The sequence below is a fragment of the Klebsiella sp. F11 genome, from assembly GCF_056712265.1.
Genome location: NZ_CM160060.1, coordinates 4,025,028 through 4,081,555, shown reverse-complemented (window position 1 = coordinate 4,081,555; position 56,528 = coordinate 4,025,028). Strand labels below are relative to the sequence as shown.

50 protein-coding genes (1 of these 50 only partly in view) are annotated in these 56,528 nt (G+C 61.5%); 25 read left to right on the top strand and 25 right to left on the bottom strand.

What is annotated here, in order from left to right:
* Window positions 1-3,628 carry the 3' portion of an enterobactin non-ribosomal peptide synthetase EntF gene (entF, locus tag AC1M2H_RS20175; RefSeq protein WP_480148768.1) on the top strand. It extends 254 nt beyond the left edge of the window, so 3,628 of the gene's 3,882 nt are visible here — the last part of the coding sequence; its start codon lies off the left edge, out of view; the stop codon is at window positions 3,626-3,628.
* Between the two features lie 114 nt (window positions 3,629-3,742).
* Here entF and fepC read toward each other — a convergent pair whose 3' ends face one another.
* Genes fepC through fepD form a run of 3 tightly spaced genes read right to left on the bottom strand, consistent with a single transcriptional unit; the run spans window position 3,743 to window position 6,530 of the window.
* The gene (gene fepC, locus AC1M2H_RS20170) at window positions 3,743-4,537 is read right to left on the bottom strand and encodes an iron-enterobactin ABC transporter ATP-binding protein (protein WP_480148767.1); all 795 of its coding nucleotides are present in this window, start codon (window positions 4,535-4,537) and stop codon (window positions 3,743-3,745) included.
* Window positions 4,534-5,526: an iron-enterobactin ABC transporter permease gene (gene fepG / locus AC1M2H_RS20165; protein ID WP_480148766.1), complete on the bottom strand. Its 993-nt coding sequence runs from the start codon at window positions 5,524-5,526 to the stop codon at window positions 4,534-4,536. Before fepG ends, fepC begins: the two co-directional genes overlap by 4 nt.
* Window positions 5,523-6,530 carry a Fe(3+)-siderophore ABC transporter permease gene (gene fepD, locus AC1M2H_RS20160; RefSeq protein ID WP_480148765.1) on the bottom strand — a complete coding sequence of 336 codons (1,008 nt, stop codon included), beginning with the start codon at window positions 6,528-6,530 and terminating at the stop codon, window positions 5,523-5,525. The genes fepG and fepD overlap by 4 nt, the downstream gene beginning before the upstream one ends.
* A 284-nt stretch (window positions 6,531-6,814) precedes the next feature.
* Here fepD and entS point away from each other — a divergent pair, with 284 nt between their 5' ends.
* Window positions 6,815-8,056, top strand: coding sequence for an enterobactin transporter EntS (gene entS, locus AC1M2H_RS20155; protein WP_480148764.1), 1,242 nt, complete (start codon window positions 6,815-6,817; stop codon window positions 8,054-8,056).
* A 41-nt stretch (window positions 8,057-8,097) separates the two neighbouring features.
* Here entS and fepB read toward each other — a convergent pair whose 3' ends face one another.
* Window positions 8,098-9,057, bottom strand: coding sequence for a Fe2+-enterobactin ABC transporter substrate-binding protein (fepB, locus tag AC1M2H_RS20150; RefSeq protein WP_480148763.1), 960 nt, complete (start codon window positions 9,055-9,057; stop codon window positions 8,098-8,100).
* Window positions 9,058-9,246: 189 nt separating this feature from the next.
* On the opposite strand from fepB, the gene entC reads away from it, so the two are divergent.
* The 7 genes from entC to AC1M2H_RS20115 all read left to right on the top strand — a co-directional run bounded on the left by entC (window position 9,247) and on the right by AC1M2H_RS20115 (window position 16,697).
* Complete coding sequence (entC, locus tag AC1M2H_RS20145; RefSeq protein WP_480148762.1) at window positions 9,247-10,422, top strand: isochorismate synthase EntC; 1,176 nt, start codon at window positions 9,247-9,249, stop codon at window positions 10,420-10,422.
* A 9-nt stretch (window positions 10,423-10,431) separates the two neighbouring features.
* Window positions 10,432-12,039, top strand: coding sequence for a (2,3-dihydroxybenzoyl)adenylate synthase EntE (gene entE / locus AC1M2H_RS20140; RefSeq protein ID WP_480151996.1), 1,608 nt, complete (start codon window positions 10,432-10,434; stop codon window positions 12,037-12,039).
* A gap of 13 nt (window positions 12,040-12,052) precedes the next feature.
* Window positions 12,053-12,904, top strand: a complete 852-nt coding sequence (locus AC1M2H_RS20135) for an isochorismatase (protein WP_480148761.1) — start codon at window positions 12,053-12,055, stop codon at window positions 12,902-12,904.
* Entirely contained in the window at window positions 12,904-13,659 is a 756-nt protein-coding gene (gene entA, locus AC1M2H_RS20130) for a 2,3-dihydro-2,3-dihydroxybenzoate dehydrogenase EntA (RefSeq protein ID WP_480148760.1), read from the top strand. Before AC1M2H_RS20135 ends, entA begins: the two co-directional genes overlap by 1 nt.
* Window positions 13,660-14,073: a proofreading thioesterase EntH gene (gene entH, locus AC1M2H_RS20125; RefSeq protein WP_045854421.1), complete on the top strand. Its 414-nt coding sequence runs from the start codon at window positions 13,660-13,662 to the stop codon at window positions 14,071-14,073.
* A gap of 258 nt (window positions 14,074-14,331) precedes the next feature.
* Entirely contained in the window at window positions 14,332-16,437 is a 2,106-nt protein-coding gene (gene cstA / locus AC1M2H_RS20120) for a pyruvate/proton symporter CstA (RefSeq protein ID WP_480148759.1), read from the top strand.
* A gap of 62 nt (window positions 16,438-16,499) precedes the next feature.
* Entirely contained in the window at window positions 16,500-16,697 is a 198-nt protein-coding gene (locus AC1M2H_RS20115; protein WP_095097970.1) for a YbdD/YjiX family protein, read from the top strand.
* 91 nt (window positions 16,698-16,788) lie between these two features.
* Here AC1M2H_RS20115 and AC1M2H_RS20110 read toward each other — a convergent pair whose 3' ends face one another.
* On the bottom strand, window positions 16,789-17,886 hold the full coding sequence (locus AC1M2H_RS20110; RefSeq protein ID WP_480148758.1) for an oxidoreductase: 1,098 nt from the start codon (window positions 17,884-17,886) through the stop codon (window positions 16,789-16,791).
* A gap of 163 nt (window positions 17,887-18,049) precedes the next feature.
* Here AC1M2H_RS20110 and AC1M2H_RS20105 point away from each other — a divergent pair, with 163 nt between their 5' ends.
* The 4 genes from AC1M2H_RS20105 to AC1M2H_RS20090 are packed head-to-tail and all read left to right on the top strand — an operon-like array spanning window position 18,050 to window position 22,886.
* A complete protein-coding gene (locus AC1M2H_RS20105; protein ID WP_480148757.1) occupies window positions 18,050-19,552 on the top strand; it encodes a sugar ABC transporter ATP-binding protein in 1,503 nt (500 codons plus the stop codon).
* A complete protein-coding gene (locus tag AC1M2H_RS20100) occupies window positions 19,549-20,547 on the top strand; it encodes an ABC transporter permease (protein WP_480148756.1) in 999 nt (332 codons plus the stop codon). Before AC1M2H_RS20105 ends, AC1M2H_RS20100 begins: the two co-directional genes overlap by 4 nt.
* A 20-nt stretch (window positions 20,548-20,567) precedes the next feature.
* Window positions 20,568-21,632, top strand: coding sequence for a sugar ABC transporter substrate-binding protein (locus tag AC1M2H_RS20095; RefSeq protein ID WP_367975507.1), 1,065 nt, complete (start codon window positions 20,568-20,570; stop codon window positions 21,630-21,632).
* Between the two features lie 9 nt (window positions 21,633-21,641).
* Window positions 21,642-22,886, top strand: coding sequence for an LVIVD repeat-containing protein (locus AC1M2H_RS20090; protein ID WP_480148755.1), 1,245 nt, complete (start codon window positions 21,642-21,644; stop codon window positions 22,884-22,886).
* A gap of 59 nt (window positions 22,887-22,945) precedes the next feature.
* Here AC1M2H_RS20090 and mtnK read toward each other — a convergent pair whose 3' ends face one another.
* On the bottom strand, window positions 22,946-24,145 hold the full coding sequence (mtnK, locus tag AC1M2H_RS20085; RefSeq protein ID WP_480148754.1) for an S-methyl-5-thioribose kinase: 1,200 nt from the start codon (window positions 24,143-24,145) through the stop codon (window positions 22,946-22,948).
* A gap of 102 nt (window positions 24,146-24,247) precedes the next feature.
* Here mtnK and mtnA point away from each other — a divergent pair, with 102 nt between their 5' ends.
* Window positions 24,248-25,276, top strand: a complete 1,029-nt coding sequence (gene mtnA, locus AC1M2H_RS20080; RefSeq protein WP_480148753.1) for an S-methyl-5-thioribose-1-phosphate isomerase — start codon at window positions 24,248-24,250, stop codon at window positions 25,274-25,276.
* On the opposite strand, the gene codA is transcribed toward mtnA, so the two are convergent.
* From codA to AC1M2H_RS20060, 4 genes are all read right to left on the bottom strand, one after another.
* The gene (gene codA, locus AC1M2H_RS20075) at window positions 25,273-26,526 is read right to left on the bottom strand and encodes a cytosine deaminase (protein ID WP_480148752.1); all 1,254 of its coding nucleotides are present in this window, start codon (window positions 26,524-26,526) and stop codon (window positions 25,273-25,275) included. The genes mtnA and codA overlap by 4 nt on opposite strands.
* A complete protein-coding gene (locus AC1M2H_RS20070; RefSeq protein WP_480148751.1) occupies window positions 26,523-27,758 on the bottom strand; it encodes a PucR family transcriptional regulator in 1,236 nt (411 codons plus the stop codon). Before AC1M2H_RS20070 ends, codA begins: the two co-directional genes overlap by 4 nt.
* 2 nt (window positions 27,759-27,760) lie before the next feature.
* Window positions 27,761-29,023 carry a cytosine permease gene (gene codB, locus AC1M2H_RS20065; protein WP_480148750.1) on the bottom strand — a complete coding sequence of 421 codons (1,263 nt, stop codon included), beginning with the start codon at window positions 29,021-29,023 and terminating at the stop codon, window positions 27,761-27,763.
* A gap of 184 nt (window positions 29,024-29,207) precedes the next feature.
* A complete protein-coding gene (locus tag AC1M2H_RS20060; RefSeq protein WP_480148749.1) occupies window positions 29,208-29,456 on the bottom strand; it encodes a hypothetical protein in 249 nt (82 codons plus the stop codon).
* 107 nt (window positions 29,457-29,563) lie between these two features.
* Here AC1M2H_RS20060 and AC1M2H_RS20055 point away from each other — a divergent pair, with 107 nt between their 5' ends.
* From AC1M2H_RS20055 to AC1M2H_RS20045, 3 genes are read left to right on the top strand one after another with little or no spacing between them, the layout of a single operon-like run.
* Complete coding sequence (locus AC1M2H_RS20055; protein ID WP_426812717.1) at window positions 29,564-30,175, top strand: methylthioribulose 1-phosphate dehydratase; 612 nt, start codon at window positions 29,564-29,566, stop codon at window positions 30,173-30,175.
* 25 nt (window positions 30,176-30,200) lie between these two features.
* The gene (locus AC1M2H_RS20050; RefSeq protein WP_480148748.1) at window positions 30,201-31,697 is read left to right on the top strand and encodes an FGGY-family carbohydrate kinase; all 1,497 of its coding nucleotides are present in this window, start codon (window positions 30,201-30,203) and stop codon (window positions 31,695-31,697) included.
* On the top strand, window positions 31,694-32,722 hold the full coding sequence (locus AC1M2H_RS20045; protein ID WP_480148747.1) for a 2-hydroxyacid dehydrogenase: 1,029 nt from the start codon (window positions 31,694-31,696) through the stop codon (window positions 32,720-32,722). The genes AC1M2H_RS20050 and AC1M2H_RS20045 overlap by 4 nt, the downstream gene beginning before the upstream one ends.
* A 15-nt stretch (window positions 32,723-32,737) precedes the next feature.
* Here AC1M2H_RS20045 and AC1M2H_RS20040 read toward each other — a convergent pair whose 3' ends face one another.
* The 5 genes from AC1M2H_RS20040 to AC1M2H_RS20020 are packed head-to-tail and all read right to left on the bottom strand — an operon-like array spanning window position 32,738 to window position 38,207.
* Complete coding sequence (locus tag AC1M2H_RS20040; RefSeq protein ID WP_480148746.1) at window positions 32,738-33,682, bottom strand: carbohydrate kinase family protein; 945 nt, start codon at window positions 33,680-33,682, stop codon at window positions 32,738-32,740.
* Window positions 33,683-33,692: 10 nt separating this feature from the next.
* The gene (locus AC1M2H_RS20035) at window positions 33,693-34,694 is read right to left on the bottom strand and encodes an ABC transporter permease (protein ID WP_480148745.1); all 1,002 of its coding nucleotides are present in this window, start codon (window positions 34,692-34,694) and stop codon (window positions 33,693-33,695) included.
* Complete coding sequence (locus tag AC1M2H_RS20030) at window positions 34,691-35,680, bottom strand: ABC transporter permease (protein ID WP_480148744.1); 990 nt, start codon at window positions 35,678-35,680, stop codon at window positions 34,691-34,693. Before AC1M2H_RS20030 ends, AC1M2H_RS20035 begins: the two co-directional genes overlap by 4 nt.
* A complete protein-coding gene (locus AC1M2H_RS20025) occupies window positions 35,677-37,182 on the bottom strand; it encodes a sugar ABC transporter ATP-binding protein (RefSeq protein WP_480151995.1) in 1,506 nt (501 codons plus the stop codon). Before AC1M2H_RS20025 ends, AC1M2H_RS20030 begins: the two co-directional genes overlap by 4 nt.
* Before the next feature lie 44 nt (window positions 37,183-37,226).
* Window positions 37,227-38,207 carry a sugar ABC transporter substrate-binding protein gene (locus tag AC1M2H_RS20020; protein ID WP_480148743.1) on the bottom strand — a complete coding sequence of 327 codons (981 nt, stop codon included), beginning with the start codon at window positions 38,205-38,207 and terminating at the stop codon, window positions 37,227-37,229.
* A gap of 415 nt (window positions 38,208-38,622) precedes the next feature.
* Here AC1M2H_RS20020 and AC1M2H_RS20015 point away from each other — a divergent pair, with 415 nt between their 5' ends.
* Window positions 38,623-40,944: a molybdopterin-dependent oxidoreductase gene (locus AC1M2H_RS20015; protein ID WP_480148742.1), complete on the top strand. Its 2,322-nt coding sequence runs from the start codon at window positions 38,623-38,625 to the stop codon at window positions 40,942-40,944.
* A 44-nt stretch (window positions 40,945-40,988) separates the two neighbouring features.
* Here the strand turns inward: AC1M2H_RS20015 and AC1M2H_RS20010 are convergent, their stop codons facing one another.
* Both AC1M2H_RS20010 and mtnC read right to left on the bottom strand, forming a co-directional pair.
* Window positions 40,989-41,531, bottom strand: a complete 543-nt coding sequence (locus tag AC1M2H_RS20010; RefSeq protein WP_480148741.1) for a 1,2-dihydroxy-3-keto-5-methylthiopentene dioxygenase — start codon at window positions 41,529-41,531, stop codon at window positions 40,989-40,991.
* Window positions 41,528-42,217: an acireductone synthase gene (gene mtnC, locus AC1M2H_RS20005; RefSeq protein WP_480148740.1), complete on the bottom strand. Its 690-nt coding sequence runs from the start codon at window positions 42,215-42,217 to the stop codon at window positions 41,528-41,530. The genes AC1M2H_RS20010 and mtnC overlap by 4 nt, the downstream gene beginning before the upstream one ends.
* A gap of 170 nt (window positions 42,218-42,387) precedes the next feature.
* Here mtnC and AC1M2H_RS20000 point away from each other — a divergent pair, with 170 nt between their 5' ends.
* On the top strand, window positions 42,388-43,533 hold the full coding sequence (locus AC1M2H_RS20000) for a pyridoxal phosphate-dependent aminotransferase (RefSeq protein WP_480151994.1): 1,146 nt from the start codon (window positions 42,388-42,390) through the stop codon (window positions 43,531-43,533).
* Between the two features lie 150 nt (window positions 43,534-43,683).
* On the opposite strand, the gene citR is transcribed toward AC1M2H_RS20000, so the two are convergent.
* Complete coding sequence (gene citR / locus AC1M2H_RS19995) at window positions 43,684-44,580, bottom strand: DNA-binding transcriptional repressor CitR (protein WP_480148739.1); 897 nt, start codon at window positions 44,578-44,580, stop codon at window positions 43,684-43,686.
* Window positions 44,581-44,786: 206 nt separating this feature from the next.
* Window positions 44,787-45,533 carry a thiol:disulfide interchange protein DsbG gene (dsbG, locus tag AC1M2H_RS19990; protein ID WP_480148738.1) on the bottom strand — a complete coding sequence of 249 codons (747 nt, stop codon included), beginning with the start codon at window positions 45,531-45,533 and terminating at the stop codon, window positions 44,787-44,789.
* Window positions 45,534-45,915: 382 nt separating this feature from the next.
* Between dsbG and ahpC the strand changes: the two genes are divergently transcribed.
* Window positions 45,916-46,479, top strand: a complete 564-nt coding sequence (gene ahpC / locus AC1M2H_RS19985; RefSeq protein WP_045854446.1) for an alkyl hydroperoxide reductase subunit C — start codon at window positions 45,916-45,918, stop codon at window positions 46,477-46,479.
* Between the two features lie 245 nt (window positions 46,480-46,724).
* On the top strand, window positions 46,725-48,290 hold the full coding sequence (gene ahpF, locus AC1M2H_RS19980; protein WP_480148736.1) for an alkyl hydroperoxide reductase subunit F: 1,566 nt from the start codon (window positions 46,725-46,727) through the stop codon (window positions 48,288-48,290).
* An 84-nt stretch (window positions 48,291-48,374) separates the two neighbouring features.
* On the opposite strand, the gene uspG is transcribed toward ahpF, so the two are convergent.
* The 4 genes from uspG to dcuC all read right to left on the bottom strand — a co-directional run bounded on the left by uspG (window position 48,375) and on the right by dcuC (window position 51,923).
* Window positions 48,375-48,803 carry a universal stress protein UspG gene (gene uspG / locus AC1M2H_RS19975; RefSeq protein ID WP_480148735.1) on the bottom strand — a complete coding sequence of 143 codons (429 nt, stop codon included), beginning with the start codon at window positions 48,801-48,803 and terminating at the stop codon, window positions 48,375-48,377.
* Between the two features lie 187 nt (window positions 48,804-48,990).
* Entirely contained in the window at window positions 48,991-49,401 is a 411-nt protein-coding gene (rnk, locus tag AC1M2H_RS19970; protein WP_480148734.1) for a nucleoside diphosphate kinase regulator, read from the bottom strand.
* Window positions 49,402-49,670: 269 nt separating this feature from the next.
* Window positions 49,671-50,468, bottom strand: coding sequence for a ribonuclease I (gene rna, locus AC1M2H_RS19965; RefSeq protein WP_480148733.1), 798 nt, complete (start codon window positions 50,466-50,468; stop codon window positions 49,671-49,673).
* A gap of 81 nt (window positions 50,469-50,549) precedes the next feature.
* The gene (gene dcuC / locus AC1M2H_RS19960) at window positions 50,550-51,923 is read right to left on the bottom strand and encodes an anaerobic C4-dicarboxylate transporter DcuC (RefSeq protein ID WP_480148732.1); all 1,374 of its coding nucleotides are present in this window, start codon (window positions 51,921-51,923) and stop codon (window positions 50,550-50,552) included.
* 357 nt (window positions 51,924-52,280) lie between these two features.
* Here dcuC and pagP point away from each other — a divergent pair, with 357 nt between their 5' ends.
* Window positions 52,281-52,790, top strand: coding sequence for a lipid IV(A) palmitoyltransferase PagP (gene pagP / locus AC1M2H_RS19955; protein ID WP_480148731.1), 510 nt, complete (start codon window positions 52,281-52,283; stop codon window positions 52,788-52,790).
* Between the two features lie 194 nt (window positions 52,791-52,984).
* A complete protein-coding gene (gene cspE / locus AC1M2H_RS19950) occupies window positions 52,985-53,194 on the top strand; it encodes a transcription antiterminator/RNA stability regulator CspE (protein ID WP_004859511.1) in 210 nt (69 codons plus the stop codon).
* A gap of 57 nt (window positions 53,195-53,251) precedes the next feature.
* Here the strand turns inward: cspE and crcB are convergent, their stop codons facing one another.
* Window positions 53,252-53,635: a fluoride efflux transporter CrcB gene (gene crcB, locus AC1M2H_RS19945; RefSeq protein ID WP_480148730.1), complete on the bottom strand. Its 384-nt coding sequence runs from the start codon at window positions 53,633-53,635 to the stop codon at window positions 53,252-53,254.
* A gap of 90 nt (window positions 53,636-53,725) precedes the next feature.
* Between crcB and AC1M2H_RS19940 the strand changes: the two genes are divergently transcribed.
* Window positions 53,726-54,514 (top strand): deaminated glutathione amidase, encoded by a 789-nt coding sequence (locus AC1M2H_RS19940; RefSeq protein WP_480148729.1) that lies wholly within the window; start codon window positions 53,726-53,728, stop codon window positions 54,512-54,514.
* A 127-nt stretch (window positions 54,515-54,641) separates the two neighbouring features.
* Window positions 54,642-54,845, top strand: coding sequence for a twin-arginine translocase subunit TatE (gene tatE, locus AC1M2H_RS19935; RefSeq protein ID WP_076944924.1), 204 nt, complete (start codon window positions 54,642-54,644; stop codon window positions 54,843-54,845).
* A 233-nt stretch (window positions 54,846-55,078) separates the two neighbouring features.
* Here the strand turns inward: tatE and lipA are convergent, their stop codons facing one another.
* Window positions 55,079-56,044: a lipoyl synthase gene (gene lipA / locus AC1M2H_RS19930; protein WP_045854456.1), complete on the bottom strand. Its 966-nt coding sequence runs from the start codon at window positions 56,042-56,044 to the stop codon at window positions 55,079-55,081.
* Between the last annotated feature and the right edge of the window lie 484 nt (window positions 56,045-56,528).

Here is a 56,528-nt window from a genome sequence, read left to right as displayed (position 1 = left end):
CGACCTGCGCGCGGCGGACGATCCGCACGCCGCGGCGCTGGCCATTATGCAGGCCGACCTCGGGCAGAACCTGCGCGTCGATAGCGGAAATTCGCTGGTCTGCCACCAGCTGCTGCGCACGGCGGATAATCGCTGGTACTGGTATCAACGCTATCATCATTTACTCGTCGATGGCTTTAGTTTCCCCGCCATTACCCGCCAGATCGCCGCCATTTACCGCGCCTGGCAGCGCGGCGAGGCGACGCCGGAGTCGCCGTTTACGCCCTTTGCCGAGGTGGTGGAAGAGTATCAGCGCTACTACGGCAGCGACGGCTGGCAGCGGGACAAGCGCTTCTGGCAGGAGCAGCGTCAGGCGCTGCCGGCGCCGGTTTCGCTCTCCGCCGCGCCGCTGGCGGGACGGGCAACCGGTACGGAGATCTGGCGCCTGAAGCTTGACGCCGACGCCGCGACCTTCAGCCGCCTCGCCGCCGGCGCCCCGCAGTGTCAGCGCGCCGATCTGGCGCTGGCGCTGACCGCGCTGTGGCTGGGGCGCCTGTGCGGGCGGATGGACTATGCCGCCGGCTTTATCTTTATGCGCCGCATGGGATCGGCGGCGCTGACCGCGACCGGGCCGGTGCTTAACGTCCTGCCGCTGGCGATAAATATCGATGCCGGGGAAACCCTGGCCGAGCTGGCGCTGCGCCTCGCCGGGCAGCTGAAAAAAATGCGCCGCCACCAGCGCTATGACGCGGAGCAAATCGTCCGCGACAGCGGCAAGGCCGCCGGCGATGAGCCGCTGTTTGGCCCGGTATTAAATATCAAAGTCTTTGATTACGTCCTCGATATCGACGGCGTGCAGGCGGTAACGCACACCCTGGCGACCGGCCCGGTTAACGATCTTGAGCTGGCGCTGTTCCCGGACGAAGCCGGCGGCCTGTCGCTGGAAGTGCTGGCCAATAAGCAGCGCTACGATGAGGCCACGCTGCGCGCGCACGTTGAGCGCCTCTCCGCGCTGCTGGCCCAGTTTGCCGCCGACCCGGCGCTGCGCTGCGGCGAAGCGAATATGCTATCCGCGCGGGAAACGCAGCGGCTGGCGGAAATCAATAATACCGGCATCGCGCTGCCCGCTACGACGCTGAGCGCGCTGGTCGCGGAGCAGGCGATGAAGACCCCGGACGCCCCCGCGCTGGCGGACGCCAGCTGGCAGTTCAGCTACCGCGAAATGCGCCAGCAGGTGGTGGCGCTGGCCGAGGTGCTGCGCGCGCGCGGGGTTAAGCCCGGCGATAGCGTGGCGGTGGCGCTGCCGCGTTCGGTATTCCTCACCCTCGCGCTGCACGCCATCGTTGAAGCGGGCGCCGCCTGGCTGCCGCTCGATACCGGCTACCCTGACGATCGCCTGCGCATGATGCTCGAAGACGCGCGCCCGACGCTGCTGCTGACCTCCGACGATCAGCTGGCGCGCTTTAGCGATATTCCCGGGCTCGCCAGCCTGTGCTATCAGCAGCCGCTGGCGGCGGGGGATGGCGCGCCGCTGGCGCTCTCCGCGCCGGAGCACACCGCCTATATCATCTTTACCTCCGGCTCCACCGGACGCCCGAAAGGGGTGATGGTGGGGCAGACCGCGATCGTCAACCGCCTGCTGTGGATGCAAAATCACTATCCGCTCGGCGCCGATGACGTGGTGGCGCAGAAAACGCCGTGCAGCTTTGACGTCTCGGTGTGGGAGTTCTGGTGGCCGTTTATCGCCGGCGCCCGGCTGGTGATGGCGGAGCCCGAAGCGCATCGCGACCCGCTGGCGATGCAGCACTTCTTCGCCCGCTACGGCGTAACCACGACCCACTTTGTGCCGTCGATGCTGACGGCGTTCGTCGCTTCGCTCGACGCGGAAAACGTCGCCGCCTGCCACACGCTGCGGCGGGTCTTCTGCAGCGGCGAAGCGCTGCCGACCGGGCTGTGCCGCGAATGGGAGACCCTGACCGGCGTGGCGCTGCATAACCTCTACGGCCCGACCGAAGCGGCGGTGGACGTCAGCTGGTATCCGGCCTGCAGCGCGGAGCTGGCGGCGGTAACCGGCAGCAGCGTGCCGATCGGCTGGCCGGTATGGAACACCGGATTACGCATTCTTGACGCGACTATGCGTCCGGTGCCGCCCGGCGTCGCCGGCGATCTGTATCTCACCGGCATCCAGCTGGCGCAGGGCTATCTCGGCCGACCGGACCTGACCGCCAGCCGCTTTATTGCCGATCCGTTTAGCGCCGGCGAGCGCATGTACCGTACCGGGGACGTGGCGCGCTGGCTCGATAACGGGGCGGTGGAGTATCTGGGGCGCAGCGACGATCAGCTGAAAATTCGCGGCCAGCGCATTGAGCTCGGCGAAATAGACCGCGTTATGGCGGCGCTGCCGGACGTAGCCCAGGCGGTCACCCACGCCTGCGTCTTTAATCAGGCGGCGGCCACCGGCGGCGATGCCCGCCAGCTGGTCGGTTACCTGGTCTCTGAGTCCGGGCTACCGCTGGATACCGCGGCGCTGAAGGCGCGCCTCGGCGAACAGCTGCCGCCACATATGGTGCCGGTGGTGCTGATCCAGCTGCCGGCGCTGCCGCTGAGCGCTAACGGCAAGCTGGATCGTAAAGCGCTGCCGCTGCCCACGCTAAGCCAGGAACGCCGAGGCCGGCCGCCGGAGTCAGAGAGCGAGCGCGCGGTTGCCGAGGCGTTCAGCCAGCTGCTGGGCTGCGAAGTGAACGACATCGAAGCCGATTTCTTTGCCCTTGGCGGCCACTCGCTGCTGGCGATGCGCCTGGCGGCGCAGCTGAGCCGCCGCTTTGCGCGCCAGGTGACGCCGGGACAGGTAATGGTCGCCTCGACGGTCGGCCAGCTGAGCGCGCTGCTGGCCTCCGATCTGAGCGACGAGCAGGCGCAGCGCCTGGGCTTTGATGCGCTTTTACCCCTGCGTAAAAGCGACGGCCCGACGCTGTTCTGCTTCCATCCGGCCTCCGGCTTTGCCTGGCAGTTCAGCGTGCTGGCGCGCTATCTCAACCCGCGCTGGTCAATCACCGGCATTCAGTCGCCGCGCCCGGAAGGGCCGATGGCGAGCGCCGCCAGCCTGGATGAAGTCTGCGAGTCTCATCTGCAAACTTTACTGGCGCAGCAGCCGCATGGGCCGTACTACCTGTTTGGTTATTCCCTCGGCGGCACCCTGGCGCAGGGGATTGCCGCGCGCCTGCGCCAGCGCGGCGAAGCGGTAGCGTTCCTAGGGCTGCTGGATACCTGGCCGCCGGAGTCGCAAAACTGGGCGGAAAAAGAGGCCAACGGTCTCGACCCGGAGGTGCTGGCGGAAATTGACCGCGAGCGGGAGGCGTTCCTCGCCGCCCAGCAGGGACAGCCGTCCGGCGAGCTGTTTAGCACCATCGAGGGCAACTACGCCGACGCGGTGCGCCTGCTGACCACCGCGCACAGCGCGAAGTTCGACGGCAAGGCGACCCTGTTCGTGGCGGAAAAAACGCGCCAGCCGGGGATGGACCCGCAGGCGCTGTGGGGGCCGTGGGTCGGCGAGCTGGAGGTCTTCAGCCAGGCGTGCGCGCACGTGGAGATCATCTCGCCCCAGGCCTTTGAGTCAATAGGTCCGGTGGTGCGGGAGATTCTGGGATAGGTCGAGCGTCGTCCGGAGTTTATCCGGGCGACCCCGGCGTATAGCCCAGCAGCCCCGGTAGGCGTCGCGCGTACCGGGGCTTTTTTGTGCTTTAGCCTGGGAGAGAAGGGGAGGCTAGCGGCGGCCCAGCGGCACCACCAGCGGCGTGTGGGCGACCGGATCGTCGATGATGGTGCAGCGCAGGCCGTAAATCCGCTCGATAAGCCCGGCGGTGACGATCTCTTTCGGCGCCCCTTCGGCGATAATTTTGCCATCGCGCAGGGCGATCAGATGGGTGGCGTAGCGGCAGGCCTGGTTGAGGTCGTGCAGCACCGCCGCCAGGGTATAGCCCTTCTCGCGATTCAGCTCGCTCAGCAGCTCCAGGAGATCTATCTGATGGCTGATATCCAGCCAGGTCGTCGGCTCGTCGAGCAGCATGATGGCGGTTTCCTGCGCCAGCACCATCGCAATCCACGCGCGCTGGCGCTGGCCGCCGGAGAGCGTGTCAACGCTCTGCTGCGCAAGGTCGGTGATACCGGTGGCCTTCATCGCCCGATTGACCGCGTCTTCATCTTCTTTACGCCAGCGGGTGAACAGCGGCTGATGCGGATAGCGGCCGCGGGCGACCAGCTCCTGGACGGTAATATCGCCCGGAGTGGTGGCGTTTTGCGCCAGCAGGCCGATGCGCCTGGCGACGTCCTTGCTGGCGTAGCGCTGGATCTGCTCGCCGTCGAGGTAAACATGGCCGCTGGTCGGGGTCATCAGGCGGCTGAGGGTGCGCAGCAGCGTCGATTTTCCGCAGCCGTTGGGGCCAATAATGGCGGTGAAGTGGCCGTCGGGAATGGTCACGTTCAGCGATTCGGCGATGATCTTTTTGCCGTATGCGAGGGTCAACTGGTCGCCGCGCAAACGGGAGGTGACTGCAGTCATTTTTTGCGGGACTCCTGAATTAACAGTGCGATGAGATAGATACCGCCGATGCTGACGGTGACGACTCCCACCGGTAGCTGATAGGGCATAAACAGGCGCTGGGAGCCGTAGTCGGCCAGCGCCAGCAGCAGCGCGCTGCACAGCGCCGACTGGGTCAGACCCCAGCGCGCGGTGCCGCTGAGGCGGCGGGCAATATGCGGAGCCACCAGCGCAATAAAGGAGATCGGGCCCGCCAGCGCGGTGGCGGCGGCGGTCAGCACCACCCCTACCAGCATCAGCAGCAGGCGCGAGCGCTCGACCCGCACGCCCAGCGCGCAGGCGGTGTCGTCACCCATTTCCAGCAGGCGCATACGCCGCGCCAGCAGCGCGCTGCAGGCCAGCATCAGCACAATAAGCGGCGCCGACGGCCAGGTTTTACTCCACGTCAGCCCGTTGAGCGAGCCGGCGTTCCAGAGCCCGGCGGAGAGCGCGGTCTCCAGCGACGCGCGCAGCAGCAGCCAGGTATTGAACGCCACCAGCATCGCGCGGATGCCGATGCCGATAATAATCAGGCGGAAGGTTTCAATCCCGTTGCGCCAGGCCAGCAGCCAGACCAGCAGGGCGGTCAGCACGCCGCCGGCCGTCGCCGCCAGCGCGATAGCCGTCAGGTTCTGGCCAAAGATCACCATCGCCACCAGCACTCCGCTCCACGCGCCGGTGTTGAAGCCCATGACGTCCGGGCTGCCCAGCGGGTTGCGCATCAGCGACTGAAAAATCGCGCCGCTGACGCCCAGCCCGGCGCCGATCAGCAGCGCCATCAGCACCCGCGGCAGCCGCCATTCGGTAACGACCATGGTAATATTACGCGGCGCATCGCCCAGCAGCGCGGAGATAACCTGCTCCACCCGCAGCGGCACCAGGCCGCTGCCGAGCCCCCAGAGGGAAACCAGCACGCTGGCGACGATCAGGATAAAGCAGCTGAGCAGCAAACGACGGGCAGGGGCGATCACATGGCACCTCCGCGCGGCTGACGACGCACCAGCCAGATCAGCACCGGGGCGCCGATAAAGGCGCTGACCACCGAGACCCGCAGCTCACCGGGCACCAGCAGGCGGCCAAGGACGTCGGCAAATAGCAGCAGCGCCGGGGTAGCCAGCAGGGTGACCGGCAGCGACCAGCGGTGGTCGGCGCCCACCAGCCAGCGCGCCATGTGCGGCATCATCAGGCCGATAAAGGCGATGGGGCCGACCACCGCCGTGGCGCTGCCGCACAGGACGGTTATCGCCAGCAGGCCGATAAACTGCGTGCGCGCCACCCGGCTGCCGAGGGCGGTGGCGGTATCGCTGCCGAGGCTCAGGCTGTTCAGCGCCCGGCTGAGCAGCAGCGTGACGGCGCCGGCGATCAGCACCGGGATCAGGACGATTTTAAGCGTTTGCAGAGTACGGATATCCAGCGAGCCGGCCTGCCAGAAGCGCAGCTGGTCGTAAACGTCGGGGTTAAGCAGCGCGATGCCGTTAGAGAGACCTTCGAGCACCGCCGCCAGCGCGACGCCGGCCAGGGTCAGGCGCACCGGGCTCAGCTGGCCTCCGCCCTGGCTGCCGGTGAAGGCTACCAGCAGCGAGGCGGCAAAGGCGCCGCAAAAGGCCATCAGCAGCTGCTCCTGCGGTGAATGAATGCCGAACAGCGCGGCGCCCAGCACGATCGCGAAGCTGGCGCCGGAGTTGACGCCCAGAATGCCGGGGTCGGCCAGCGGATTGCGGGTGAGGGTCTGCATCAGCGCCCCCGCCAGGCCCAGCGCGACGCCGGCGAGCAGCCCGGCAAGGGTGCGCGGCAGGCGGGCATCGAGCACGATGGTGCAGTCAGCGCTCTGACAGGCGCCGCTAAAGGCATCCACAACGACGTTGAGTGGCAGAGGTTTGGCGCCGACCAGCAGGCTGAGCGCAATCGCCACGGCTAAAACCAGCAGCAGACCAGGCACGGCAACGGCGCGCACCGTGGTCGTAGAAAACGACATAGTTCACATCCCTGACATGATAACGATAGTAATTATCGTTATCGATTCTATTCAGTTATGTTAGCATGGCGGCCCCTAAGAGTGGTATACGCAAATCATTCGGGATGCGTCGCGACGGCAGGGGCGCAAGCCTCCGGGCGCTAGCCCACGGCGCCACCCGGGCGCAGAGTCAATCCGCCCGCCATGGCCCAGGGCGTCGCTATGCGCGGCGTTCGGTCGCCGCCGGCTCATTGGTAGCCCGCCGTATGACGAGTATCGATGGAAAATAATAACAAGGTGTTGTAATGAACCGACAATCCCGTCTGCTGGACCTGAGCCTGCTGAAAACGCATCCGGCGTTTCGCGCCGTCTTTATCGCCCGCTTTATCTCTATTCTCTCGCTCGGCCTGCTGGGCGTTGCCATCCCGGTACAAATCCAGATGATGACCCACTCCACCCTGCAGGTCGGCCTCTCGGTCACTCTGACCGGCGGTTCGATGTTTGTCGGGCTGATGGTGGGGGGCGTGCTAGCGGATCGCTACGAGCGTAAGCGTCTGATCCTGCTGGCGCGCGGTACCTGCGGGATCGGTTTTGTCGGCCTGTGCCTAAACGCGCTGCTGCCCGAGCCTTCGCTGATCGCCATCTATCTGCTGGGCATCTGGGACGGCTTCTTTGCCTCGCTGGGCGTGACGGCGCTGCTGGCGGCAACCCCCGCGCTGGTCGGGCGGGAAAATCTGATGCAGGCCGGGGCGATTACCATGCTGACGGTGCGCCTGGGCTCGGTGATTTCGCCGATGATCGGCGGCCTGTTGCTGGCGACCGGCGGCGTGGCCTGGAACTACGGCCTGGCGGCGGCCGGAACCTTTATCACCACCCTGACGCTGCTGCGTTTACCGCAGCTCCCGCCGCCGCCGCAGCCGCGCGAGCATCCGCTGAAGTCGCTGCTGGCGGGGGTTAAGTTCCTCTTTAATAGCCCGCTGATTGGCGGTATCGCGCTGCTCGGCGGCCTGCTGACGATGGCGAGCGCGGTGCGCGTGCTCTATCCGGCGCTGGCCGAAGGCTGGCGGATGTCGGCCTCGCAGATTGGCCTGTTGTACGCCGCGATCCCGCTGGGCGCCGCTCTCGGGGCGCTCACCAGCGGCCGGCTGGCGCAGACCGCCAGGCCGGGCGCGCTGATGCTGGCCACCACCGTCGGCTCCTTTATTGCCATCGCGCTGTTTAGCCTGATGCCGCTGTGGCAGCTGGGCGCGCTGTGCCTGGCGCTGTTTGGCTGGCTGAGCGCCATCAGCTCTCTGCTGCAGTACACCCTGATTCAAACCCAGACGCCGGAAGCGATGCTCGGGCGCATTAACGGCCTGTGGACCGCGCAGAACGTTACCGGCGATGCCGTTGGCGCCGCGCTGCTGGGCGGCCTCGGTGTGATGATGACCCCGGTCGCGTCGGCAAGCGCCAGCGGCTGGGTGCTGGTTATCGTCGGGGCGATCCTGATTGGGCTGCTGAGCGAACTACGCCGTTTTCAGCGCCCGGAGACGGTGAGCGAAAGTTGATTGGCTTCCCGGCCGGGCATGGCGCCGGCCGGGAACGGGGTTTAGCCGAATAAGGCTGAGAGGCGCTGCAGCACCAGCATGGCGCTGTAGTAGTCGAGACGGAACGTTTCGGTGCCCAGCGGATAGACGCGTTTGGCTGCGACCGCAGGCAGGTGGGCGAGCAGCGGATTGGCGTAAATCGCCTTAGCGTCCTTCTCGTCGCCGGCGAACAGGAACAGGCTTTGGCCATTGAGGCCGGCGGCTAAATTCTCCCCGCCGAGCTGGATGATATCGTGGCGTTTACCCTGGCTCTGGCTGGCGTGCAGCCCGGTGGGCAGGGTGGCCAGCGTAAAGCCCAGCTGTTCGAGCATCTGGCCCTGGGCCGATTCCGGCGTCCACAGATTGGCGCTATGGGCCGCGGCGGTATACACCAGCGCGCTGACCGGCTGCGGCGGCAGCTTCATCTGCTGCTTCAGCGCCGCCAGCTGTTTATCAAATTCGGCAATGCGCGCCGCGGCCTGCTTCTCCTGGCCGGTAATCTCCCCGAGCTGGGTGAGCAGCGCCTGCCAGCTCTTATCGTCGTAGTTGATGATAAGCGTCGGCGCAATAGTAGAAAGCTGATCGTAGAGCGCCAGCGCGGAATCGCCGCCGGTGGCGCTAATCAGGATCAGGTCCGGCATCTGAGCGGCCACGGCTTCGGCGCTCGGTTCGCCGATATAGAGCCGCGCCAGCTTACGATCCCGGGCGACGCTGCTCCACTGGCGCAGGAATCCCTGCCCATCGGCCACGCGGTTATTCGGCGTAGTGGCTCCGCTGGCCACCACCGGGGCGTCAATCGCCAGCAGCGAGCCGGTGAGGGTGACGCTGGTGGAAACGATGCGCAGCGGCCGGTGCTCGAGGGTGTGCGCGCCGCGGCTGTCGGCGATCTGACGCGGCCAGTCGGCGGCGAATGCTGAGGTCATTCCTAAACAGGCCAGCCCGCAGGCCAGCAGAGTACGGCGGCACAAAGTGGAGAAATTCACGAATTTGTATCCTGAATGAGTTGGAATAAATGCGTCTCATTTTCAGCTTTGTGCCGTAGGGATGCAAGCCTAAGTAGCACAACATGCTGTTTGTACGGTTGACATGCAGAGCAATACCTTTTAGGTTAGCCAACCAAAATATAAATGATAATTATTCTTAATATCTTTATCGTTTTTTTGGAGGATGATATGGAAACGTCACTGGCCGAGGATGTACGGGAGCAAAACATGACTCTGGCACCAGAAAGCTTCTTCTTTATGTCGCCGTACCGCAGTTTTAGCACTTCGGGCTGTTTCAGGCGCTTCTCTCATTCCGCCGCCGACGGCGAGGCCCTGACCGGCGAATTCCAGCAGCAAATGTCCGCCGCGTTCCGGGAGGCGAAGGCCGCCGGGATCGACAAGCCGGTGATGGTCGGCGCGATCCCCTTTGATACCCGCCAGCCGTCCGAACTGTTTATTCCCGAGCGCTGGGAAACCTTCTCCCGCACCGGCAAGCAGCGCTCCGCGCGCTACGCGTCGGGCCAGGCGGCGATGGACGTGGTGGCGCGCCGGGAGATCCCCGAGCAGGACGCCTTTATGGCGATGGTTGAACGCGCCGCCGCGCTGACCGCCACGCCGGAAGTCGATAAGGTCGTGCTGTCGCGCCTGATCGATATCACCACCCGCGAACGTGCGGACAGCGGTGCGCTGCTGGAGCGCCTGATTGCGCAAAACCCCGCCAGCTATAACTTCCACGTGCCGCTCTCGGACGGTGGCGTGCTGCTCGGCGCCAGCCCGGAGCTGCTGCTGCGGAAAGAGGGCGATAGCTTTAGCTCTCTGCCGCTGGCGGGATCGGCCCGGCGCCAGCCGGACGATGTGCTGGATCGCGAAGCCGGCAATAAGCTGCTGGCATCCGGCAAAGATCGCCACGAGCACGAGCTGGTGACCCAGGCGATGAAAGCGGTGCTCGTGCCGCGCTGCCGCGAGCTGTTGCTGCCGGACTCTCCGCAGCTGATCACCACCCCAACTTTATGGCACCTGGCGACGCCTATCGCCGGGACCGCCGCGGCCGGGGAAAACGCCATGTCGCTGGCCTGCCTGCTGCATCCGACGCCGGCCCTCAGCGGTTTCCCGCACCAGGCCGCCACCCGCCTGATTCGCGAACTGGAACCGTTCGATCGCCAGCTGTTCGGCGGCATCGTAGGCTGGTGCGATGACGAAGGCAACGGCGAGTGGGTGGTGACCATTCGCTGCGCCCGCCTGCAGCAGAACACGCTGCGCCTGTTTGCCGGCGCGGGGATCGTTCCGGCCTCCTCTCCGCTGGGGGAGTGGCGCGAAACCGGCGTTAAACTGACCACTATGCTGAACGTGTTCGGCTTGTATTAAGAGGCGATGATGATTGCATTTAACCGCTGGCCGGAAAGTTTTGCCGCCCGCTACCGTGAAAAAGGCTACTGGCAGGATCGGCCGTTAACCGAGCTGATTACTCGTCACGCGGCGAGCGATGCCGTGGCGATTATCGACGGCGAAGTTCAGTACAGCTATCGCCAGTTCAACCAGCGGGTGGATAATCTAGCCTGCTCCCTGCAGGGGATGGGGCTCAAGCGCGGGGAAACCGCGCTGGTGCAGCTGGGCAACGTCGCCGAATTCTACATCACCTTCTTTGCGCTGCTGCGCATCGGCGTGGCGCCGGTCAACGCGCTGTTTAGCCATCAGCGCAGCGAGCTCAACGCCTACGCCACGCAGATTGAGCCCGCGCTGCTGGTGGCCGACCGCCAACATGCGCTGTTTGCCGACGATAGCTTCCTCAACGGATTTATCGAGCAGCATCCGTCGGTGCGGGTGGCGCTGCTGCGCGGCGATGGCGGCGAGTATGACCTGGCCGCGGCGATCGCCGAGCCGGCCAATGGCTTCATCGCGAACCCGACGCCTGCCGATGAGGTGGCGTTTTTCCAGCTCTCCGGCGGCAGCACCGGTACGCCGAAGCTTATCCCGCGCACCCACAACGATTACGAATACAGCATTCGCCGCAGCAATGAAATTTGCGCGATTAGCGCCGATACGCGCTATCTCAACGCGCTGCCGGCGGCGCACAACTACGCGCTGAGCTCGCCGGGATCGCTGGGGGTGTTTCTGGCCGGTGGCCGGGTGATCCTTGCCGCCGACCCGAGCGCCACGCTCTGCTTCCCGCTGATTGAAAAGCATCAGATCAACGTCGCCGCGCTGGTGCCGCCGGCGGTCAGCCTGTGGCTGCAGGCGATCCACGAATGGGGCGGCAACGCCCAGCTGCGGTCGCTGCGGCTGCTGCAGGTCGGCGGAGCGCGCCTGTCCGCGACGCTCGCCGCGCGCATTCCGGCGGAGATTGGCTGCCAGCTGCAGCAGGTCTTCGGCATGGCGGAAGGGCTGGTGAACTACACCCGCCTCAACGATAGCCCGGAACGCATTATCAATACCCAGGGCTGCCCGATGAGCCCCGACGACGAAGTGTGGGTCGCCGATGCCGAAGGCAACCCGCTGCCGCGCGGCGAAGTCGGCCGCCTGATGACCCGCGGGCCCTACACCTTCCGCGGCTACTATAGAAGCCCGCAGCATAATCTGGAGGCGTTTGACGCCGACGGCTTCTACTGCTCCGGCGATCTGATCTCGATCGACGAAGACGGCTATATCACCGTACAGGGGCGTGAGAAAGATCAGATCAACCGCGGCGGGGAGAAGATCGCCGCGGAAGAGATTGAAAACCTGCTGCTGCGCCACCCGGCGACGATCCATGCCGCGCTGGTGAGCATGGAGGATAGCCTGCTGGGCGAGAAAAGCTGCGCGTACCTGGTGGTCAAAGAGCCGCTGCGCGCGGTCGCGGTCCGCCGCTTCCTGCGCGAGCAGGGCGTGGCCGAATTTAAGCTGCCGGATCGGGTGGAGTGCGTGGACGCGCTGCCGCTGACGCCGGTGGGCAAAGTCGATAAAAAACAATTACGTCAGTGGCTGGCTGAACGCAAGCTGGGCTGAAGGAGAAGACAGAATGGCCATTCCTCAATTACAGGCTTATGCGCTGCCGGAAGCCAGCGATATCCCGGCGAACAAAGTGAGCTGGGCCTTTGAGCCGTCCCGCGCCGCGCTGCTTATCCACGATATGCAGGAGTATTTCCTCAACTTCTGGGGTGAAGACAGCGCGATGATGGCGAAAGTGGTCGCCAACGTTGCCGCTCTGCGCGATTTCTGCAAGCAGCACGCTATTCCGGTGTTTTACACCGCGCAGCCGAAAGAGCAGAGCGACGAAGACCGCGCCCTGTTGAACGATATGTGGGGGCCGGGCCTGACCCGCTCGCCGGAGCAGCAGCGGGTGATTGCCGCCCTGGCGCCGGATGAAAACGACACCGTGCTGGTGAAGTGGCGCTACAGCGCGTTCCACCGTTCGCCGCTGGAAGAGATGCTGAAAGAGGCCGGACGCGACCAGCTGATCGTCACCGGCGTCTATGCCCATATCGGCTGCATGACGACAGCGACCGACGCTTTTATGCGCGATATCAAGCCGTTCTTCGTGGCCGACGCGCTGGCGGACTTTAGCCGCGAAGAGCATCTGATGGCGCTGAAATACGTCGCCGGACGCTGCGGCCGGGTGGTGATGACCGAAGAGCTGCTGCCGCTGCCGGCATCAAAGGGGGCGCTGCGGGCGCTGATCCTGCCGCTGCTCGACGAGTCGGACGAACCGATGGATGACGAAAACCTCATCGACTATGGCCTGGACTCGGTGCGCATGATGGCGCTAGCCGCGCGCTGGCGCAAAGTGCACGGCGATATCGACTTCGTGATGCTGGCGAAAAATCCGTCGATTGACGCCTGGTGGGCGCTGCTCTCCCGCGAGGTGAAATAATGGCCGCGCTCGATTTTCAGGGCCAGACCGTATGGGTGACCGGAGCGGGTAAGGGCATCGGCTACGCCACTGCGCTGGCCTTCGTCGAGGCCGGGGCGCAGGTCACCGGTTTTGACCTCGCGTTCGCGGGCGAAAGCTATCCGTTCGCCACCGAGACGCTGGACGTCTCCGACGCACCGCAGGTGGCAGAGGTGTGCGGGCGCCTGCTGAACGGTATTGAGCGTCTCGACGTGCTGGTTAATGCGGCCGGTATTTTACGCATGGGCGCCACCGACGCGCTGAGCGTGGAAGAGTGGCAGCAGACCTTCGCCGTTAACGTCGGCGGCGCGTTTAACCTCTTCCAGCAGACGATGGCCCAGTTCCGTCGCCAGCGGGGCGGGGCGATCGTCACCGTGGCGTCTGACGCCGCCCATACGCCGCGCATCGGCATGAGCGCCTACGGCGCATCGAAGGCGGCGCTGAAGAGCCTGGCGCTGACCGTCGGACTCGAGCTGGCGGGCAGCGGGGTGCGCTGTAACCTCGTTTCGCCGGGCTCGACAGACACCGATATGCAGCGCACGCTGTGGGTCAGCGATGACGCCGAGCAGCAGCGCATTCGCGGTTTTGGCGAGCAGTTCAAGCTCGGCATTCCGCTGGGCAAGATCGCCCGGCCGCAGGAGATCGCCAGCACCATTTTGTTCCTCGCCTCCCATCACGCCAGCCATATCACGCTGCAGGATATCGTGGTCGACGGCGGCTCGACGCTGGGGGCATAGATGGCCTGGAAACGTCAGCTGACGCTGGAGGCTCTTAACGCCACCAGCGCGAATACGATGGTGGCCCATTTGGGCATTGTCTATACCCGGCTGGAAGAGGGGCTGCTGGAGGCCGAAATGCCGGTCGACGCCCGCACCCATCAGCCCTTTGGCCTGCTGCACGGCGGCGCGTCGGCGGCGCTGGCGGAGACGCTGGGGTCGATGGCCGGCTGGCTGATGACCGAAGAGGGCCAGTGCGTGGTCGGCACCGAGCTGAACGCCACCCACCATCGGGCGGTCTCCAGCGGTAAAGTCCGCGGCGAGTGCCGTCCTCTGCACCTCGGCCGCCAGGGGCAAAGCTGGGAAATCGCCGTCTTCGACGAGCGCGGACGGCGCTGCTGCACCTGCCGCCTGGGCACCGCGGTGCTCGGCTAGCTCTCCATCGTCCCCCGGCTCGCGCCGCGTCCCGTCCCGGCTACGGTTTTATTTCTGTAGCCTGACCGGGCGCAGCGCGGGCGTCTTTCTGACGCCGCTGTTTTCATCCATTTTCCTGCCAGAAGTGATCTCGCTAGCAATGTGAGATAAATCCCTGCCTTCGGGCGACATCTCCAGGGTTTCTACGTTGTTAAAATCTGCGTTGTGTTCTAGAAACAAAATGTAACAGATTGATTACCCTACCCGTGGAACCCGATAATGAATAATTCAGGGAAATACCTCATCTGGGCACTGCTATCCGTCATCGGAGCCTTTGCCCTCGGCTACATAGCCTTAAACCGCGGCGAACAGATTAATGCGCTATGGATTGTCGTAGCGGCGGTCTGTATCTATCTGATTGCCTATCGCTTCTATGGCCTCTATATCGCCAAAAACGTGCTGGCGGTTGACCCGACGCGGATGACGCCCGCGGTGCGGCATAACGACGGCCTCGACTACGTTCCGACCGATAAAAAAGTGCTGTTCGGTCACCATTTTGCGGCCATTGCCGGCGCGGGGCCGCTGGTCGGGCCGGTGCTGGCGGCGCAGATGGGCTACCTGCCGGGGATGATCTGGCTCCTCGCCGGCGTGGTGCTGGCCGGCGCGGTGCAGGACTTTATGGTGCTGTTCGTCTCGACCCGCCGCGACGGCCGCTCGCTCGGCGAGCTGGTGAAAGAGGAGATGGGGCCTACCGCCGGGGTGCTGGCGCTGGTGGCCTGCTTTATGATCATGGTGATCATCCTCGCGGTGCTGGCGATGATCGTGGTGAAAGCGCTGACCCACAGCCCGTGGGGGACCTATACCGTCGCCTTCACCATCCCGCTGGCGATTTTTATGGGGATCTACATTCGCTATCTGCGTCCTGGGCGCATTGGCGAAGTGTCGGTGATTGGCCTGGTGCTGCTGGTGTTTGCCATCGTCTCCGGCGGATGGGTCGCCGAAAGCGCGACCTGGGCGCCGTGGTTTGACTACACCGGCGTGCAGCTGACCTGGATTCTGGTGGGCTACGGCTTTATCGCCTCGGTGCTGCCGGTGTGGCTGCTGCTGGCCCCGCGCGACTACCTCTCGACCTTCCTGAAAATCGGCACCATCGTCGGGCTGGCGATCGGTATCCTGATTATGCGCCCGACGCTAACCATGCCGGCGCTGACCAAATTTATTGACGGCACCGGCCCGGTGTGGAGCGGCAGCCTGTTCCCGTTCCTGTTTATCACCATCGCCTGCGGCGCCGTGTCGGGCTTCCACGCGCTGATCGCTTCCGGCACCACGCCGAAAATGCTGGCCAACGAAGGCCAGGCCTGCTTTATCGGCTATGGCGGCATGCTGATGGAATCCTTCGTCGCCATTATGGCGCTGGTGGCGGCCTGCGTGATCGACCCCGGCGTCTACTTCGCGATGAACAGCCCGATGGCGGTGCTGGCGCCGGCCGGAACCACCGACGTGGTGGCGTCCGCAGCGCAGGTGGTCAGCGGTTGGGGCTTTAGCATCACTCCGGATACGCTGCGCCAGATAGCCAGCGAGGTCGGCGAACAGTCGATTATCTCGCGTGCCGGCGGCGCGCCGACGCTGGCGGTCGGGATGGCCTACATCCTGCACGGTTCGCTGGGCGGCCTGATGGATGTCGCCTTCTGGTATCACTTCGCCATTCTGTTTGAGGCGCTGTTTATTCTGACGGCGGTGGATGCCGGCACCCGCGCGGCGCGCTTTATGCTGCAGGATCTGCTCGGCGTGATAAGCCCGGGGCTGAAGAGAACCAGCTCGCTGCCGGCGAACCTGCTGGCGACGGCGCTGTGCGTGCTGGCGTGGGGCTACTTCCTGCACCAGGGGGTGGTGGACCCGCTCGGTGGGATTAACACCCTGTGGCCGCTGTTCGGTATCGCCAACCAGATGCTGGCGGGGATGGCGCTGATGCTCTGCGCGGTGGTACTGTTTAAAATGAAGCGTCAGCGCTATGCGTGGGTCGCGCTGCTGCCCACGTCGTGGCTGCTGATTTGTACCCTGACCGCCGGCTGGCAGAAGTCGTTCAGCCCGGATACCAAGGTCGGCTTCCTGGCCATCGCCAATAAGTTCCAGGCGATGATCGACAGCGGCGCCATCCCGCCGCAGTACAGCGAATCCCAGCTGGCGCAGCTGGTCTTTAACAACCGTCTGGATGCCGGTCTGACCATCTTCTTTATGGTGGTGGTCGTGGTGCTGGCGCTGTTCTCAATCAAAACCGCGCTGGCGGCGCTGAAAGAGGAGCGGCCAACGGCCAAAGAGACGCCGTACGAACCGATGCCCGCCGACGCTGAGACCCTGGTAACCCAGGCGAGACGCGCGCATTAGCGAGCCGGTTTTTGTTAGCCCAATCCTCTCCCGCAAGGGAGAGGATGATGTGAGAGATGAAAATGTTCGATAGCCTTTCGAAAGCAGGAAAATACTTAGGCCAGGCGGCAAAAATGATGATTGGCGTGCCTGATTACGATAACTACGTCGAGCATATTCGCCAGACTCATCCTGAGCAGACGCCGATGACCTACGAAGAGTTCTTCCGCGAGCGTCAGGACGCGCGCTATGGCGGCAAGGGCGGCGCGAAGTGCTGCTAGGCCGCTCCCTCAGTCGTTAAGCCCCTTATCTATGCCGGCCCGCCGCTGGAAACCTCTCCGACGGCTGGGCCTTTCTCACGCTTTCCCGCGCTCAGTGTACCTGCCGATGGAAATTTTCCACTTTCTCAAAGGCGGCCGTCAGGGTCTGCGGGGTCAGCTCCACCGGCAGGAAGTGGATCGACTCCACCGGACGTAGCGTATGGGCAATCACCTTCTCCAGCTCGGCCCGATTGCGGATGTCCACGTCGAGCTCGGCGAGGGTGGTGGGCAGGTTAAAGCGCTGATATGCGCTCACCAGCTGGGCTAAAACCTCGTCCTGGCCGAGCAGGGCGCTCTGTACCAGAATGCCGTAGGCGACCTTAGTGCCGTGGAGAAATTTATCCGTCTGCGGCAGCACCGTCAGGCCGTTGTGCACCGCGTGGGCGGCGGCAACCCGGGTATAGCGCTCGCCGAGGCCGCCGACCATCCCGCCGCCGGCGATAATCGCATCGATAACATCCCGCAGCGGCTGGGTCAGCTCGCCGCGCCGCCGGTCGGCGAGCGCCGTTTCGCTGCTCTCCAGCAGGACGTCGCGGATCGCCAGCGCGCCGTTAATCCCGAGGCGCACGGTCAGCGGCAGGGTTTCCGGCCGCGGCGCCAGCACCACCGCCTCATACCATTTCGCCAGCGTATCGCCGATCCCCGCCAGCAGATACTCCTGCGGCGCGTTGAGGATGATCTTCGGCTCCACCAGCACCAGGAAGTTGGCGTCGTCGAAAATTTCAAAGTGCAGCGCCTGGCCGGCGTCGTTGTACCACACCGACAGCGGAGTCCACGCCGCGCAGGTAGCGGCGATAGTCGGGATCGCCACTATCGGTAGCGCAAGCCGTCTGGCCACCGCCTTGGCGGTATCCAGCAGCGCACCGCCGCCGACGCCAATCACCACCGAGCGCTCTTCACCCGCCTCGTGAACCAGCCGGGCGACGTCGCTTTCGCTGCAGTGGCCCTTAAAGAGGATCTTTTTGGCTCCCGGCGCGCTAAAGGCCGCGGGTAAAAAGGGCTCCGCGCCGGCTATGGCCCGCTCGCCGTAGATCCACAGCGCCCGGGAAAGCTGCTCTGCGCTGTAAAAATCATGCAGCCGCGTGAGGCTGCCGGGATGGGAGAAGTAGTTGGCGGGGCCGGGGACCACGCGGATATCGCTGTTGCTCATAGAAGCTGCCCTTATTGTCGTTTCGCTAACCTGATGTTATGTCTGGACATCCGGATGGCTAATATTATTTCGTTTTATCTTATGCCTTTTACGCAGTTGTCAGTCAAGGACGGCTGTGAAAAATTCATTAAATCAGAATATTAATCGTAAAGGGTAGCAGGGGATGACAGCCAATCGCCTCGAGATGCACAACATTAACCTGGCCTTTTCCGGCTTTCGGGCGCTGAACAACGTGGCGTTTTCCCTCAAGGGGGGAACAGTGCACGCGCTGACCGGCGCCAACGGCGCGGGGAAATCGACGCTGATGGCGGTGCTCTGCGGCACGCACGCCCACTACGAGGGCGAGATTGTCATCAATAATCAGCCGGTCAATATTCGCTCTCCGCGCGACGCAAAGCAGCTTGGCATTCATCTGGTGCAGCAGGAGGTCGACGTGGCGCTGGTTCCGGGACTGAGCATTGCCGAGAACATCATGCTGGACCGGCTGGCGCTGCCGGGTCAGGGCTTTAGCTGGCGGCGGGTTCGCGAGCAGGCCCGGGCCGCGCTGGCCCAGCTGGATATCGCTCTCGACGTGCGGCGCGCTATCGATAGCTGCTCTCTGGCCGAGAAGCAGCAAATCCTGCTGGCGCGGGCCCTGTCGCACCACTGCCGCTTCCTGATCCTTGATGAGCCGACCGCGCCGCTTGATCGCCACGAAAGCGAACGCCTGTTTACCGTGGTGCGCCGCCTGCAACAGCAGGGGATCGGGGTGGTGTTTATCTCGCACCGCATTCACGAGCTGAAGACCATTTGCGACACCTTAACGGTGCTGCGCGACGGGCGGCTGATTGAAAGCGGCCCGATGGCGGAGCTCAGCGGCGAGCAGATCGTAGAAAAAATGCTCGGCCACGAGCTCAGCGATATCTTTCCGCCAAAGCGCCCGCCGCACGGCGAAGAGGTGCTGCTTCAGGTGGAAGGGCTGCACGACGAGGGGCTGCTGCAGGATATCTCTTTGCGCCTGCGTAAGGGCGAAATCCTTGGCATCGCCGGGCTGGCGGGGGCCGGTAAAACCGAGCTGTGCAAGGCGCTGTTCGGTGCCAGCAAAAGCCGCCTGACGCGCGGGGAGCTGAACAGCCAGCCGTGGCGTCCGCGCGATCCGGCGGACTCCGTCACCCGCGGGCTGGCGCTGGTGCCCGAAGAACGGCGCAAAGAGGGGATTTTTATCGAAGAGCCTATCGCCATGAACCTCGCGGTGAGCGCCGATCGCAGCTTTTCGCGCTGGAGCCTGTTTGGCCATCGCCAGGCGTGGCGTTGGGCGGAGGAGGTGGTGGCCCGCATCGGTATTCGCACCACCGGCCCGGGCCAGACGCTGCGTCGCCTCTCCGGCGGCAATCAGCAGAAGGTGGCCATCGGTAAGTGGCTGCGCGGCAGCGCCAACGTGCTGATTTTTGATGAGCCGACCAAAGGCGTCGACGTGAAGGCAAAGACCGACCTGTTCAATTTAATCGACGGACTGGCGCGAGAGGGCAAAGGGGTGATCTACGCCTCGGGCGAATTCTCGGAGCTGGTCGGTTTGTGCGACCGCATTTGCGTGCTGTGGGATGGCCGCATTGTGGCAGAAATAGCGGGCGCAGAGGCCCGCGAAGAGACCCTACTTTATTACTCCACCGGAGGAGCAGCAGCGTGAGCAAGGCCCTGACCGCTACCGCGACGGCATCGAGCCGTCAGCGATTTTTCGATTTTCTCTACAAATGGGGCATGTTGCTGACCGTTGTGCTGCTGATCGCCGTTTTTGGCCTCGCCTCGGATAACTTCCTCGACCCGTTCAACATCGTCAATATCCTGCGCTCGATTGCCATCGTGACGGTGATCGCCATCGGGGTGTCGATTTCGCTCACCATCGGCGGCTTCGACCTGTCGGTCGGCTCGACCGCTTCGCTGGCGAACGCGCTGGTGATTTCGCTGTTCGTCTGGCACGGGTTTGGCACCACCGAGGCGATACTGATCACCCTGGCGCTTTGCACCCTGGTGGGGCTGTTTAACGCCTTTTTAATCGTGGTGCTGCGCATTCCCGACATGCTCGCGACCCTCGCCAGCCTGTTCGTGATTCAGGGCGTGGCGATGACCTACAGCTACGGCGGCTCGATTACCGAGAACATGGTCATGCCGAGCGGCGACATGGCGGAGGGAACCATTCCGGCGGCCTTTGGCGCGCTGGGCCAGGTGCCAACCATCGTTATCGTAATGCTGGTGGTGACGGTTATCGCGCAGCTGGCGCTCTCTTTCACCACCCACGGCCGGCGGATGTACGCCATCGGCGGCAACCCGGAGGCCGCGCGCCTCTCCGGTCTGCGCATCACCCGCTATAAGGTGGCGGCGTACGTTATCGCCTCGCTGCTGGCGGGCCTCGGCGGCATTCTGCTGGCGTCGCGCATCGGCTCCTCCCAGGTCAACGCCGGCGGGGGATATCTGATGGACGCGGTGGCGGCGGCGTGGATCGGCTTCTCGCTGGCGGGTTCGGGCAAACCGAACGCGCTGGGCACGCTGGTGGGGGCGGTGATCCTCGGGGTGCTCTCCAACGGCCTGGTGATGCTCTCGGTGCCGTACTACGCAATGGACATTATTAAAGGGCTGGTGCTGGCTGGCGCGTTAGCACTGACCTATTTTCAGCGCCGCACCTAATTATAAACAGGGTAAACATGATGAAAAAAATAACGCTTTCTCTTATTGCGCTGGGGCTGCTCAACTCCGTAGCCGCCTATGCTGAGACGCCAACGCCGGTGCCGGCCGCTATCGCTGAACACAGCGGGCCGATCCGTATTGCGGTGATCCGCAACCTGGGTTCCGATGATAACACCACCCAGTTTGTCTCCGGGGCTATTCAGGAGGGCAAAAAGCTCGGCTTTAAAATGAGCACCTTCCTGAGCAACGGCGACGACGCGAAATTCCAGGATTTCGTCAACCAGGCCATCAGCCAGAAATATGACGGCATTATTCTCTCCCAGGGGCGCGATCCCTACTCGACCGCGCTGGTGAAGAAGGCGGTGGACGCCGGGATTAAGGTCGCGGTATTCGACACCGCCGTCAGCGGCGAGATCCCGGGCGTGACCGTGACCCAGCAGGATGACGCCTCCCTGACCGATCTCTCCTTCGGCCAGCTGGTGAAAGATTTCAACGGCAAAGCCAACATTATCAAGCTGTGGGTCGCCGGCTTCCCGCCGATGGAACGCCGCCAGGTGGCTTACCAGGCGCTGCTCAAGCAGAACCCGGGCATCAAAGAGCTGGAGTCCATCGGCGCGGTCTCCTCCGACGTGCAGGGCGATACCGCCAACAAGGTCGGGGCGATCCTCGCGAAATACCCGAAAGGCAAAATTGACGCGATTTGGGGCACCTGGGACGCCTTCAGCCAGGGCGCCTATAAGGCGCTGAAAGAGAACGGGCGCACCGAGATTAAGCTCTACAGCATTGATATCTCTAACCAGGATCTGCAGCTGATGCGCGAATCCGGCAGCCCGTGGAAGGTGAGCGTGGCCGTCGATCCGAAGCTTATCGGGGCGACCAACGTACGTCTGGTGGCCAACAAGATTGCCGGGGAGCCGACGCCTGCAACCTACGATTTTAAAGCCGCGGCGATCCCTCAGGCGCTGCTGGCCGCGCAGCCGGGGGCGGTCAACGTGGCGTCGCTGGGTAAAATCATTCCGGGCTGGGGCCAGACCGAAGACTTTATCGCCCCGTGGTTCGCCACCCTGGAAGCCAAAAACAAGTAAGGAGCAGGTATGGCGACGGAACTCCCGCGTCCCGACTACAGCCGCAATATGCGGCTGATTGGGCATAGCGATCAGGGCGGACGCCCGGACGGCGTTCAGCTGATGGTGCATCGTGGTTTTGCCTATATCGGCCACATGGTGTCCCGGGGCTTTTCGGTGGTGGACGTTCGCGACCCGAAAAATCCCAAAGCGGTGAACTACGTCGCCGCGCCTCCCGGCACCTGGAACGTCCACCTGCAGGCGCACGACGACCTGCTGCTGGTGATCAACGCCCGGGATCTGTTTGCCGACGCCCGCTTTGCCGACGAGAAGGTCTACTACACCCGTCCGGTGGGCGAGACGGTCAGCGACGTGCGGGAGAAGGGCTGGAGCGCCGGGCTGCGTATTTTTGATATTTCCGTTGCCGATAGGCCGCGGGAAATCAGCTTTCTGTCGCTCGACGGGATCGGCATTCATCGGATCTGGTACGTTGGCGGCCGCTGGGCCTACGTTTCCGCGCTGATCGACGGTTTTAGCGACTATATCTTCCTGACCATCGATCTCGCCGATCCGCTAAAGCCGCTGGTCGCCGGGCGCTGGTGGCTGCCGGGGATGAACCAGGCGGCGGGTGAGACGCCGAGCTGGCCGCCGGGCAAGCGCTACGCCCTGCATCACGCGATTATCGCCGGGGATACCGCCTACGGCAGCTGGCGCGACGGCGGCCTGACCCTGCTCGACGTCAAGGACCGCACCCAGCCGAAGCTGATTAGCCACCGCAACTGGAGCCCGCCGTTTGGCGGCGGCACCCACACCGCGCTGCCGCTGCCGGATCGCGATCTGCTGGTGGTGCTCGACGAGGCGGTGCTCGACAACCAGCAGGACGGCGAGAAGCTGATCTGGCTGTTCGATATCCGCGACCCGGCGAATCCGGTCAGCATCTCGACCTTCCCGCAGCCGCGGGAGGAGGACTATGTGGCGAAAGGAGCGCACTTTGGCCCGCATAATCTGCACGAGAACCGCCCCGGAAGCTTTGTCAGCTCGACGCTGATTTTCGCCACTTACCAAAACGCGGGGGTGCGGGCCTACGACATCTCCGACCCCTACCGGCCGGTAGAAACCGGGGCGCTGGTGCCCTCGGCGCCGGCGAAGATGATGGATACCCGTCCGGACCGCCCGCGGGTGATTCAGTCCTGCGACGTATTCGTTGATGCGCAGGGGATTATCTACAGCACCGACTATAACGGCGGGCTGTCGGTGATTGAGTATTTGGGGTAGGGAAGGGCGGTGAATGGATAGCCCGGGCGGCGCGTTGCCCGGGAACGACCGAGAAGGGATTAGCTGTACTGGCGAATGCGGGCGATCAGATCCTCGACGCCGTCGATGCGATCGGCAATCACGATCAGCGCCTTGCCGAGCGAAATCGCGTGGCGCAGGCACTCGTGGCGCATGGCCTCGTCCTCAATGCTGTCGATATCGGCGACGTGCGACAGGCCGACGCTGCGGCGAATCAGCTCGGTTCCGCAGAAGCCAATCGCATCCGTCCACGCTTTTTTCAGGAACGCCGAGGCGTAGCCGGGATAGGCCAGCGCCGCGTCGCGGCTCTTCTCCGCTGCCAGGGCCTGGAAGCGTTCGGCAAAGGTTGTCCACAGTTCCTGAATATCGCGCAGACGCTGCTCGCGCGCGGCGGCGGCGTCGCGAATGCCCAGATGGCCCGGCAGGCCGCAGTAGTTGAGCAGCAGGTTGCCGATGGCGGTGCCGACATCAAAGCCAATTGGCCCGAAATAGCCGAACTCGGCGTCGATGGCCTTAAAGCTGCCTTCGGCAACGAAAATGGAGCCGCTGTGGATATCGCCGTGCAGCAGCGCCTCCGCCTGGGAGAAGAAGCGGTGCTTGAGCGAGGCCACCGCCAGTTTAAGCTGCGCGTCATCGCGCAGGGCGGCAATATCCTCCTCCAGCTCCGGCGGATAGCTGTTGCGTTCGTGAACCTGGTAGGGGTCGTTGAAGAACAGATCCTCGGTGATTTCACACATCTCCGGGTTAATAAAGCGCGCGACCTGGGCTTTTTTATCATGAGGATGGAGATAAAAATCGCTGGTGTGGAACAGCGCCTGGGCCAGATATTCCCCCAGCTGGCTCGCCGCCTGCGGATAGTAAACGTTGGCGATAAGCTCGCCGCGCCAGATGCGGTGATCGGAAAGATCTTCCATCACCATCACCGCCAGCTCGGGATCGAAATGGTGAATTTTCACCGTATGCTGCGGGCAGTGCTGATAGTGGGCGACCAGCGTCTGCGCCTCAAGCCGGGCGCGATCGAGGGTCAGCGGCCAGGACTCCCCGACGCAGCGCACATAGGGCAGGGCCTGCTTAACCACAATCCGGCTTACGCCCTGGGCATCAAAAATTTTAAATACTAGGTTGAGGTTACCGTCACCCACTTCCTGCGCGGACACCAGTTCCGACGGGTCGTCGAGACCGCCAAATTGTTGTGCATAAGCCACCGCATCGCTGGCCGTGAAGGTATGGTATTGCGACATTGCCTCGATCCTCAAAGTTCTGATTAAGCCGTTCAGACGTCTATACTTCTGGATTCCATCCTGACACAATGTGATACAACAACGCAACAGGGATTTAACGACATGCAGACACTACAGACCACCAGCCTGCGGGTAAGCGAAAACCAGCTTTTTATTCTTGATCAGCAGGCATTGCCACAGGAAAAACGCTGGCTGGCGGCAGATAACGTTTCGCTACTGGTTGACCATATTCACGCTCTGCGGGTGCGCGGCGCGCCGTTAATCGGTCTCTCTGCCAGTCTGCTGTTGGCGCTTCTGGCGCAGCGCGGCCTGACCCGCGACGAGCTATCGCAGGCGCTGGAGACGCTGCGCGCCGCGCGTCCGACGGCGGTCAACCTGATGAATAACCTCGACCGCATGAAGCTGGCGCTGGCGGAAGAAAACTATATTCCGGCCCTCGAAGAGGAGGCCCTGCGTCTGATTGAGGAAGATGAGCAGCTGTGCGCCCGCATCGCGGAAACCGGCGCCGCCCTGGTCAAAGCGGGCAGCCGCCTGCTGACCCACTGCAACACCGGCGGGCTGGCGACGGCCGGCGTCGGCACGGCGTTAGGGGTGATTGCGCTGGCCCATCAGCGCGGCCTGGTGGCGAACGTGTGGGTCGACGAGACCCGCCCGCTGCTGCAGGGCGGCCGACTGACCGCATGGGAGCTGGGCGAGCTGGGGGTGCCCTATCAGCTGATTACCGATTCGATGGCCGCCAGCCTGATGGCCAAAGGGCAGGTCGACGCGGTGTGGGTGGGGGCCGACCGCATCGCCGCCAACGGCGACGTGGCCAACAAAATCGGCACCTATTCGCTGGCGGTACTGGCGAAGTATCACGGCATTCCGTTTTACGTCGCCGCGCCGCAAACCACCCTCGACCGCGGCTGCCCGAACGGCGAGGCCATTCCTATTGAGCAGCGCGCGGCGGCGGAGGTGACCGGGGTGGCCGGCAGCTTCGGCGCGGTGCAGTGGGCGCCGGCGGACGCCTCGGTGTATAACCCGGCGTTTGACGTCACGCCGGCGACGCTAATCAGCGGTTGGGTGCTGGACAGCGGCGTCGTTACCCGCGAGCAGGTGGCGGCCGGAGCGTTTGCGCCCGCTGCTGACTAACGCTGCGGCTCTGCCGCCGGATAGCGGATCTGCTCCGGCTGGCGCTGCACAATAACTTTGCCGCGGCGAATGGAGGTCAGCACTTTGGCCTGACGGAGCACGGCGTCATAGTCATTTTGCGCATCGAGGATCAGCAGGTTCGCCGGGCGGCCTTCGGCGATACCGTAATTATCGCCAAGGCACAGCGCCCGGGCGCTGTTATCGGTAATCAAATCGAGGCAGCGCTGCAAATCTTCATACCCCAGCATATGGCAGATGTGCAGCCCGGCATCGAGGATGCGCATGATGTTGCCGTTGCCCAGCGGGTACCACGGGTCCTGAATGGAGTCCTGGGCAAAGCAGACGTTAATCCCGGCGCGGTCCAGCTCCGCCACCCGCGTCACGCCGCGGCGTTTCGGCCAGCCGTCGAAGCGCCCCTGCAGGTGGATGCTTTCGGTGGGGCAGGAGATAAAGTTGATGCCCGAGGCCTTGAGCAGGCGGAACAGCTTCGAGCAGTAGGCGTTATCGTAGGAACCCATTGCGCAGGTATGGCTGGCGGTGACCTGCGCGCCCATGCCGCGAACCCGGGCTTCCTCCGCCAGCACTTCGAGAAAGCGCGACTGCGGGTCATCGATCTCATCGCAGTGCACGTCCACCAGGCAGCCGTGGCGCTGGGCCAGATCCATCAGAAAGGCCAGCGAGCTGACGCCCTTGTCGCGGGTGTTCTCATAGTGCGGAATGCCGCCCACCACGTCGGCGCCCATCTCGATGGCGCGGGTCATCAGCTCCCGTCCGCCGGGGAACGACTCGATCCCCTCCTGCGGGAAGGCGACGATTTGCAGGTCGATAAGATCGGCGGCCTCTTTTTTCACCATCAGCATCGCCTCCAGCGCCGTCAGGGAAGGGTCGGTGACGTCGATGTGGGTGCGCACGTGCTGCACGCCGTTATCGCGCAGCATACCGATGGTTTTCAGCGCCCGCCGGCGGGTATCTTCTACCGTGACGCTGGCTTTACGCTGGCTCCAGCGGGTGATGCCCTCAAACAGCGTGCCGCTCATATTCCACTCCGGCTCGCCCGCCGTCAGGGTGGCGTCAAGATGGATATGCGGCTCGACGAACGGCGGGATAACCAGCTTTTGCTGCGCGTCGATATCGCCGGCGTCAGCCGTCCGCGCGGCGGTCTGCGGGACGATGCTTTTAATCACCCCGTCCTGTAACTCAAGGGTATAGAGCGCTTCTTTATGGCGCAGGCGCGCGTTGATAATTTTCATGGTTGTTCCCGTAAATGGTTTTGCGACATACGCCAGATCGCCAGAGCGACCGAGGCGTTGAGATGAAACTGCGGATGGCTGACCGGATGGCGGGTCAGCTTTTCAATACGCTGGATGCGCTGATGCAGGGTGTTGCGGTGAATGCCCAGCCGCTCGGCGGCCCTCATCACGTTGCCGTTCTCCTGGAACAGCGTTTCCAGGGTCTCCAGCAGCAGCCACGGGCTTTTGCGATCGGGTTCGATCAGGCAGCCGAGGGTGTCGTGCATAAAATCGCTCAGCAGCGTTGGATCGCCGACGGCGGAGAGCAGCTTGATAAAGCCCAGCTGCTGGTAGTCGCTGATGCGCTGGGCCGGGCGCAGGGTATCGCTGAGATCCAGCGCCTGGCGCGCCTGCGACAGCGCCCGCGGATAGCCCTGCAGCTCCTGCACCGGCGCGGAGAGGCCGCACAGCAGCGACAGCCCGTCGTCGCCCTTCGCAAGCTGGAGCAGCCACTGCTGTAGCCACTTTTTCTGCGGATAAAATTCGCCTTCCTCGTCCGGGAGCAGGAGGAGAAACATATTGCTGCGCTCAACCAGCGGAAAGGGGTTGCCCTGCTGGTTAAGCTGCTGCTGCAATCGCTGACGCACGGTGCGGCGGGCCTGCTGCAGCCAGGCTTCGGCCTGCTCCGGCGGAAACTGGCGAAACAGGCGCTGAATCCCCTCAAGGCGCAGCGCCGCCACCCGCAGCGGGCGGGTAAAATCCAGCTGCTGATGAAGCGCGCGCTGATGCAGGATTTGCAGGTCGGGATAGTCGCCGGTGAGCAGCTGCAGCAGAATATCGCGCTGCGACTGCAGCGCGTTTTCGCTGCGCACCAGCGCGGTACCGATGCGCTCGGTGACGATCACCATTTTCAGCAGATAGGGCTGTTCGATCAGCGGAATGCCCAGCTCGTCGGCCAGGGCGATCAACCGCGGCGGGATCGCCTGGATATAGGCGTCGCCGGTGAGGATCACCATGCCGGCGATCCCGCGCTGCTTGCCCTCCATCAGCAGATGGATCAGGTTCTCCTCGCTGCGGGGATGGTTGATCCCGGTGATAAACACCAGCTCCCCGCCCATGATCCACTCGGCGATATTTTCATTTTCCGCGACGTAGTACCAGCGCACCGCCAGCTGAAGCCCCTGTCGCCCCGCGCGTAGCCGCATCGCCGAGAGTCCCTCAAGCGCGAGAATTTCGCTGACCGTCAGGCTCATGGCTACTGCTCCGCCGCCGCGTCAGCCGCCGGCTGGCGTTTGCTCAGGCGGATCAGGACGATATAGACCAGTGCGGAGACGGAGATGCCCACCAGCGGCGCGACCCACGGCGACAGGTAAGCCACCAGCGCGCCGACGGCATAGGCGCCGAGCCCCAGCCAGTTAAAGCGCGGCAGGCGCACGGTGTGCAGCAGGGGATAGCGACCGCCGCGGTAGAACCAGTAGTCGGCGAGGATCACGCCGCCGATGGGCGGGATGATGCTGCCCAGCAGAACCAGGAACGGGATCAGCATTTCGTACATTCCGCCAATGGCCAGCAGAATGCCGACGCCGGCGGCGACAACGGTCAGGGTCCGGCGGCGTTCGCTGCGCAGCAGGTGGCAGGCGGCGGCCGAAACGTTATAGATTGTCGGCCCCTGAATCGTCAGCAGATTGAGGCACAGCATCACCACCGCGGCGACGGAGAGCCCCTGCAGAATCAGCACTTCCACGATATCGGCCTGCTGATAAACGATGGCGCACCAGGCCCCGGCGACAATCATCAGCCCGTTGCCGATAAGGAAGCTGCCCATGCTGGCGAGGATGGCGGTGCGGCTGGAATTAGCCAGCCGCGTCCAGTTCGTCGCCTGGGTCGCGCCGCTGGCGAAGGTGCCAAATACCATGGTGATGGCCGCCGACCAGGTCATGGTCTCGCCGGGTTTGATTTTGGTCATCGCCTGCCAGCCGCCGGCGTGGTGGGCGGCAAGGTACATCGAGACCACCAGCAGGATAAACATCAGCGGGACCGAAACCCGCGATAGCGCGTCCAGCCCCTTATAGCCCACCAGCGCGGTGACGCAGAACAGGATGCCGAACAGCACCATCAGCGGAATGGTTATCGCCTCGGGCAGGGCAAGGATTTTGACCAGCGAAATCGCCACCGTGGCGGTACCCCAGGCGTACCAGCCCAGCTCGGCGAAGCCGAGAATAAAATCGGCGAGCCTGCTGCCGATCTCGCCGAAGCAAAAGCGCCCCATCAGTACGGTGTTCAGCCCGCTGCGGGCGGCTATCCAGCCGAGCGACGCCGCGTAGAGGGCCAGCAAAAAGTTGCCGATAACCGCAATCCACAGCAGGTTAACGATGGAAAAGGAGACGCCGAGCTTACCGCCCGCGAACATAGTGCCGGTAAAAAAGGTAAAGCTGAACAGAACCATGGAGATTGAAAACAGGCCCTTGCGCCCTGAGGCCGGCGCTTCGACGAGCGGGAAATCGTTGCTGTTTGACATAGTGGAACCTCTGAGTGGTCACCCGAATGGCGATGGCAGAGGGGTAGCAAGAGGTGTGCCAAAAAAAGCGGGGCAACGGGAACATATTGGAGTGGGCAGTTTGCACATAAAAAGGCGTTAAACGGCGCCGTTTTGCCAGAATGGTGTGCACGGTGCAGCGTTTTGCACCAGCGTGGAGCAGACGTTAGGATTTTATCATCGTCGGGCGGCCGCCAGCACCGGCGCTGAAATTTATGCTCGCCGTGCGCAGAACGATCCCCCGTCTTTTTAGCGACCCGCAGCGGGTAATATTGGCGTTATGAAAACGCTCAGTTGTATCACTGTTAAAAACGGTAATTTCATATGCGTTTCTGATATAACCATTCTTAATGTAAGCCTTTCCTGAAATATTGTTCAGCCGGTCCGGCGGTGTTAGTATCGGGTAAATAGCCATTTAGACGGCTAAATAATCTTGTCCCGGGCGAGCCTGTCTGCCATTTTGCGTCACTGCCGCCTCCGCGGCGCCCGGGCCAAATACCATCGCTAAACTAAGGAACTGCTATGTGGCAAGAGAGACTCGCGCAACTGGTCACCACCTGTCATTGGATCGGCGCGAAGGGCTGGGCGCCGGCGACCGGCGGCAATATGTCCGTGCGCCAGGATGAGACCTGGTGCTGGCTCAGCGAGTCGGGACGCGATAAGGGCAGCCTGACCAGCGACGATTTTCTGCAGGTGGATATTGCCAGCAATACCGCGCCTTCCGGGCGCAAACCCTCGGCGGAAACCGGGCTGCATACCCTGGTCTATCGCCTGTTCCCCGAAGCTAACGTCGTGCTGCACGTCCATACCGTCAACGCGACGGTGCTGTCGCGTATCGAGAAGAGCGGGACGCTGGCGCTGCAGGGCTACGAAATGCAGAAAACGCTGACCGGCCAGCACAGCCATCTCGACACCGTCCCGGTGGCGATTTTCGATAACGATCAGGATATCGACGCCCTGGCGGCGCGCATCGAAGATTATGCGCAAACCCGCCCGCTGCGCTACGGCTTCCTGCTGCGCGGCCACGGCCTGACCTGCTGGGGGAAAGATATCAACGAGGCGCGCCGTCAGCTGGAAGGCCTGGAATTCCTGTTCGAGTGCGAGCTGATGCGTCGCCGCTACGAGCGCGACTAATTTTCACTAAGCGATCGGATCAGGCATGGATTTTTATCTGGGTATCGATATCGGCACCTCGCGGGTCAAGGCGGTGCTGTTTGATGAGCATTTTCAGGCGCGGGCTAGCGCGGCGGAAAATACCGGGCCGCGGCTATCGGCTAACGGCTACGCCGAGCAGGATATGGCGCAGCTATGGCAATCGGTGATCGCTATTTTGCGCCAGATTGCGCAACGCCCGGAGCTGCAGGGCGGGCGCTTAAGAGCCATTGGCCTTGCCGGGCAGGGCGAAGGGGTGTGGCTAAGCGATGCCGAGGGCGAGCCGGTCGGGCCGGGGATCCTGTGGAGCGACACCCGCAGCCGGGAGCTGATGAGCGACCTGCTGCGCCAGCCGGGCTTCGATCGCCGCTTTTTTGCCGAGACCGGCACCCACCTGCAGCCGTGCAATACCAGCATGCAGCTATGCTGGCTCCGGCATTATCAGCCGGAGCGGCTGGCGGCGGCGCGCTATCTGTTTTTTGCTAAAGACTGGATCCGCTTTCGTCTGACCGGCGTCGCGGCGCTGGATATCACCGATGCCAGCACCTCGCTGCTCAATCAGCAGAGCGGGGAGCTGTCGGCGGTGGTGCTGAATGAAATGGGGCTTGCCGACCTGCAGCATCTGTTCCCGCCGCTGCTGGCGCCGGATGCGCCGGCCGGCGTCCTGCGCGACGAGGTGGCGGCGCTGACCGGGCTGGCGGCCGGTACGCCGGTGGCCGCCGGCGCGCTCGACGTGTGCAGCGCGGCGCTCGGCTGCGGCGCGGTGAACGACGGCGACATCTATACGATCCTCGGCACCACCTGCTGTACCGGCATCGTCTGTCACGGCCGTCAGACGGTGAACGAGGGAACGCGCTACGTCACCCATACCGAAGCGGGGAGCTTTATTAACCTTTTCCCGATGCAGGCCGGAACGCCAAACATCGACTGGCTGCAGCAGCATATCTCCCTGAGCCCGGATCTCCGGCAGCTTGAACGGGCGATTGCCGACGTCGAGCCGGGCAGCGGGGGCGTGTTCTGGCAGCCCTATCTGAACGGCGAGCGCGCGCCGTTTTATAGCCCCGACGCGCGGGCAGGCTACTTTGGCATCAGCCAGCATACCACCCGCGCCGAGCTGCAGCGGGCGGTGTTTGAAGGGCTGGCCTACGCCATCGTCGACTCGCTGCAGGGCTATCCGCAGGGCGGAGAACTGTACCTGACCGGCGGCGGCGCGGCCTCGGCGACCTGGCTGCAGATTATCGCCGACTGCAGCGGCAGAACGGTGGTCTCCAGCACCTTCAACGAACTCAGCGCCCGCGGGGCGGCGATTCTGGCTGCCCGCAGCGTTGACGGACTTGCGCACTACCCGCAGCTGGAGCAGACGCGCTACCGGCCAGAACCGCGGGCGCACGCCCGCTACGCCGCGCTCTATCCGGTTTATCGCCTGCTGCGCGAGCAGCTGCTGCCCGTCTGGCAGGCCCGGCAGGAGGCGCTTCAAAGTATTTCTCAGGAATCAGACCAATGAAAATTGTTTTTACCGCTGAACACTCCGGCGATCTCACCGCCTTCCAGCAGCTGGGCGAGCTGCGGGTGGAGGGCTGGGCGCTGGGCAAACCGAAGCTTAGCGCCGGCCAGCTGATCGATCTGGCCCACGATGCCGAAGTGCTGGTGACCAGCTACGACGACGTCACGGAAGAGGTGATCGCCGCCTGCCCGCGCCTGAAGGTGATTGCCTGTACCCGCGCCAATCCGGTGAATATCGACGTTAAAGCCGCCGCGGCGCGCGATATTCGCGTGCTCTACACGCCGGGCCGCAACGCCGACGCCGCGGCGGAGCTGACGCTGGGGCTGATGCTGAGCCTGGCGCGGCATATCCCGCAGGCGCACGCGGCGCTGAAGCGCGGCGAGTTTACCCACGCCGACAATGCGGCGACGGTTACTCAGGCCGGGCTGCGCCGCGACGTGGTGTGGGACGTGAGCCCGCAGAGCCCTTACGAAGTGTTTAAAGGCAGCGAGCTGCGCAACAAAACGCTGGGGCTGATTGGCTACGGTAATATTGGTCGCCGGGTGGCGCGTATCGCCCGCGCGTTCGGTATGGCGGTGCTGGTGGTGGACCCGTTCGTGGCGGGCGAGGATATCAACGAGCCGGGGCTGCGGAAAACCACTCTCGAAGCGCTGTTCCGCGAGGCGGATATCGTCAGCCTGCATCTGAGCAGCGGCGCCGGCAGCGACGGCCTGGTGAATGCGCCGCTGCTGAACAGCATGAAGCCCGGCGCGCTGCTGATTAACACTTCTCGCGCGGCGGTGGTTGACGAGGAGGCGCTCATTCACGCCCTGCGCCACGGGCCCCTGGGCGGCGCGGCGCTGGACGTCTATCATCGCGAACCGCTGTGGTGCGAGCACCCGTTTGTCACCGAGTTTGATAACGTGATTATCACCCCGCATATTGCCGGCGCGACCCGCGAAAGCATCAGCAAGCATACGGCGATGATTGCCGCCGATCTCCAGCGCTATGCGGCCGGCGAGCCGCTGTTATACCAGTGGCGCTAGGCGCGGGGCCGCGGGCTATGCGGCCCGGTTCGCGGCCATAAACGCCAGGGTGTGGTCCCAGTCGACCACCCCCGCATCCGACCCCAGCCCGGTGGCCACCAGCGCCGCCACGGCCGACGCCACTTCGCAGGCCTCTTTTTCGCTCAACCCGCGGGCCAGCGCCGCAATAAAGCCGCCGCAGTAGCTATCGCCGCAGCCGGTGGTATCCACCGCCTCTACGCGCCACGGGGCGATATGCTCGACGCGGCCGTCGCGGGTCAGCAGCCAGGAGCCGTTGGCGCCGTCTTTCAAAATACAGGTCCCCACGCCGAGGTCGAAGAAGAAACGGGCGATTTCGGCGGGCTCGCTGAGTCCCGAGAGATAGGCGGCCTCCTCCAGCGAGGGCATAAAGTAGTCTACCGACGGTAGCAGCGGGCGCAGCAGCTCCAGGGTTCGTTCGTCAGGGGCGATCAGGTCGAAGCTGGTGGTGACGCCGCGCGCCCTGGCCGCCGCCAGCAGCCGCGCGCTCTGACCCTGGTCCATTGCCGCCAGCAGACCCGTGCCGCCGTGATGCAGGAAGCGACAGTCGAGAATCGAGGCAAAGGCCTCTTCGCTAACGAACAGCGCGTCGGAGGCGCCGCGACAGTGCAGCGCGGGCCGCTCGCCGTTCGGGCGGATGGGCAGGATTGTTGCCGAGGTTTCCTTTTCCGTCGTACGCTGAATCAGCGAGCAGTCGATCCCCAGCCGCGCGTAGCTGGCGAGAATAAAATCGGCCTTTTCATCGTGGCCGAGGCAGGCGACGGCGGCGGTGCGAACGCCGAGCTTCGCGGCGTTGATATTCGCGCCGGCGGCGGTGCCCGCCGGGTTAAGGCGAATTTGTTCGATAAAGGCCACCCCGCCGCGGGGCGGGATGTCGAGAACCGGGCGGCCGGCGATATCAAGGATCGTCAGGCCGACAAAAACGGCGTCAAAGGCTGCCATAGATACTCCGTTAACGATGCTGCTGGCGCAGACGCGCCTGCCAGAAAGAGAGGGCCAGCGCGACCACCAGAATGACGCCAACCAGCGCGTCTTTGACCAGGTAGTTAAGACCCATCAGGTTCAGGCCGTTATCAATGATGGCGAGGAACAGCACCCCGCCGAGGGTGCCGGCGACGCTGGCCCGCCCCTGGCGGTTAAAGGCGGTGCCGATAAAGACGGCGGCAATCGCATCCATCAGATAGGACTGGCCGGCCAGCGGCGTAAACTGCCGCAGGTTGGCGGAGAGGATCACGCCGCCGATGGCGCACAGCGCGGATGCTGAGACCAGCACCCACAGCATGGTCAGCCGATCGCGGATCCCGGCGATCCGCGCCGCTTCCCCGTTCTGACCGATGGCGCGAACGTACTTGCCGAAGATCGTGCGTTCGGTAATCAGCCACGCCACCAGCCACAGCGTCAGCACGATAACCACCGGCGTCGGAATACCGCCGATATTCCCCACCGCCAGATCGTGGTACTCCGGCGCCATCCGGCGATAGGCGATCGAGCCGCCGCCGTCGGTATAGATCCGCTCCACGCTGCTGGCAATAAACCAGGTTCCGAGGGTGGCCAGAAACGGGCGGATCTGGCAAATCAGGATCAGAAAGGCGTTCAGCAGACCGACGATCGCCCCGCCGAGCAGGGCGTAGCCCACCGCGGCCTGCCACGGTAGGTGCCAGGTTTTCAGGGCCACCAGCGCAAAGGCGGCGCCAAAGTCGAGGGCGACGCCAACCGAGAGATCGATGGCCCCGGCGCTGACGATAAGGGTCATCGCGATCGCCACAATCAGCAGAATCGCGCTGCCCTGCAGCAGGTTGGCCCAGTTATCAACGGTGAGAAATACCGGGTTGGCCCAGCCGAACAGGGCAATGGCCAGCAGGGTGATAATGCCGAAGCCCGCCCGCGACAGATAGGCCAGCGGGCCGCCGGCGGTCCGCTCCGGCGATGAGGATTTGAGCGTCAGCTGGCTCATTGATTGCCTCCTTGATGCCTGACCGCAGAAGCCGCCAGCACGATAAGGATCAGGATGCCTTTGATGGCGCCCATCCAGAAGATATTGACCCCCAGCAGCCCGAGGCCGTTGGAGAGGGCGTTGACCAGCACTGCGCCAAGCAGCGCGCCCCAGATGGTGACGACGCGCCGGCGCGAGAAGGCGGCGCCGATAAAGGTTGCCAGCACGGTCTCCAGCAGCAGCGGCGTGGCGGTACCGCTGGAGCTGCCCGAGCCCTGGCTCAGCAGCGGCAGAATCGCCAGACCGGCGGCGATGCCGGCCAGCAGCCAGACGTACACCGTCAGCCGGCGCACGTTAAGCCCGCTCATTTGCGCCATATCGCGATTGCCGCCAACCGCCTGCAGATGCTGGCCGAAGCGCGAGTGGTGCACCAGCAGCTGGAACAGGGCGAATACCGCCAGCAGGTAGATCAGCGGCCAGGGGATGCCGAGCAGCGTCTGATCGCGAAAAGCGACCATCAGCGGATCGCTGACCGCAATGCGCCGCTGGCCGGTGAGCAAATCGGTCAGGCCGGTAAAGGCCACGGAGGTTGAGAGCGTTGCCAGCAGCGGCGGCAGCCCGGCGACCAGCACCAGCCCGGCGTTGATCGCCCCGCAGGCGAGGCACACCACCAGCGGCAGGAGCAGCAGCCACAGATAGGACATCTGCCACTCCACCATGCCAAGGCTCAGAAGCGCGACCCCGAGCACCGCGATGGCGGGCAGCGAAAGGTCGATCCCGCCGGTAACCACGTCATCGCCGCCGACGGCAATCACGCAAACCAGTCCGAAGCAGAGAATGGCCAGCGGCACGCTCTGCACCAGCATCATGCTGATATTCTGCCAGCTTAAAAAGAAGGGCGACTGCAGGCTAAGCCACACCAGCAGGGCAAAGAAAAGAATCAGCGGAAATTTTTCGATAAGCGTCGTCATGCCCGGCAGGCCGCGGCGCTGGATACCCGTACTCATAGCTGTTGTTCCTGTCCACCGTTAATCGTTGCCAGCAGGGCGTCGAGCGTCAGCCCCTGGGTGGCGAGATTGGCCACCAGCTCGCCGCGCCACATCACGAGGATCCGATCGCATAGCCCCAGCAGCTCCGGGGCATCGCTGGAGGAGACCAGCACCGCGCGTCCGCGATCCGCCAGCTGACGGGTGCGCTGATAGATGTCGCTGCGGGCGCCGATATCGACCCCGAGGGTCGGCTCATCGAGAATAAAGAGCCGCGCGTCGGTGCCCAGCCAGCGGGCCAGAATCGCCTTTTGCTGGTTGCCACCGCTCATCAGCCGCACCGGCAGCTCCGGGCGGCCGGGGCGGATAGAGAGCTGCTCAATCCAGCCGCGGGCTTTCTCCAGCGCCCGGCCCCGGTGTTCCCAGCCGAAGGTGGCGGTGTCCGCCAGGGAGGCGAGATTAATGTTATCGGCGGTGGTGAAGGGGAGGATCAGCCCCTGATGGCGGCGATCGCGGGGCACCAGCGCCATGCCGGCGCGAATCGCCTGCTTCGGCGTGCGGATGCGCTTCGGCTGGCCGTCGATGCTAATCACGCCGCTCTCCACGCGCTTGAGTCCATAGAGAAGGTCAACCAGCACGTCCCGCCCGGCGCCCAGCAGGCCGGCGACGCCGACGATTTCGCCGGGCTGGATATCAAAGGTAATGTCGCGCAGCTGCTGGCCGTCGCCGAGTCCGCGCACCGACAGCAGCGGCGCGCTGGCGTCGGCTTCAGGCGGCGCGGACTGGCGCGGGGTATAGAGCTGCTCGATTTCCCGGCCGACCATCATTTTGATCAGCGCATCGGTATCCTGCAGCAGCGAGCGGTCCGGGTAGCCCACCACCTCGCCGTTGCGCAGCACGGTTCCGCGATCGCAGAGGGCGGCGATTTCGTTCAGATAGTGGGAGATATAGAGAATGGCGATCCCCTGCTCGCGAAGGCGCAGAATCGCCGAGGAGACCAGGCTGGCCTCCTGCGCTTCCAGCGGCGCGGTGGGCTCGTCGAAGACCACCAGCTTCGCGGCGCCGTCGATCAGCGCCCGGGCTATTTGCACCAGCTTACGTTCGGCAAGGCTGAGATCGCGAATCAGCCGCCGTGGGTTAATGCTCAGCTGCCAGCTATCGCGGAAAAAAGCCTCGGTGGCGGCGTTCATGCGCTTTCTGTCCAGCGCGCCCCAGCGGTGGCGATACTCCTGGCCGAGGAAAACGGACTCTGCCACCGTAAAGTGGGCAATCAGGTTGAGTTCCTGGTGGATAACGCGGATGCCCATCGCTTCGATGGCCGCCGGATTGCCGAACGGGATCGCCACGCCGTCGAGGGTGGCGCTGCCGCTATCGGCCTGGTACACGCCGGCAAGGATCTTGATCAGGGTGGATTTTCCCGCCCCGTTTTCGCCGATCAGACCGTGAATTTCACCGGGGTTCAGAAGCAGCGTGACCGCATTTAATGCAGTCACGTTGGCAAAGCTTTTGCCGATCTGGCTCATGACCAGACCAGCGGCGGGGCGCTCCCCGCCGAGGGGTTGATTAATCACTGCAGTTCGCCATATCCCAGCTGTTTGTAGACCGCTTTCGCTTCCTGCGGGCCCTTCACCGGGACCACCGGAATAAAGGTTTGCAGCGGCAGAGCCTGCTTAGCGAAGTAGTGCGCCACGTTGTCGGCCGACGTCTGGCCAATCAGGTGCGGCTGCTGGGCGACGTTAGCGACGAACGGGCTGCCGGGTTCGGCCATAATCTCCAGGGTTTCCGGGCCGGCATCGATGGCGGTGACCTTCACGTCTTTGTCGCGTCCGGTCTCTTCCAGCGCCTGCACGATCCCGATGGCCGGCTGATCCCAGCAGGCGACGTGGATAGCGTCCAGCTTGCCTTTCGGATACTGGCTGAGCAGTTCGAGGGTTTTCTTACGCGCATCTTCCGGAGAGTTGGCAAACTGTTCGGCCAGCTCCGGCTGAATAATATGAATATCCGGGTAATCCTTAAGGACATATTTCCACTGGTCGTAGCGGATGCCGCAAATTCGCAGCGAGCTGGAGAACGCATTAAATACCGCAACGTTGCCTTTGCCGCCTAATTCATCGGCCATATAGCGGCCAATGGTTGAACCCAGGGTGTAGTTGTCGGAGGTCGTGTTATTGACGGAGTATTTAGATACGTGGTCCACGGTAAATACCGGGATGCCGGCATCGCGCAGCGCTTTAAATTTTGGTTCAACGGCGCTGTCGCCGAGAATACTAATTACGGCATCGACCTTGCGTGATAATAAAATATCGTGGTTATTGGCGTGAACCTGATTATCACGACCGCCGTCGACGCCGATGACTTTACCACCCAGTTTTTCAACCTCTTCGGTAGCGCCTTTATAGGCTTCGCGATCCCAGAAATGCTGGGTGCCGACAACGGCGACGCCAATGGTTTTCCCCTGCAGCGACAGGGGCTCAGCGGCGGAGGCGCCGACGGAGACGAGCGTCATCAGACCCAGCGCGACGGGCAGTAATTTTATTCTCTGCGACATTCTTATTATAGTCCTGTGATAAAGGTGTTTGCGGATTCGTAGCATGACAATAACGACCACGCAACCTCAAATACAAAATATGTCTAAGTTATACCAATAATGGTATATCGACGGAATAGGGGCGGGAAAATTAATTTTACTCGGGCTAACCTGAAAATATTTCATGATGCTGAAATTAAGACATATTTATATTGTGGGTATAAGATAAAAGCGCTGACTTTTATTGCAAACGGTAATTGCTGCTTAATGATGACCATATTTATGGTGGGATATGATGAATATAACCCAGGGCTCGCGTCATGCGGATGGTTATTGGCTAAAGTGACAGGATATTATAGTGTCATCGGCATTTTATCTTCAGCCAGCTCCCGACTTATTATAGCGGCCTTTATCGGGTGACAAAAAAACGGGCAACATGAATAAACAACATAATCTGGCGGTGATGCACTGGGGAACCTGGCAGGTGCAAACCCGCGATGGCGCCATTGATGCCGTCGTACCGGTCGCCTGGGATAAAAATCCCTCGCGCATCGGTCAGTCGCTCACCGATGCGGTCACCAGCAAAACGCGCATTCGTCGTCCGGCGGTGCGGGCCGGCTATCTGAAAAACGGCCCCGCGTCGCGGGAAGGCCGCGGCAAAGAGCCCTTTGTCGAGGTGAGCTGGGAGGTCGCCCTCGACCTGCTGGCCCGTGAACTCACTTCGGTGAAAGCGCGCTGCGGCAACGAAGCCATATACGGCGGCTCCTACGGCTGGGCCAGCGCCGGGCGTTTTCACCATGCCCAGAGCCAGCTGCACCGTTTCCTGAAGTCTTTCGGCGGCTACACCGCCAGCACCAATACTTACAGCAGCGCCGCCGGCGAGCGTATTTTGCCGCACGTGCTGGGGCCGCTTAGCCCGCTGCATCGCCAGCATACGCACTTCTCCGAGCTGGCGCGGGAGTGTCAGCTGTTCGTGGCGATTGGCGGGCTGCCGCTGCGCAACTCGCAGGTTAACGGCGGCGGCGCCAACGACCATATGCTGAAGCACTGGCTGGAGAAGATGCAGGCCAACGGCACGCGCTTTATCAATATCAGCCCGGTCAGCAACGATCTGAGCGCCGTGGACTCCGCGCAGTGGCTGCCGGTGCGTCCGGGGACCGATACCGCACTGCTGCTGGCGCTGTGCTACGTCCTGATTACCGAATCCCTGTACGACAGAGACTTTGTGGCCAGCCACACGGTGGGCTTTGCTCCCTACCGCGCCTATCTGCTGGGAGAGCGCGACGGGGTGGCAAAAACGCCGGCCTGGGCGGCGGCGATCGTGGGGATTTCCGAGCAGCAGATTGTCTCCCTGGCGCGCGACATGGCCAGCCAGCGCACGATGGTTAATATCTCCTGGTCCATCCAGCGCGCCCGTCAGGGGGAGCAGGCCTACTGGGCAACGGTGGCCCTGACCGCGCTGCTGGGACAGATTGGCACCCCGGGAGGCGGATTGGGCTTCGGCTACGCCTGCACCAATCTGGCGGGCGCGGCGCGCAAAGCCTTCTCCGGCCCCCGTCTGCCGGCGGGAAAAAATGCGGTTAACAGCGCGATCCCGGTGGCGCGGCTGGCGGACATGCTGCTGCACCCCGGCGGCGAATATGAGTTTGACGGCCAGCATCTGCGCTATCCCGATATCCGCCTGGTCTACTGGGCGGGGGGCAATGCCTTTCACCATCATCAGGACCTTAACCAGCTCTGCGAGGCGTGGCGCCGGCCGGAGACGGTGGTGGTGCATGAGCAGTACTGGACCGCGCAGGCCAAGTTTTCCGACATCGTGCTGCCGGTGACCACCTCCCTGGAGCGGGAGGATATCGGCAGCGGCGGGCATGACGGATTTATGATTGCCATGAGCGCGCAGATCGCGCCGGTGGCCGAAGCCCGCGACGACTACGCGATTTTCTGCGATCTTGCTGCCCGGCTGGGCTGCGGCGAGCGCTTCAGCGAAGGGCGCAGCGTCGGGCAGTGGCTGCGGCATATTTATGATGAGTCGCGCCCGCGCGCCCGGGAAGAGGGCATCGAGCTGCCGTCGTTTGAGGATTTCTGGCAGCAGGGGGTGCTGGAGTATAGCGCGCCGGAGCGGCCGCAGGTCTTTCTGGCCGATTTTCGCGCCGACCCGCTGGGCGCTCCGCTCTCTACGCCGTCCGGCAAGATTGAGCTCTTCTCGCAAACCGTCGCCGACTTCGGCTACCGCGAGTGCCCGGGCCACCCGTGGTGGGATGAAGAGGAAGCGAGCTGGCAGCGTGAAGAGGCCGGCCGCTGGCCGCTGCATCTGCTGTCCAGCCAGCCGCGCACGCGACTGCACAGCCAGTACGATCACGGCAGCGTCAGCCGGGCGACCAAAATTCAGGGGCGCGAGCCGCTGTGGATGCATCCGCAGGATGCGCAGGCGCGGGGGGTAACCGAAGGCAGCGTGGTGAAAGTGTATAACGCCAGGGGGGCGATTCTGGCCGGGGTGCATCTCAGCGACGGGATCCGCCAGGGGGTGGTGCAGATGGCCACCGGCGCCTGGTACGATCCGCTGGACCCCAATGAAAAAGGCTCCCTGGATAAGCACGGCAATCCGAACGTGCTGACCGAAGATCGCGGCAGCTCGCGGCTGGGGCAGGGCTGTAGCGCGCAGAGCTGCTGGGTTGAGATTGTCCCGTGGCGCGAGGCGCTGCCGCCGATTACCGCGTTCGATCCGCCGGCGTTTATCCGCGCGGACGCGTTGTCCTGAACGGCAGCCCGGCGGCGCAGGGCCGCCGGGCTGGATGAAGACGGTTACGCCAGCCGCGGATAGGCGTCGGCAATATCATCCCCGGTAAACTTCGCTACCCAGCCTTCCGGGTTATCGAAAATTCGGATGGCGGTGAAGTTCGGCTCGGAGCCCATGTCAAACCAGTGCGGCGTGTCGGCGGGGACGGAGATTAAATCGTTCTTCTCGCACAGCACCTGGAACACTTCGTTGCCGATATGCAGGCAGAACAGCCCGGCGCCCTCGACGAAGAAACGCACCTCGTCCTCGCCGTGGGTATGCTCGTTGAGGAACTTCGCGCGCAGCGCCTCTTTCTGCGGGTTATCGGCGCGCAGGCTGATCACGTCCCAGCTCTGGTAGCCCTTTTCGGCAACCAGTCTGTCAATCGCGTGCTGGTAGGCTTCAATCACCTTTTCCGCCGCTGGTGCGACGCCGAGGTCGCGGTCGGCCTGCCAGCGTTCAAAGCGGACGCCTTTGGCGTTTAGCTGCTGCTGAATTTCGTCGCCGTCGGTGCTGTGCCAGATGGCGGTTGCGGCGTCCTGGTCAGAAAAAATTGTTAATGCGCTCATGCGGGTATCTGCTCCGGGTGAATGTCGTCAAAACGCTGGATCTGCGGATGATGGCTGGCGGGATCGCGATCGCCGCGTACCAGCTGCAGGGTGCGAAAACCGGCCTCCTCGGCGGCGTCCAGCTCCTGATGGATATCAGAAAGAAACAGGATGGCGGCGGGGTGATGACCCAGCTGTTCAGCAATGTTGCGGTAGGACTGCACTTCGCGCTTGGCGCCTACCAGGGTATCGAAATAGCCGTTAAACAGATGAGTAATATCACCTTCGTCGCTGTAGCCAAATAACAATTTCTGCGCGGCCACCGAGCCTGAGGAATATACATATAAATCAATCCCCTGCGACTTCCACTTTTCCAGCGCCGGCAGAACGTCGGGATAGAGATGGCCGGTAAAGTCGCCGTTAAGGTAGCCCTCGCGCCAGATAATCCCCTGCAGCGCCTTCAGCGCCGTCGACTTGCGGTCTTCATCCATAAAGGCCAGCAGCGTATCAATCAGCTCGGCGGCGCCGGCGGCGGGGCTGTCGATTTCCGCGCGCAGATTATCGAGGATCGTCTGCACCGGCTCGGCGTATTGTTGGGCGGTGACAAAGCCTGCGATGCGTTCACGGGCGTACGGAAACAGAACGTTGTGGACGAAGCGAATGTCGCTGGTGGTACCTTCAATATCGGTCACGATAGCGCGGATCATGGTCTCTCCAGAGTGGGCGGCGCGCCCTGACGTTGGCTGCTTCAGGCGGTAACCGACATAACCTTATCATTTAGACGTCTAAGCGTCTCGATTGCCAAATATTAACATCGTGTTATAGTGGCATCAACAACAGCATTACAATCGGTAATTATAAAATGAGCAATAACCCGCTGATTCCTGAGAGTAAACTCCCTTCGCTGGGCACCACTATTTTTAGCCAGATGAGCGCCCTTGCGCAGCAGCATCAGGCGATAAATCTTTCGCAGGGCTTCCCTGATTTTGACGGGCCGGGCTATCTGCAGGAGCGGCTGGCGTTTCATGTCGCCCAGGGCGCCAACCAATACGCACCGATGACCGGCGTGCCGGCGCTGCGTGAAGCCATCGCCGATAAAACCGCCGAGCTTTACGGCTACCGACCGGACGCCGACAGCGAGGTGACCGTGACGGCGGGCGCAACCGAGGCCCTGTATGCGGCCATTACCGCGCTGGTACGCACGGGAGATGAGGTTATCTGCTTTGACCCGAGCTACGACAGCTATGCCCCGGCGGTTGAGCTCTCCGGCGGCGTGCTGAAGCGCATTGCCCTGCAGCCGCCGCATTTTCGCGTTGACTGGCAGCAGTTTGCCGACGCGCTGAGCGAGCGTACCCGGCTGGTGATCCTCAATACCCCGCACAACCCGTCGGCGACGGTCTGGCAGCGCGAGGATTTCGCCGCGCTGTGGCAGGCGATTGCCGGGCGTGAGATCTACGTGATTAGCGACGAAGTCTACGAGCACATCTGCTTTGCGGCGCAGGGGCACGCCAGCGTGCTGGCCCATCCGCAGCTGCGCGAGCGGGCGGTGGCGGTCTCATCGTTTGGTAAAACCTTCCATATGACCGGCTGGAAGGTCGGCTACTGCGTAGCCCCTGCGGCAATTAGCGCCGAGCTGCGTAAGGTGCATCAGTATCTGACGTTCTCGGTGAACACCCCGGCGCAGCTGGCTATCGCCGATATGCTGCGTCACGAGCCGGAGCACTATCGTCAGCTTCCCGAGTTTTACCAGCAGCGTCGCGACCTGTTTGTCGAGGCCCTGCGCGCCACCCGTCTGGAGATACTTCCCTGCGAGGGTACCTACTTCCTGCTGGCAGACTACAGCGCGGTTTCCGATCTCGACGACGTCAGCTTTTGCCGCTGGCTGACCACGGAAATCGGCGTGGCGGCGATCCCGCTGTCGGTGTTCTGCGCCGATCCGTTCCCGCATCGGCTGATTCGGCTGTGCTTTGCCAAGCAGCCGGCAACCCTGCTGGCCGCCGCGGAGCGTCTGCGCCAGCTGTAGCGCGCCGGCGTCGGGTCGCTGAGAGAATTGATGGTCGCCGGACGTTTTAAGCCGACCATTAATTTTCTCCGATGGCTGTTTTCGCTATTTTATTTTTCTGCTTTATGTGCGGATATTCACGTGGTCGATAATTAGCAGCGGCCACTTTTATTATAAGGCAGCCTCTGGAATAAGAGAGGCTAAAACAGGGTGGTCCATCTGCACCCGATTATAAATCATATGAATCATTGCTCGGGGAATATCCGCCGGAGCCGATATTATTCTCAGCTTGAGGTCGAAGAGCTGCGGAGTTGTCGCAATTTTTGGTATTAAGCCGATAAAATCAGTCTGGCTAATAATATTGAGTACGGCAATGTGTGAGTCGCTGCTGAAGGCAATATTTCGTCCGGGGAACTGCTTTTCAAGCCAGTAGTCAACCGCCTGCATTCCCGCCTCTTTGGGCAGATAGTCAGTAAAGCTCTCCCGCGCAATGGCTTCTGTGGAGGTGAGTTCGGCTATTCGTGGATGATTCTGCCGGCAGACCAGCACCATCTCTATTTCCTGAAACGGCAGGCACACGGTGGTCGGGCTGACGAGCGGCGAGAGGCTAAAAATCAGATCGGCTTTGCGGTAGGCGAGCAGGCTCTCCGCCGACTCCGCGGCGAGCTGCAGGTCGTGATGCTCCACCTGCAGGTTGGGGTCACGGTAGAGCGCGCCGATGAGCGCTGCGGAGGAGGGCGAGAGGAAAAACTGCGGGCTGTAGATAACAAAGCGTTTTCTCAGCTCGGCGCCGTGGACGATATTAATCGTCTGCTCCAGCTGGTTGAGGTTATTTTCCAGATGGTGATGAAGGTTAACCGCCAGGGTGGTGGGGCTCATCCCTTTACCGGTGCGGATAAACAGCGGATCGTTGAGCTGATTGCGCAGGCGCTGCAGCGACTGGCTGACGGCGGAAGGGGTAATAAATAACGTCCCTGCGGCCTGGCTGATACTTAAATGCTGATAGATACATTCAAAAATAACCAGTAGGTTAAGATCGAACTTTTTAAGTTCGTAAAGTTTAGCCATTGCTAGCATCCTGTCCGTTGCTGTGTCCGGTGTGAATTATTATCTTGTTATTCTATTTGTTTATTGTATTTAATTTGCGTGGCAATTGGTGGGCTGAATTATTTAAGACCGATTTTATTAATAGCTCTGAATGTATACGACCAGAAGTGATTTAGCCAGACCCTTTCGGGTGAATAGCCTGGCTAAACGAAATATAGCGGGACGCTTTATTTTTCGCCCATCATCACCTGCAGCTTATCCGCCTCCGGCAGGCCGACAACCTGCTGCAGCATATTTTCTTTATTCATATAGTAAATAGCCGGAGTGGCGTTAGCGCCCAGCTGGTCCATCAGCTGCTGGTTTTGGTTGAGGAGGCGCATTTTTTCCGCCGGGATGTTTGCCGGGATCTCAATTTTCATTTTCCCGGCCGATTTTTCGTAATCGTGCCAGGTTTTTGCCGGATCGCGGCTGGCGAGAATGGCGGCGGCTACCGGCGTACTCTCCGGTTTGATAACGCCTACCAGCAGCGTGCGAATCTGCACTTTCCCCGACTCGACCCAGGGGCGAGCCTGCTGCCAGAACTGCTTGCAGTACGGGCAGAAGGGATCGGCGAAGACGTAGAGAATAATCGGCGCCTCTTTTTTGCCGTCCAGCAGCCAGCTGGCGGCCTCCATCTGCTGCCACATCTGCTGGCCTGCCGGAGTATAGAGTTCTTTCTGGAACAGCTGTTCGCTAAGATTGGTGCCGTTTTCGTCATACATGTAGCCGGAGATGGCGTGCTTGCCGTCGGGCGTCAGATAGATAGCGACGCCCATATCCTGATATTTACCCAGCCAGCCCTTCACTCCGCCCGGCGCTTCGAAGGGCTTAATGATGGTAATACCCTGTTTTTCAATCGCTTTTACGGGAGCAGGGAGATCTTCTGCATAGCTGCATAAGGGGAAAAGGCTCAGGAAAAGCAGACGTTTTAACATGATTATTCCTTGTAAAATCAATATAGAAGCTACGGCAGATGATGGAACCTATCACAGCTATAGGCAAGACCTGCACCCGGGCCGATTGCCCTTTGCGAAGGCGGATGGTGTAATCGCGGATGCTGTTACATTAAGGTAATGTAGAGCGCAACGCATAGCCAGCCTGCCTGGCGCTGAAGCTACCTGCGGGTATTTCAGGTAAGAGGGCCGCCTGAGAGGGCGGCCTTTTTACGTTATCGGCGGCACTTGTCCCGACGGGTTCACAAAGTTGTCTTGTTGCGGTTGTTAGATATTGCTTATTGATTTGATAATGCAAACGCATTGCTCGGGTCAGGAAAAATTAGTTACCTTAGACCTCAACGAAAACACGGAGGAAGTATAGATGTCCTTAATTAACACTAAAATCAAACCTTTCAAAAACCAGGCGTTCAAAAACGGCGAATTCATCGAAGTTACCGAGAAAGATACCGAAGGCCGCTGGAGCGTCTTCTTCTTCTATCCGGCTGACTTCACCTTCGTATGCCCGACTGAACTGGGCGACGTTGCTGACCATCACGAAGAGCTGCAGAAACTGGGCGTAGACGTCTACTCTGTTTCCACCGATACCCACTTTACTCACAAAGCATGGCACAGCAGCTCTGACACCATCGCTAAAATCAAGTATGCGATGATTGGTGACCCGACTGGCGCCCTGACCCGTAACTTCGAAAACATGCGTGAAGACGAAGGTCTGGCCGACCGCGGCACCTTTATCGTTGACCCGCAGGGCATCATTCAGGCGATCGAAGTTACAGCTGAAGGTATCGGCCGCGATGCGTCTGACCTGCTGCGTAAAATCAAAGCAGCGCAGTACGTTGCTTCCCACCCAGGCGAAGTTTGCCCGGCTAAATGGAAAGAAGGTGACGCGACTCTGGCTCCGTCCCTGGACCTGGTCGGCAAAATCTAAAATTTCCATGTCTTTCACGTCATGGCGGCGTTGGCGTCACCTGCTTACCCCGGTCACTTACTTATGTAAGCTCCCGGGGATTCCCAGGCTAGCCGCCTTGCCCTGACGCGAAATCCACAGGAAATTTGTATTATTCAACGGGTACATCGTTGTGCCCGTTTTTCTTCCAAACCCCATGATGCAAGCCGCATTCAGGCAGCCGTGAGGCCGCTTGCATGATGACGTTTTAAGAGAGGGATAAGCAGATGCTCGACGTAAATATGAAAACCCAGCTCAGGGCCTACCTTGAGAAACTGACTAAGCCTGTTGAGCTGATTGCTACGCTGGACGACAGCGCTAAATCGGCAGAAATCAAAGAACTGCTGGCGGAAATCGCTGAGCTGTCTGAGAAAGTGACGTTTAAAGAGGACAACGCGCTCGCCGTGCGTAAACCGTCTTTCTTGATTACTAATCCAGGTTCTACCCAGGGGCCGCGCTTTGCCGGCTCTCCGCTGGGGCATGAGTTTACCTCTCTGGTGCTGGCGCTGCTGTGGACCGGCGGCCATCCGTCGAAAGAGACCCAGGCCCTGCTGGAACAGATCCGCGACCTCGACGGTGACTTTGAGTTTGAAACCTACTACTCGCTCACCTGCCATAACTGCCCGGACGTGGTGCAGGCGCTGAACCTGATGGCGGTGCTGAACCCGCGTATTAAGCATACGGCGATCGACGGCGGGACCTTCCAGAATGAGATTACCGATCGTAACGTGATGGGCGTTCCGGCGGTCTTTGTCAACGGCCAGGAGTTTGGTCAGGGGCGTATGACGCTGGCAGAGATCGTCGCCAAAGTTGACACCGGCGCGGAGAAACGCGCGGCGGAAGAGCTGAACAAGCGCGACGCTTACGACGTGCTGATCGTCGGCTCCGGTCCATCCGGCGCGGCGGCGGCGGTTTACTCGGCGCGTAAAGGCATTCGTACCGGCCTGATGGGCGAACGTTTCGGCGGCCAGGTGCTGGATACCGTTGATATCGAAAACTATATTTCGGTACCTAAAACCGAAGGCCAGAAGCTGGCCGGGGCGCTGAAGGTTCACGTCAACGATTATAATGTCGACGTCATTGACTCGCAGAGCGCGTCGAAACTGATCCCGGCGGCGGTAGAAGGCGGCCTGCATCAGGTTGAAACCGCCTCCGGCGCGGTGCTGAAAGCGCGCAGCGTGATCATCGCCACCGGCGCTAAATGGCGTAACATGAACGTGCCTGGCGAAGATCAGTACCGCACCAAAGGGGTGACCTACTGCCCGCACTGCGATGGCCCGCTGTTTAAAGGCAAGCGCGTGGCGGTGATCGGCGGCGGTAACTCGGGCGTTGAGGCGGCAATCGATCTGGCGGGCGTGGTGGAACACGTGACGCTGCTGGAGTTCGCGCCGGAAATGAAGGCGGATCAGGTGCTGCAGGACAAAGTTCGTAGCCTGAAAAACGTCGATATCATTCTTAGCGCGCAGACCACGGAAGTGGTCGGCGATGGCAGTAAAGTGACCGGATTGCAGTATCGCGATCGGCTGAGCGGTGATGAGCATCACGTCGAGCTGGCGGGGATCTTCGTACAGATTGGCCTGCTGCCTAATACCACCTGGCTGGAAGGCGCGATTGAGCGTAACCGGATGGGTGAAATTATCATCGATGCGAAGTGCGAAACTAACGTCAAAGGCGTGTTCGCCGCGGGCGACTGCACCACCGTACCGTACAAGCAGATTATTATCGCCGCCGGCGAAGGGGCCAAAGCCTCCCTGAGCTCGTTTGACTATCTGATTCGGACGAAAACCGCATAATAAAAGCAAGTAAGACCGACCTGCACAGTAAAGAGGCTACCCAATGGTAGCCTCTTTTTTTATCGCCTTTCCGCACGCCTTCGCTTATCTGACCACCATTACCGGAATATGCGCGTGGCGAATAACGCTCGAGGCATTAGAACCAAGCAAATGGGTGCTGATAGACGGATTGCGTGAGCCAATGACGACCACGTCGGCGTTAATTTCATCGCCCAGCTCGTTCACCATATCCCGCACGCTACCGAAGCGGACGTGCTTTTTAATTCGCGAGGGATCGATACTGAAGTGCCCGGCCATGGTGGTTAGCCGGGTTTCCGCTTCATGCTGTAGATGCTCTTCAAAGCGGCGCAGGTCTGCGGTGAATCGGCTCATGGTGAAGCTGGATGAGCCCGGCAATACGTGGAGCAGGTGAATAATTCCGTCCTGCTGGGCCAAAAACTCCGCATGGCGGATGGCCTTGTCGCTTAACTCCATCTCGAAAACGTCAACCGGCATAATGATTGTTTTATACATATGCATTCCTCCTTGTTCGACTGTTTCTATATCAACATATTATATGAAGATATTGTGCCATTCAGGTCGCAAAACTGTCAGATCCGCTTCAGGGAGGCGTAAAAGTTTGTCAGGGTGGGGAGGGACAGAAAGAGGATGCGAAGACATCCTCTGGATAAGGCGCGGAACGCCTCAGGCTGCGGGACGGTTAGCGATGAAACTCGCCCGCAGCTTCCGGCTGGTATAGCAGCTCCAGGACTTCGAGGTGCGCAGAGGCGCCGCCCGGCAGCTCCCAGTGAATGGCGCTGCCGACCTTCAGGCCCAGCAGCGCGGCACCGACGGGAGCAAGTACCGAAAGCTGGGTGGCGCTATCGGTGACCTGAGAGGGGAAAACCAGCGTCCGCACGCGCTCTTCGCCACTGGACAAATCGCGGAATCTGACGGTGCTGTTCATGCTGACGACATCATGCGGCATCGCTTCCGGCGCCAGCATCTGCGCGCGATCCAGCTCTTCGTTCAGCGCATCGGCGACCGGGGAACTGGCGAATGCCGGCTGCTCGAGCAGCCTGTCGATGCGTTCGGCATCGAACTCATTAATGATGATTGCGGGTCTGGTCATTGCATACTCCATGTTATCCAGGAACCTGTCCGTAAAAGAAAACCCTCGCCGAAAATGGCAAGGGTTAATGTCTTCCCATCATACTGAGACTTGCCGGCGGTTTGAAGTGATTAAACGCACATTAAGCAACGATCGCGAACGGGGGAGATGAAATTTATGCCGCAACCGCCACCGCTGGAAAAATCGTCGGCTCGCCCCTTCCGGTACATACGGAGAGCCGGTGAGCGCTTTTGATAAACTCACTCGCGATGACGGCTGCTATCTCTATTTTAATTACCGACCTTATCCAGAACGAACTGCTTGCCGCAGTTGCCCGGATGGGGCTGGGGCAGGAAGGCATTGGCGGAGAGCGGCGCATTGATGGCCGCGGCCTTGATGGCGATCTGGATTTCGGTTAGATAGGCCGGATTGCCGCTGCAGGTCAGCTTGAAGGCCTTAACGCTCTGTTTGCCGTAGGCCTCGGCGATGGCCGCATCGAAGTCGTCGCGGCTGACGCTCTGCCCGTAGCGCTTCGCCAGGAACGCCCCGAGGGCGCTGCGTTTCACTTCGCCGCCGAGGCGGACCATGGTGCCGAAGTAGCTGTCGGGATCGAAACCAAAACAGACGCCGTGCTTCGCGTATTCGTAGCGCTCAAGGCAGGAGTTGCCGCCGGAGCCGGGCATCACGCTGTTGAGCTTATTGGCCATCTCCAGCGACAGGCCGGTTTCCGCCGCCTGGCATTTCCGCCCGGCTTTGACCTCCGGCGTATTGGGCACCGGGCGCGTGGCGCAGCCAAAACGCATCCAGCGGCGCTCGTCCACGCCGCGAGCGGCGATGGATTTCGGCAGACCCGGCCACAGGCCGTGTACGGTGAGGTAATCGGTTTTGTTGGCCGTTTCCTGCTGCAGGCGGCACTCTTCCGGTTCGCTGCGGTTTCGGTCATGCATGCTCTGGCAGAAGCCGGTTTGCCAGGAGAGGGCCAGTACGTAGCGGTCGAAATCGCCGTATTGTGTTGCGGTGAGCGGTTCAGCGCCGACCTGGGTTGCCGTTAGCAAGAGGGCAATGGCGACGAAATCCTTCCTGAACATTTTTATTCCTGATAGTGGATGGTAATGAGTTCCTCGAGTTATTAAAGCATAAAAAAGGCGCCCGCTGGCGCCTTTTCACTTTTATTGAACGGTGGTTCCGGGCACCAGAATTTCGGTGGCGATAATCACCACCAGCAGGCCAACGAGAACCGGTACCGAAGTCCGCTTCACCACTTCAAACGGTGAGATTTTTGCCATCCCGGCGACGGCAACCACCACGCCCGATACCGGGGAGATGGTGCGGCCGAGGTTGGAGGCCTGCAGCATCGGGATTGACAGATAGGCCGGGTTAATGCCCGATGAGTGCGCCAGTTTCGGGATCATCTCCACGAAGGCGTAAAACGGCGCGTTGCCCGATCCGGTTGTCATCGCCGCCAGCATTGTCAGCACCACCAGCACCAGCATCAGAATAATGCTGGCGGAGCCAAACGAGGTGGCAATCGAAATCAGGCTATTGATAAAGCCGATGGTGCTCAGGCCCTGGGCAAAAACGCCGGCGGCGACCAGCAGCATGACCACGCCGGCAAAGGCGTCGGCCATGCCGCGATAGGCGGCTTCCAGTCCGTTAAAGACGTTTTTGGTGTTAAAGCCGCGGCAGAATTCCAGCACCGCCGCCAGCAGCATGCAGAGCACCAGGATGGCGATAATATGCAGCTCCGGGCCCCATTTCCCGTCGAAGATCAGCACGCCGATAATGGGCGTGAAGGGCAGAATGGCGTAGAAGGCGGGGGCGGTTGTGGTTATCTCGTTGACGTCGAGCATTTCGTGAGAGGCGTTCTCTTTCTTATCCAGATAGCGCTGCCAGAAAAAGTGGGCAATCGCCATGCTGATTATCGCCACGATGGAGATTGGCAGCGTAGTCTTAAAGGCAAAATCGATGAGCGGCATTTCGGCGGCCTTCGCGGCGAGGACGACATCGCCGGAGGTCGGGGAGAGGATAATGGCCGCCGGGGAGGCGCAAATAGCCGCCGCCGCGCCGCGGCTGATCCCGACGTTGACCATCACCGGGAACAGCGTTGCCATCAGCAGCACGCCGAGGCCGGTCGCCGAAGAGACGGCCAGCGACATCAGGCAGGCGACAAAGTAGGCGGCGATCATCAGCAGGTAGGGGGAGTTAATGTAGCGCAGCGGCTTTGAGGCCAGCTTGACCACCATATCGTTGGCGCCAATATGCGTCATATAGGTGGCAAATCCGCAGAGCATCATGATCATCATGCCGAGGTCGCCGCCGCGGCTCATCAGCAGGATCTTGATATATTCGATGATGTCGGTCGCGGAATATCCCGTGCTTTTCGCCTCGCCGGGCAAAATTTTATGTCCCATCAGCGCGCTGACGATAAGCAGCGTCAGACCGCCAACAAAGAGCACTCCGGTGGCGGAGTACCCTTTGATGATATAGCGGGCGACGCCCACAATGACCACAATCCCGATAAGGATCTCAACTAGCGTAAGCATTATTTTACCCCTGAGGCATTAACCCAAAGAATCTGCTGATAAATAAAGTTGTGCAAAATTAAGTGAGGGAATGTGCCGAATAAATCGGCGAAACATGCTGATGCAAATCAATAAACCGATGAGAATTATCTAATCATCAGCCGGCGCGCGGGCGCTATCACAAAGTCAGCAGGCGGGGTTGTTGCGATTTCGTGGGCGGTAAATCAAGACTTTGCCTTATTTCGTTAAGGTTATATTAAGATTATATTTGCTACTTTATTCCGCTTTAAAATCGATATTGGTAACAGATAAGTGTTAAGACTACGTTGTGTTGTACCGTTTTTGCTCAGTTTTTCCGGCCTGCTACTCTCTGGCGGGATGGCAAATGCCTCATTCAGCTCGACGCTTCGCGACGGCTATAACACCTTAAGCGATAACGTTGCAGAGACCTGGCAGGAGCCGGAACACTACGACCTGTATGTTCCCGCGATCACCTGGCACGCCCGCTTTGCCTATGACAAAGAGAAAACCGACCGGTACAACGAGCGTCCCTGGGGGGCGGGTTTCGGCGTGTCGCGCTGGGATGATAAGGGCAACTGGCACGGCCTGTACGCGATGGCGTTTAAGGACTCATATAACAAATGGGAACCCATCGCCGGCTACGGCTGGGAGAAAACCTGGCGTCCGCTCGCCGACGATAACTTTCACCTTGGGCTCGGCTATACGCTTGGGGTGACCGCGCGCGACAACTGGCACTATATTCCGCTGCCGCTGGTACTGCCGCTGGCGTCTATCGGCTACGGCCCGGCGACGTTCCAGATGACCTATATCCCCGGCACCTATAACAACGGTAACGTTTACTTTGCCTGGGCCCGCTTTCAGTTTTAAATCCGCAATAGCTTAGCGATAAAAGAGCTGAGCGTTATGTTATGTGGAAAAACAATAACTAAAGCGCAACCACTAAAAAAGATAGCGACTTTTGTCACTTTTTAGCAAAGTTCGACTGGACAAAAGGCACCACAATTGATGTACTGGACCGCGACACAGTATCAGTGTCTTTTTTTCATATAAAGGTAATTTTGATGTCTAAGATTAAAGGTAACGTTAAGTGGTTTAATGAGTCCAAAGGATTCGGTTTCATTACTCCGGAAGATGGCAGCAAAGATGTATTCGTACATTTCTCTGCAATCCAGTCCAACGGTTTCAAAACTCTGGCTGAAGGTCAGCGCGTAGAGTTCGAAATCACTAACGGTGCCAAAGGCCCTTCTGCTGCAAACGTAAACGCTATCTAAGCAACGCGTCAGTAGAATATGAAAACCCGCGCTTAGCGGGTTTTTTTTTGCCTGCCGTTAGCGGCTGGTGGCGTGAGAAAACAGCCAGAATGCCGCTGCCGTCATGGCGAAGGAGCCCAGCAGGTTGACCAGAATATTGAGCAGGGCCCAGCTGAAGCGCCCCTGCTGCAGCAGGAACACCACTTCCGCTGAGAAGGTGGAGAAGGTCGTCAATCCGCCGCAAAAGCCGGTGGTGATGAGCAGCTTCCACATCGGGTCGATATCGGTCAGCCGGTTAAACCAGGCGAGGCCGGCGCCGATGATAAAGGCGCCCAGCAGGTTGGCCGTTAGCGTGCCAACGGGAATGGCGTGGTGCATGGGGTTAAACTTCATTCCTAACCACCAGCGCAGTACGCTGCCGGTGCCGCCGCCAAGAAAAACGGCTAAAAGTAGTTGTGACACGCTCGTTCCCTGCTATTTGGTTAATGGTGGGGAGTGAGTGTAGCGCGCAGAATGCGTCGCTGGCTATGAATTCGCGAACGGGAGAGTAAGATGCTGGTTGCTGCTGGACAATTTGCCGTCACCCCGGAGTGGCGGGTGAATGCGCAAACCTGCGTAGCGCTGATGGCTGAAGCCGCTGAACGGGGAGCGTCGCTGCTGGTGCTGCCCGAGGCGCTGCTGGCGCGTGACGATAACGACCCGGATCTATCGGTTAAATCGGCGCAGGAGGTGGATGGCGGCTTCTTACGGCTGCTGCGCGAGGAGAGCCGTAATAACGGCTTAACCACCATTCTGACGATTCACGTGCCTTCCGGCGAGGGACGCGCGGCGAATACGCTGGTGGCGATACGCCGCGGCGAGGTTATTGCCCAATACCAGAAGCTACACTTATATGATGCGTTTACTATACAGGAGTCGCGGCGCGTTGATGCCGGCCGGCAGATCCCGGCGCTGATTGAGGTCGACGGGGTTCGGGTTGGCCTGATGACCTGCTATGATTTACGCTTTCCGGAGCTGGCGTTGAGCCTCGCGCTGAGCGGCGCCGGGATCCTCGTTCTCCCCACCGCGTGGGTGAGAGGGCCAATGAAGGAGCACCACTGGGCGACGCTGCTGGCCGCCCGCGCTCTGGATACCACCTGCTATATCGTGGCGGCGGGCGAGTGCGGCAACCGTAATATTGGCCAAAGCCGGATTATCGACCCGCTTGGCACGACGCTGGCCGGCGCGGCGGAGCGGCCGCAGATGATTTTTGCCGACGTTTCCGTAGATTATCTTCGCCAGGTGCGCGAGCGCCTGCCGGTGCTGCAGAACCGTCGCTTTGCGCCACCGCAATTATTGTGACGTTTTTTTAAACAGAGCTTGATTCACCTTGTTACAGATTGCTATTGTGTCCGCGCGTCAAATAGCCGTTAATTGTTCGCGTGTATGATGGCGTATTCGCAGATTGTTTTAGAGAAGAAGGTTAGCTATGGGTGAGATTAGTATTACCAAACTGCTGGTTGTCGCAGCACTGATTATTTTAGTGTTTGGTACCAAAAAACTACGTACGCTGGGTGGAGACCTGGGTTCGGCTATCAAAGGCTTTAAGAAAGCGATGAACGATGACGATAGCGCGAAGAAAACCAGTGCGGAAGAAGAAACTCCGGCACAGAAGCTCTCTCATAAAGAGTAATTAAACGCCTGCTCCCCGACAGCGGGAGCAGGCTGCCGCCAGGCGTCAGCCTGCACGGATAAGAGGCCGCAGCGATTATCGTTGCGGCCTCTTTTTGTATCCTGCAAGGTCATTGGCAGAAAAAATGCAACCAACTGTAACCACGCCGGCGGATTCGCCGTTGGCAAAAAGATGGCATAACGCAAGGAGAGATGACCGCCGCATGCGGGAAACGCGCGGCGGTCGAGGGGGAATTACTTCACTTCCATCCCTTTGGCCTGCAGATCGGCGTGATAGGACGAACGGACGAACGGGCCGCAGGCGGCGTGGGTGAAGCCCATGGCCATTGCTTCGGCTTTCATCTCTTCGAACTCGTCCGGGCTAACGTAGCGCTGTACCGGCAGGTGGTGACGGCTCGGCTGCAGATACTGGCCTAAGGTTAGCATGGTGACGCCGTGGCGACGCAGGTCGCGCATAACTTCGACGATTTCCGCGTTGGTTTCGCCAAGGCCGACCATCAGACCCGATTTAGTTGGGATCTCCGGGTGCGCTTCTTTGAAGCTTTCCAGCAGCTTTAACGACCAGTTGTAATCGGCGCCCGGGCGTACCTGGCGATAGAGACGCGGCACGTTTTCCAGGTTGTGGTTAAAGACGTCCGGCGGCGTAACCTTGAGGATGTCCAGCGCGCGATCCATACGGCCGCGGAAGTCCGGAACCAGGGTTTCAATCTTAATCGACGGGTTTTTCTCACGGATGGCGCTGATGCAATCGGCGAAATGCTGGGCGCCGCCGTCGCGAAGGTCATCGCGGTCGACGGAGGTGACGACGACGTACTTCAGGCCCATGTCGGCGATGGTTTGCGCGAGCTTCTGCGGTTCATTAGCATCCGGGGTCACCGGACGACCGTGCGCGACGTCGCAGAACGGGCAGCGGCGGGTGCAGATCGCGCCGAGGATCATAAAGGTTGCCGTTCCGTGGTTGAAGCATTCCGCAAGATTTGGGCAAGAAGCTTCTTCGCACACGGAGTGCAAACCGTTCTTACGCATCGCTGCTTTGATACCCTGGATACGGGACGAGTCAGCCGGAAGTTTGATTTTCATCCATTCCGGTTTTCTGAGCAGAGCTTCACGCTCAGTTGCCACGTTTTTCACCGGGATAAGGGCCATTTTATCGGCGTCGCGGTACTTAACACCGCGTTCCATCACAATGGGTTTACTCATAGCGTGCGTGTTCCAGTTGCGAGTACGAAGGAAAGCGAATTAATTCAAGTAAATGTTGTATTTATCAACTATTTTTGAATTAGGGAGAGGCAGTATACCATTGATACGGGACAGAAAGCAGCCTACCTGTTCGGCAAATTGTAAAATAGTTGTTGTTTTATGCTTTCCCTCACGTGCGGTATAGATTAAAAAGCCTGACGAACCGTCTCAATAACCTCATTTAGCAGCGGTTCCTGGGCGCTGAGCTTGTTGTAATGAATTGAAATGTCGATAGTTTCATCCGCGAGCGGCGGGTAGCCCAGCGCTGCTGATGCGGGCTGCCGGTTAGTTCGGTGGGGCCCGGCTGCGGAAGCTTTTTTCCACTCTGCGTTTCCTGCCATAGCGAATAGCGCAGGTATAGCGGTCAGCGCCGCCGCCGCCGTTTGTGGCAGCTAATTGCAAATAGAATGGCTTAACGAAGGTCCGGCGTAAAAGCGGCGCCCCG

What these genes read in the sequence shown, in the direction of transcription:
- fepC (WP_480148767.1), bottom strand. Translation starts at nt 4,537, where the DNA reads ATGACTGCAGTCACCTCCCGTTTGCGCGGCGACCAGTTGACCCTCGCA.
- fepD (WP_480148765.1), bottom strand. Translation starts at nt 6,530, where the DNA reads ATGTCGTTTTCTACGACCACGGTGCGCGCCGTTGCCGTGCCTGGTCTG.
- entS (WP_480148764.1), top strand. Translation starts at nt 6,815, where the DNA reads ATGAACCGACAATCCCGTCTGCTGGACCTGAGCCTGCTGAAAACGCAT.
- entC (WP_480148762.1), top strand. Translation starts at nt 9,247, where the DNA reads ATGGAAACGTCACTGGCCGAGGATGTACGGGAGCAAAACATGACTCTG.
- entE (WP_480151996.1), top strand. Translation starts at nt 10,432, where the DNA reads ATGATTGCATTTAACCGCTGGCCGGAAAGTTTTGCCGCCCGCTACCGT.
- AC1M2H_RS20135 (WP_480148761.1), top strand. Translation starts at nt 12,053, where the DNA reads ATGGCCATTCCTCAATTACAGGCTTATGCGCTGCCGGAAGCCAGCGAT.
- entA (WP_480148760.1), top strand. Translation starts at nt 12,904, where the DNA reads ATGGCCGCGCTCGATTTTCAGGGCCAGACCGTATGGGTGACCGGAGCG.
- entH (WP_045854421.1), top strand. Translation starts at nt 13,660, where the DNA reads ATGGCCTGGAAACGTCAGCTGACGCTGGAGGCTCTTAACGCCACCAGC.
- cstA (WP_480148759.1), top strand. Translation starts at nt 14,332, where the DNA reads ATGAATAATTCAGGGAAATACCTCATCTGGGCACTGCTATCCGTCATC.
- AC1M2H_RS20115 (WP_095097970.1), top strand. Translation starts at nt 16,500, where the DNA reads ATGTTCGATAGCCTTTCGAAAGCAGGAAAATACTTAGGCCAGGCGGCA.
- AC1M2H_RS20110 (WP_480148758.1), bottom strand. Translation starts at nt 17,886, where the DNA reads ATGAGCAACAGCGATATCCGCGTGGTCCCCGGCCCCGCCAACTACTTC.
- AC1M2H_RS20105 (WP_480148757.1), top strand. Translation starts at nt 18,050, where the DNA reads ATGACAGCCAATCGCCTCGAGATGCACAACATTAACCTGGCCTTTTCC.
- AC1M2H_RS20095 (WP_367975507.1), top strand. Translation starts at nt 20,568, where the DNA reads ATGAAAAAAATAACGCTTTCTCTTATTGCGCTGGGGCTGCTCAACTCC.
- AC1M2H_RS20090 (WP_480148755.1), top strand. Translation starts at nt 21,642, where the DNA reads ATGGCGACGGAACTCCCGCGTCCCGACTACAGCCGCAATATGCGGCTG.
- mtnK (WP_480148754.1), bottom strand. Translation starts at nt 24,145, where the DNA reads ATGTCGCAATACCATACCTTCACGGCCAGCGATGCGGTGGCTTATGCA.
- mtnA (WP_480148753.1), top strand. Translation starts at nt 24,248, where the DNA reads ATGCAGACACTACAGACCACCAGCCTGCGGGTAAGCGAAAACCAGCTT.
- codA (WP_480148752.1), bottom strand. Translation starts at nt 26,526, where the DNA reads ATGAAAATTATCAACGCGCGCCTGCGCCATAAAGAAGCGCTCTATACC.
- AC1M2H_RS20070 (WP_480148751.1), bottom strand. Translation starts at nt 27,758, where the DNA reads ATGAGCCTGACGGTCAGCGAAATTCTCGCGCTTGAGGGACTCTCGGCG.
- codB (WP_480148750.1), bottom strand. Translation starts at nt 29,023, where the DNA reads ATGTCAAACAGCAACGATTTCCCGCTCGTCGAAGCGCCGGCCTCAGGG.
- AC1M2H_RS20060 (WP_480148749.1), bottom strand. Translation starts at nt 29,456, where the DNA reads ATGGCTATTTACCCGATACTAACACCGCCGGACCGGCTGAACAATATT.
- AC1M2H_RS20055 (WP_426812717.1), top strand. Translation starts at nt 29,564, where the DNA reads ATGTGGCAAGAGAGACTCGCGCAACTGGTCACCACCTGTCATTGGATC.
- AC1M2H_RS20050 (WP_480148748.1), top strand. Translation starts at nt 30,201, where the DNA reads ATGGATTTTTATCTGGGTATCGATATCGGCACCTCGCGGGTCAAGGCG.
- AC1M2H_RS20045 (WP_480148747.1), top strand. Translation starts at nt 31,694, where the DNA reads ATGAAAATTGTTTTTACCGCTGAACACTCCGGCGATCTCACCGCCTTC.
- AC1M2H_RS20040 (WP_480148746.1), bottom strand. Translation starts at nt 33,682, where the DNA reads ATGGCAGCCTTTGACGCCGTTTTTGTCGGCCTGACGATCCTTGATATC.
- AC1M2H_RS20035 (WP_480148745.1), bottom strand. Translation starts at nt 34,694, where the DNA reads ATGAGCCAGCTGACGCTCAAATCCTCATCGCCGGAGCGGACCGCCGGC.
- AC1M2H_RS20030 (WP_480148744.1), bottom strand. Translation starts at nt 35,680, where the DNA reads ATGAGTACGGGTATCCAGCGCCGCGGCCTGCCGGGCATGACGACGCTT.
- AC1M2H_RS20025 (WP_480151995.1), bottom strand. Translation starts at nt 37,182, where the DNA reads ATGAGCCAGATCGGCAAAAGCTTTGCCAACGTGACTGCATTAAATGCG.
- AC1M2H_RS20020 (WP_480148743.1), bottom strand. Translation starts at nt 38,207, where the DNA reads ATGTCGCAGAGAATAAAATTACTGCCCGTCGCGCTGGGTCTGATGACG.
- AC1M2H_RS20015 (WP_480148742.1), top strand. Translation starts at nt 38,623, where the DNA reads ATGAATAAACAACATAATCTGGCGGTGATGCACTGGGGAACCTGGCAG.
- AC1M2H_RS20010 (WP_480148741.1), bottom strand. Translation starts at nt 41,531, where the DNA reads ATGAGCGCATTAACAATTTTTTCTGACCAGGACGCCGCAACCGCCATC.
- mtnC (WP_480148740.1), bottom strand. Translation starts at nt 42,217, where the DNA reads ATGATCCGCGCTATCGTGACCGATATTGAAGGTACCACCAGCGACATT.
- citR (WP_480148739.1), bottom strand. Translation starts at nt 44,580, where the DNA reads ATGGCTAAACTTTACGAACTTAAAAAGTTCGATCTTAACCTACTGGTT.
- dsbG (WP_480148738.1), bottom strand. Translation starts at nt 45,533, where the DNA reads ATGTTAAAACGTCTGCTTTTCCTGAGCCTTTTCCCCTTATGCAGCTAT.
- ahpC (WP_045854446.1), top strand. Translation starts at nt 45,916, where the DNA reads ATGTCCTTAATTAACACTAAAATCAAACCTTTCAAAAACCAGGCGTTC.
- ahpF (WP_480148736.1), top strand. Translation starts at nt 46,725, where the DNA reads ATGCTCGACGTAAATATGAAAACCCAGCTCAGGGCCTACCTTGAGAAA.
- uspG (WP_480148735.1), bottom strand. Translation starts at nt 48,803, where the DNA reads ATGTATAAAACAATCATTATGCCGGTTGACGTTTTCGAGATGGAGTTA.
- rnk (WP_480148734.1), bottom strand. Translation starts at nt 49,401, where the DNA reads ATGACCAGACCCGCAATCATCATTAATGAGTTCGATGCCGAACGCATC.
- rna (WP_480148733.1), bottom strand. Translation starts at nt 50,468, where the DNA reads ATGTTCAGGAAGGATTTCGTCGCCATTGCCCTCTTGCTAACGGCAACC.
- dcuC (WP_480148732.1), bottom strand. Translation starts at nt 51,923, where the DNA reads ATGCTTACGCTAGTTGAGATCCTTATCGGGATTGTGGTCATTGTGGGC.
- pagP (WP_480148731.1), top strand. Translation starts at nt 52,281, where the DNA reads ATGGCAAATGCCTCATTCAGCTCGACGCTTCGCGACGGCTATAACACC.
- cspE (WP_004859511.1), top strand. Translation starts at nt 52,985, where the DNA reads ATGTCTAAGATTAAAGGTAACGTTAAGTGGTTTAATGAGTCCAAAGGA.
- AC1M2H_RS19940 (WP_480148729.1), top strand. Translation starts at nt 53,726, where the DNA reads ATGCTGGTTGCTGCTGGACAATTTGCCGTCACCCCGGAGTGGCGGGTG.
- tatE (WP_076944924.1), top strand. Translation starts at nt 54,642, where the DNA reads ATGGGTGAGATTAGTATTACCAAACTGCTGGTTGTCGCAGCACTGATT.
- lipA (WP_045854456.1), bottom strand. Translation starts at nt 56,044, where the DNA reads ATGAGTAAACCCATTGTGATGGAACGCGGTGTTAAGTACCGCGACGCC.